Here is a 56,127-nt window from a genome sequence, read left to right on the forward strand (position 1 = left end):
TTGGCATTGAGATAATCGGGCAGGACATGCTTGGGAAAATTGGGCTGGCCCTGATCGAGATTGCAGGCCAGCAGTTCGACAGGCAGCAGGCCGCGCCACTTCAGATCGAGCAGCAGCGCCAGAAGCCCATAGGAGTCCTTGCCGCCGGAAAGGCCGACCAGCCAGCGCTCGCCCGGCTTCACCATGGAGAAATCCTCCAGCGCCTGCCTTGTATTGCGCAGCAGCCGCTTGCGCAGCTTGTTGAACTCCACGCTGCCCGGCGCGCTGAGGAACATCGGGTGGCAAGCGCCCGCGGCGTCGGCATTGTCGACGGCGAAATCCTGTTCGTGAACGGTCATCTGCACCTCCGGATAGTCGGCCACGCGGCCCGGTGACAAGGATAGTAGCGGCACTCTGTTCGGATCGGCAAGCCGGCACGCGCCATCGCTATTGCCCGAAAATCGACCAGCCCGTGCGCTGCGCCAGCAGTTCCAGCGCGGCCGAGCCGAGCAGGGAATTGCCGTTTTCGTTGAGGCCCGGCGACCATACGGCGATGGAAGCCTTGCCGGGCGCGATGGCCAGAATGCCGCCGCCGACGCCACTCTTGCCCGGCAGGCCGACGCGATAGGCGAAATCGCCCGATCCGTCATAATGGCCGCACATCAGCATCAGCGCATTGATGCGCCGGGCGCGGCCGGGCGACACGACGCTGCCGCCGGAGAGCGGATTGCGTCCGCCGCAGGCAAGGTACAGCCCGGCGGAAGCGAGCTGCCGGCACGACATGGCAATGGCGCAATGGTGGAAATAGACGCCGAGCACATGCTCGGCCGGATGTTGCAGATTGCCGAAGCCGCGCATGAAATTCGCCAGCGCGGCATTGCGATAGCCGGTCAGCGATTCCGACCGCGCGACATTGTGGTCGATGGTGATGTCGTCATCATCGGCAAGGTAGCGCACGAACTGGACGATCTCGCCGATCGCCTCCTTCGGCTGGTGTCCGGCGAGAACCACATCGGCGACGGCGATGGCGCCGGCATTGATGAAGGGATTGCGCGGCTTGCCACGCTCCTGCTCCAGCTGCACGATGGAATTGAAGGCATTGCCGGAAGGCTCCCGCCCGACCCGCGACCACAGGCCATCGCCGATCTTGCCCAGCGCGAGGGTCAGCGTGAAGACCTTCGACACGCTCTGGATGGAAAACGGCGTCTGCGCATCGCCGGCGAGGCAGGTCTCGCCCTCCACCGTCGACAGCGCGATGCCGAACTGCATCGGATCGACATTCGCCAGTTCCGGAATGTAATCGGCAAGCTTGCCCTCGCCGATCCTCTCGCCGAGGTCGCGGTAGACACTGTCGACTATCGCTTGCAGCTCCATCATTCTTCCCCAGTTTGCCGTATCAGACGTTCCGGCAATGAAGTTTTCGGCAATAAAAAAGCCGCCCAAGATCGCTCCGGGCGGCTTTCTCGATAAATGAACCTATCAGCGCGAATAGAATTCGACGACGAGGTTCGGTTCCATCTGGACCGCATAGGGCACATCGGAGAAGGCCGGAACGCGGGCGTATTTGGCAACCATCTTGTTGTGGTCGACTTCGAGGTAGTCCGGAACATCACGCTCGGCCAGCTGTACGGCCTCGAGCACGACGACGAGCTGCTTCGACTTCTCGCGAACTTCGATCACATCACCCGGCTTGCAGATGTAGGACTGAATGTTGGTGCGACGGCCGTTGACGTTGACATGGCCGTGGTTGACGAACTGGCGCGCTGCAAAGATCGTCGGAACGAACTTGGCGCGATAGACGATCGCGTCGAGACGCGACTCGAGCAAGCCGATCAGCTGTTCGCCGGTGTCGCCACGGCGGCGGGCAGCCTCTTCATAGGTCTTGCGGAACTGCTTTTCCGAAATATCGCCGTAGAAACCCTTCAGCTTCTGCTTCGCGCGCAGCTGCACGCCAAAGTCGGAAAGCTTGCTCTTGCGGCGCTGGCCGTGCTGGCCTGGGCCATATTCACGACGGTTTACCGGGGACTTCGGACGGCCCCAGATATTTTCGCCAAGGCGGCGGTCAATTTTATACTTGGACGATTCGCGCTTGCTCATCGCATTTCCTTTCAACAAAACAAACCGGGGCAAGGCCCAGGTCAAGGAAACGCGCCCTCCTCTGCCTTCCGTTTTCGAAGACTGACAGAGTGATCACGCAACGCAGCGTTCACACTCACGGGACACGTCAAATGAAACGCAGAGCTGTTAAGCCCTGCGCTGTGCGGCTTCTAGAGCGGGCGGGCGGCATTGTCAAGCGGAACGCATGTTTCATCGGCTCACATAAGTTGAACCCGATAACCGGACCCGAACGCGCGCGAATGCGTTAGGTTATGCCTTTCAGATAGGAGTAGAGCCGCTAATGACCCTATTCTCCGTCCAGCGCAAGTCCGTGCTGGCTGCTTCCCTCGCCCTGCTCGTGGCGCTTGTCCCGCAACCGGGCTCCAACGGTGCCGAAGCCCGGCCACACCGCAAGCATGCGGCGAGCCGCAATTTCGTGCCGGCAAGCCCGCCGCTGCCGGCCGAGAACCCGCGGCGGCAGGCCGAACCGGCCACGCCGCAGCCGAAGGAACCGGAAAGCGCCGGGGAGGAAGGTGCTGCCGCGCCGCTGCCGGCCGCGCGCCCGCAGCAGGGACCGGTGGCGGTGCCGGACGGCAAGCCAAAGCCAGAATCCGGGCCAGAACCCAAGCCCGAATCCGGGCCGGAATCCGGCACTGAACCCAAGCCCGACGAGAAGCCGAAACAGGAGGACAAGGCGACCTCGCCGGACCGGGTCTACCAGAATGCCTGCCCAGCCATCATGCGCGGCGATGTCGATGGCGAACTGGTGCCGCCCCTGGCGGAAGGCGCGTGCGGCGAGCGCTCGCCATTGCGTGTAAAGTCGGTCGGCAAGGACAAGCCCCTGATCTTCTCGGCCCCCGTCACCGTGAACTGCTCGATGGCGACGGTACTCGCCGAATGGGCGCCCACCATCCAGGCCGAGGCCGTGCGCAACTTCGGCGCCGAGGTCGAAACGGTGGTGACGGGCTCCGATTACCAGTGCCGCAAGGTCAATAATGGCCATGTCGGCCGCGTGTCGGAACACGCCTTCGCCAATGCGCTCGACATTGTTTCGTTCAAGTTCAAGAACGGCAAGAGCACCGAACTTGCCAGCGGCTGGAAGGGAAGCCCGGAGGAGCGTTCATTCTGGTCGGCGCTGCACAAGGCGAGCTGCGAGCGCTTCATGACGGTGATCGGCCCCGACGGCGATGCGGCCCATGCGACCAATCTACATCTCGACCTCGGCTGCCACGGCCAGGCCTGCAAGTCGCGAATCTGCCAGTGACGACTGCCAGTAATCGTTCAGTGACTGCTCTTCTTCTTGGGCAGGTCCTTCCTGTCGGTCTCGGCGAATTCCTCGAGTTCCTTCTCGCTCATCGATTCATACATGCTCTTCGAGGCGCCGCGCAGTTCACTCTTCTTCGTGTCGCCACGCTTGGCCGAAAGCGCTGCGCCCGCGGCCTTCTGCTGTGCTTGCGATTTTGCCGGCATTGCATTTCTCCTTTTCGTCATTCTTGAAACGTTACTCGGGGAGAGCAACGCGGCAGATGCGCAGGAGTTCCCGAAGCGCCGGCTCAGCCGCCATTGACGTCGCGGGCTGCATCGAAGGCGGCGCGGGCCTGCCGCAATCCATCGCGATTGGTTGCCGCCCATTCGCCGAGCGCCGCGACCGGCGTCGCGATCGAATGCCCCATCTCGGTCAGGCTGTAGGTCACTTCCGGCGGCGAAGTCGGTTTCACCGTGCGCCGCACCAGACCTTCGCGTTCGAGCGAGCGCAGCGTCACCGTCAGCATGCGCTGCGAGATGCCCTCGATCATGCGGCGCAGCACGTTGAAGCGGCGCGGCCCGGATTGCAGGTTGATGATCGTCAACAGGCTCCAGGTATCGCCGACAATGTCGAGCACCTCGCGCATGGGGCAGCTGCCGCCCTCCTTCTCCATCGCCGGCATCGACGCCAGCAGGGAAACGCCTGTCTCGGCCTTCGCATGTATGCTCATATGTCCTCCATTATCGATGGTTCCCGGGCGGCTGCGGTTACCTCGATGTACCCTGAAACGGAAAAAGTGCGTTCTTCACAAGGCCGCTGCGCTGGCTTAGATAGTTATCAATCGTAACCAACATACATAATTTTCCCACAAGGAGACATCATGAAAATCGCTCTGATCGGTGCTACCGGCTTTGTCGGCAAGGAATTGTTGAACGAGGCCGTCAATCGCGGCCATCAAGTCACCGCCCTCGTCAGGAATGTCGACAAGGTGGAAAAGCGCGATGGCGTGACGGCGGTGAAGGCCGACGCCCAGAACGCCGCCGGGCTGGCCGCGGCGCTGGAGGGCCATGACATCGTGATTTCCGCCTATAATCCCGGCTGGAACGAACCGGATATCCGGCAGATTCACATCAAGGCGAGCCAGGCGATCACCGACGCGACGCGGCAGGCGGGATTGAAGCGCCTGATCGTCATCGGCGGCGCCGGCAGCCTCTACGCCGAGGACGGAACCCAGTTCGTCGATGGCGCCCACTTCCCCGCCGCCTACAAGGAAGGCGCCCTCGGCGCGCGGCAGGCGCTGGACGATCTGCGCAAGGTGACGGACCTCGACTGGACGTTCGTATCGCCGCCGTTCCAGCTCGAACCCGGCGCCCGCACCGGCAAATACCGGCTCGGCGGCGAACATCCGGTCTTCGACGCCGATGGCAAGAGCGCAATCAGCGCTGCCGATCTCGCAGTCGCCATCCTCGACGAGGCAGAGACGCCGCGCCACGTGCAGGCACGCTTCACCGCCGCCTATTGATGATGGGCCTCAATAGGCCTTGGCGGCGTCGAGTATGCGGAACTGCGCCGTGGTCGAGCCATTCCAGTGGTTGAGCGAAAGATTGCCGGCGACGTGCAGGGATTGCCCGAGCTGGTTGAAGAGAAAATCGCCAAGGGCAGCGCCGCCGGCCCGAAAGGCGATGGCGCTGAGCTTCTTGCCGTCGGCCCCGACCAGCGTCGCCTTGACGTGGTTGGTGCCGATGGAGCGCGCATCCTGCAGCCGGTGATGCGGCAGGACGAGGACCGGCTGCGGATGGCCGGAGCCGAACGGCCCGGCGCGTTCCATCATCTCGAACAGGGCGACGGTCGCCCCTGAAGCGCTCAAGGCGCCATCGACGGCGAGCGACTGGTTGCTGCGCAGTTGCCCGACCATTTCGGCGGCATTCTCCTCGAAGAAGGCCCGCAGCGCGCCCAGTTTGTCGCGCTCGACGGTGATACCCGCCGCCATCGCATGGCCGCCGCCCTTGACCAGCAGGCCGCGTTCCACCGCGGCGCGCACGAGCCTGCCGAGATCGAAGCCATTGATGGAGCGCCCGGAGCCGCTGCCGACGCCATGGGCGTTGAAGGAAATGGCGAAGGCCGGCCGGCGCGCCTTCTCCTTCAGCCGCGCCGCGATCAGGCCGACAATGCCCGGATGCCAGTCGTCGCTCGCGGTGACGAGCACGGCCGGGCCGCTGGCGGCCGACATTTCCAGCATGGCCTCGGCTTCGGCCTGCTCCAGCATGATCGTTTCCATCGCCTGCCGTTCCTGGTTGAGCCGGTCGAGCTCCTCGGCGATGCGCATGGCCTCGTTGGGATCGTCGAGCGTCAGCAGCCTCGCACCGAGCCCGGCATCGCCGATACGCCCGCCGGCATTGATGCGCGGTCCTATCAGATAGGCGAAGTGGAACGCATTGAGCGGCTCGCCGATCCTCGATACGCGCGCCAGGGCGGCGATGCCGGCATTCTGCTGCGCCCGCGCCACCAGCAGGCCCTTGACCACGAAGGCGCGGTTGAGCGCCTTCAGGGGCACGACATCGCAGATCGTCGCAAGGGCAACGAGATCCAGCATGCCGAGCAGATCCGGCGCCAGCACGGCCGGCGAAGCGCCGGTTTCCCGCAATAGACGCTGCGTCTGCACGAGCGCGAGGAAGACCACCCCGGCGGCGCAAAGATGGCCCTGGCCGGAAAGATCGTCCTCCCGGTTGGGATTGACCACCGCCAGCGCCGAAGCGGGCAAGGCCCCGCCGACCTGATGGTGGTCGAGGACGACCACATCCGCGCCCGCCGCCTTCGCCTCATCGATGGCGGCCGCGCTGTTGGTGCCGCAATCCACCGTGACGATCAGCGACGCATGGCTGGCGAGTTCGCGCATGGCCGCGGGGTTCGGCCCGTAGCCTTCGAATATCCGGTCGGGAATATAGATGCGGTTGGCGACGCCGTAATGCGTCAGGAAACGCGACAACAGCGCCGAGGAACAGGCGCCATCGACGTCATAATCGCCGAAGATCGCCACGCTCTCGCGCCGCGCCACCGCCTGCGCCAGCCGCCCGGCCGCCTTGGCCATGTCGGTGAGGCTGGCCGGATCGGGCATCAGGCCCTTGATCGTCGGGTCCATGAAGGCAACGGCATCATCGATGCCGACGCCCCTGCCCGCGAGGACGCGGGTGATCAGATCGGGAAAGCCATGGTTCTGCGCCATGGCAAGGGCAAGGTTCGCCTCGCGCTGGCCGAGGCGATCCACCCATTTCAGTCCGGTGGCGGACTGTTCAACGCCGAGAAAAAGCCGTTCAGACATCATGCAGCGTTGAACCATCCGCTGGCGCGGAATGCAATGATTCCCTTACTGGAACTTGCTCATATCCTGATGTTTCGCCTTGATCTCGCGCACGGTCTGCGAATGCGAGCGCATGACGACCGTATGGGTCTGGATATAATCCCGCGCGAACTTGACGCCGGAGAGCATGTTGCCATCGGTCACGCCGGTCGCGGCGAAGAGCACGTCGCCCTTTGCCATCTCTTCCATCGTATAGACCTTCTTCGGGTCGGTGATGCCCATCTTGGCGGCACGGGCGACCTTGTCGTCGCTGTTGAGCTGCAGGCGCCCCTGCATCTGGCCGCCGATGCAGCGCAATGCCGCCGCCGCCAGCACGCCCTCAGGCGCACCGCCGATGCCGATATAGATGTCGATGCCGGTCTCGTCCGGATCGGTGGTGTGGATGACGCCGGCGACGTCGCCATCGCCGATCAGCCGGATCGAAGCGCCGGTGGCGCGTACTTCCTCGATCAGGCGCGCATGGCGCGGCCGGTCCATGATGCAGGCGGTGATCTCGCTCACCGGCACGCCCTTTGCCTTGGCAACGGCATTGATGTTCTCGATCGCGGGCGCATCGAGATTGACGATGCCGGCCGGATAACCGGGTCCGACGGCGATCTTTTCCATGTAGACGTCCGGCGCATAGAGCAGATTGCCCTTCTCGGCGATGGCGATGACCGCCAGCGAATTCGGCAGGTTCTTGGCGCAGATGGTCGTGCCTTCGAGCGGGTCGAGCGCGATATCCACCGCCGGGCCGCTCCTCGTGCCGACTTCCTCGCCGATATAGAGCATGGGAGCTTCGTCGCGCTCGCCTTCGCCGATGACCACCGTCCCGGCTATCGGCAGGCGGTTCAACTCCTGGCGCATCGCATCCACCGCAGCCTGGTCGGCGGCCATCTCGTCGCCCCGGCCACGCAACCTTGCGGCGGCCACGGCGGCGCGTTCGGTCACACGCACCAGCTCAAGGGTCAAGATACGATCTAGGCCTGCATCGGTCTGGTCAGAAGTTTTCGGCATAATGATTCCTGCGTTCGTTGGAGAGCCGGAAATTCAAAGGCCCCGGCTCCGGTAAGCAACTTTTGGCAAAGTCGCATCCGCGCGGCAAGGGCCAGCGGCCAAGAAAAACCGCTTGCTCAAAATCCTAATCGATTAAACCGTCGACGGGCTTTTCAGCCTGCCCGTTCGATGCGGATCATCTGCGGTTTGTCGGCCACATGACCGTCTTTCACGATGCCTTCGAGCGCCTTCTTCACGGCTGCTTCGGTGGTCTCGTGCGTCACCAGGATGACGGTTTTCAGCGCGTCGCTCGCGGGATCGACGCCCTGCCGCTGCACGATCGATTCCAGCGAAATATCATTGTCCGCCATGCGCTTGGCGATTGCCGCAAACACGCCCGCCCGGTCGTGCACCGTCAGGCGGATGAAATAGCCGCCCTCATGCGCCCGCATCTTGGCTCGCTTGTAGGGCGCAAGCGCCCGGGCCGGCGTGCCGAAAACCGGGCCATGCTGGAAGCCGGGCCGGCTCTTGGCGATATCCGCAAGATCGCCGATCACGGCGGACGCCGTTGCCAGCCCGCCCGCGCCGGGTCCCGAAAGCAGCAATTCGCCCAGAAGGTCGGTTTCGATGGCGACGGCGTTGGTCACGCCGTGAACCTGCGCGATCACCGATTCAACCGGAACCATTGTCGGATGCACGCGCTGTTCGATGCCGCTTTCCGTCTTCAGCGCGACGCCGAGAAGCTTGATCCTGTAGCCGAGTTCGTCCGCCGCGCGAATGTCGGCGAGGGAAATATTGCTGATGCCCTCGAGATAGATATCGTCGGCGGCAATCTGCGTCCCAAAGGCGAGGCTGGTCAGGATCGCCAGCTTGTGCGCGGTGTCGTTGCCCTCGATATCGAAGGTCGGATCGGCTTCGGCATAGCCGAGGCGCTGCGCATCCGCCAGGCAATCCTCGAAGGAAATGCCCTCGTCCCACATGCGCGTGAGGATGTAATTGCAGGTGCCGTTCATGATGCCGTAGACGCGCGAGACCCGATTGCCGGTCAGGGATTCGCGCAGGGCCTTGATCACCGGGATGCCGCCGGCGACAGCCGCCTCGAAATTCAGGAGCACGCCCTTTTCCTCGGCGATGCGCGCCAGCGCGACGCCATGCTTGGCGAGGAGAGCCTTGTTGGCGGTGACGACATGGCGCCCCGAGCGCAACGCCGCCTCGACCGCGCCGCGGGCCACGCCCTCGTCGCCGCCGATCAGCTCGATGAAGACGTCGATATCGTTGCAGCGCGCCAGCTCGACCGGATCGTCGAACCATTGCGCCGAACTCAGGTCCACGCCCCTGTCGCGCTTCGCATCGCGGGCGGAAACGCCGGTCACCACGATCTGCCTGCCGCACTGCCGGGTCAGCATCTCGCCCTTGTCCTGAAGGATCTTGACGACGGAGGCACCGACTGTACCCAATCCGGCGATTCCTACGCGCAGCACTTCACTCATCATTCATTCCTTGAAATTTCGAGCGGCGCCGGACAGCGCCGCGATATCACCCAACCCTGCGTCAGCGGCGCAGGTTCAGCGGGATGACGTTGTGCAGCTTTTCGTCCGCACTTGCAAGAAAGCGCTTGATGCCGCGCGCCGCCTGGCGGATCCGGTGCTCGTTTTCGACGAGGGCGATGCGGATGTAATCGTCGCCATGCTCGCCAAAGCCGATGCCGGGCGCAACCGCCACGTCGGCATGTTCGATGAGGAGCTTGGAAAACTCCAGCGAACCGAGGCTGCGGAACTTCTCCGGAATGGGCGCCCAGGCAAACATCGTGGCGGCGGGAGCCGGGACATCCCAGCCGGCGCGGCCAAAGCTCTCCACCAGCACGTCGCGCCGGTGCTTGTAGACCGAGCGCACTTCGGCGATGTCCGTACCGTCGCCATTGAGGGCAGCGGCAGCCGCAACCTGGATGGGTGTGAAGGCGCCGTAATCGAGATAGGACTTGACCCTCGTCAGCGCCGAGATCAGCCGTTCATTGCCGACGGCAAAACCCATGCGCCAGCCGGGCATGGAGAAGGTCTTCGACATCGAGGTGAATTCCACCGCGACATCGATCGCGCCCGGCACCTGGAGCACCGATGGCGGCGGCGAACCGTCGAAATAGATCTCCGAATAGGCGAGATCGGAAAGGATGATGATCTCGTGCTTGCGCGCGAAGGCGACGACATCCTTGTAGAAATCCAGCGAGGCGACATGCGCCGTCGGATTGGACGGGTAGTTGAGGATCAGCGCCAGCGGCTTCGGGATCGAATGCCGCACGCCCCGCTCCAGCGCCGGAATGAACTTGTCGTCCGGCGCTGACTGGACCGAGCGGATGACGCCGCCGGACATGATGAAGCCGAAGGCATGGATCGGATAGGTCGGATCGGGGCACAGCACCACATCGCCCGGCGCGGTGATGGCCTGGGCCATGTTGGCGAAGCCTTCCTTGGAGCCGAGGGTCGCCACCACCTGCGTATCGGGATTGAGCTTCACGCCGAAGCGGCGCTCATAATAGGCCGCCTGAGCCCGGCGCAGGCCGGGAATGCCCTTTGACGCCGAATAGCGATGCGTGCGCGGATCCTGCACCGCTTCGCATAATTTATCGACAATGCCCTGCGGCGTCGGCAGGTCCGGATTGCCCATGCCGAGATCCACAATGTCCGCACCCGCCGCTCGGGCGCTCGCCTTCAGGCGATTGACCTGTTCGAAAACATAGGGAGGCAGGCGGCGAACTTTATGAAATTCTTCCATATTTCGGGGTCCGGTAAAAAGAGTTCAATGCGCGTGCGCTATACACCGAATCCCCGCACTGGTCGAGCAATCATTGCATCCACGGGCCACGGAGATCGGCCTCCCGGTCGGCAGCGGGGCGCAGCGCATCCCGAACGCCGGCCGGGACGCAGAAATCCTATGGATTTTAACCCCGGTTGCGGAGTAGATTACGGTCAAAGGGACCGAAGATGAAACACCTCAATCACAAGCTGAATTGCCCACGGTGCGGAACGATCTATCTCGACATTCCGGACAGCGTCACCGACGAGACGCCGATCCACTGCAGCGAATGTGGCGGCCTGATCGGGCGATGGAGTGAACTGGAGCGCGATTTCAACCGCCAGGGCGGGCAGAACGGCGTCTTCGAGATGAAGGACGGCCAGATCCTGCGCAAGGTCTAGCGGCCGGAACGCACCGCGGCAAACTTGCCACGCCCCTTGATGGACGGCGATTCCACTCATGATTCCAGCAACTTGGGAAGACAACGCCCCTGCCCCATTGGCCCGGCGCAGGCGCTGAAACCGCAGCGCTGTACTGATCTCAAATCCCATTTGCGCCGGTAGCCGGGACGGCGTTCAGGCCGGCCGGACAAAGGTCGCAGTTCCCCGGGCGGGGAACAGTCGAGTATCGATTTTTGAAGAGGAAAAGTGGCGCGAGTGACGGGGCTCGAACCCGCGACCTCCGGCGTGACAGGCCGGCACTCTAACCAACTGAGCTACACCCGCGCACTTTCGTACCGAACAATTTGTCCGGCGTGAGCGGTCGTTTAAGGGGTTCGCGGGGTGGTGTCAAGCGGAAGCAGCAAGGAAAAATGCGATTGTGAAAAACTAATCCAACAAATGTTCAAGCGGCGATATTTTCCCTTGCCAAGCCGGCCTGAAACCACTAAACGCTGCCCACACACCCTTGAGGGGGCGATTAGCTCAGTTGGTAGAGCGCTTCGTTTACACCGAAGATGTCGGGAGTTCGAGTCTCTCATCGCCCACCATTCGATCCCACCATTCGATCCCATTGAAATCGACTGACTGCAGGCTGACCGCGTCGATTGCGGCTCAACCCGCATGTTTCGTCATGAGGTCCCGACGGCTTTCCTTGCCTCGGCTTTCCCGTCCCAGAGCGGCATTCCGAGCGATTTGGATACTTCCGGGTCGGTCGTATAGACCGGGAACCCCTTCTCCAGCAGCCTGAGCAGCACTTCGCTGTCGGTTTGCACATGGGAGCGGGAAAGGTTCGCGTCATTATAGATATGGCCGGCGGAATTCGGATTGATGCCGGTTATGATGACCGCTGACGCCCCATTATAAAGAGCGAACAGGACGGCAATCACTCCATTCGAACATTTCGAATAAGCGTCCAGCTCGAACATCTTGATACCGCTCACCTTTTCAATGAGGGCGATGCGCTCGTATCGATTGACGATCCGCAGATCCGCATATCGGTAGTCGAATGTTTCCAGCTGCTGCTCGAGACGCTTTCGTCCCTCGCGCCATAGAAGCACATAAAGCACGCCCGTGCGCTCGCCCTTGAGTACACGTCGGACATGCTGGGCATTCGTATTGGTGCCGTCGAGCTGCCGGCGCTGCATCAGCGTGATATCGGGCACGTCGATGCCCCATGCTTTGGTGACGGCCTGCGACCCATTGATCGTTATGACACGAAACCTGTCGTCGAAATCCGCCGGCAAGTGCGACACCGGCGCTGAACCCACCACCAGCACAGGTCCATCGAAGCAGGTCGGCGCCGTGGGCGGCGTGGACCGACGAAGCAGGTATTTCAACTTCCTGAATAGAAGCTTCGTCGCCTCCGCCAGCGTTTCGCTCATTCACCCATCTCCAGCTGCCTGTGCAATCTATTCACAATGCCTCCTGTTAAACCTGCCCGCCCAAGTTGCACTCAGCGCGTACGTATGGCAAGTCTACGCGCTCTTGCCCGTCTATTCACCACGTCTATCCACGCAGCGACCGCTAAGCATCCACGAGAAAAACACTTGAAGAGAAATATCCGGCTGGTGTCATCAAAATCAGAAATCGCGTTTCCCTATCCAGCGAACGAAAGACAGCGTCTGGAGCCAGCTTCACGGACAGTGACTCACAAGCTTCTCAGCCGGTGGCGAACCTTGAGAACCCGGAAGAAGCCGAGCGGAACGCGCCTGATACCACTCAATCCCGACGGGATCAAACCGCTCGCTGCTTCCGATATACCCTTGATATTCCTGACGCGGAACAGCCTGCGCTTTCTGGAGTCCTTTTTGACCCATTACCGCGGTCTTGGTGTCACGCGTTTCCTCTGCGTCGACGATCAATCCACTGACGGCACCCGCGAGAAGCTGCTGAACGAGCCCGATGTCGATCTTTTCGGATCCGATGTCCGCTATCGCGAGGCGAAAGGCGGCCTGATGTGGCGCGAGGCTCTCGTTGGCCTGTACGGGACGCAGCGCTGGTATCTGAACGTCGATTGCGACGAATACCTGGTTTATGGCGGCTGCGAGACGAAGAAGCTTCCCGAGTTTATCCAACGCCTCGAAGCAGCCGGGATTCTCCATTGCCCGGCACCGATGATAGACTTCTACCCGGAGGATTCCATCAGCTCCGCTGTCTTCGACGGTAGCAACAATTCGATGCCATGGACCATCGCCAACATGTTCGACCGGAGCGGCTATCGCCTGTTTCGAACCAGCTCAGGCATGATCATGTCGGGCGGCCCGCGCGACCGGGTTCTGGGGCGTCCTGCGATCCATGACGAACTGATGAAATATCCGCTCGTCTATGTCGAACACGACACGACGTTCAGCGTGAGCATACACAAGCCGTGGCCATTCACGCGAAACTTTTCCCCGATCGCCGGTTCGCTCCTGCATTTCAAGTTCTTCAACGAGACCGAAAGTCTGATCAAGGAAGCCATAAGAGATAATCAGTATTACAAGGGCTCCCGTTCGTATAAGAGCATGTTGAAGGCCCTGGATGAGGGGAAGCTTGTCAATCTCAAGTCGGACATCTCTGTCCATTATGAGAACTCCCGGCAACTGGAGCAGCTGGGATTCTTCAAGACGCTTTTCTAACCATCGAAACTCTGATCGCGATATTGGTTAGGGGGTACACATCATGAGATTTCCGCGTATCGAGATGCTGACGAAAATTCGCAGATCGATCGTCTATCGCCTTGGGCGGTATCGGCCGCCCGCACATCCCGTCAGATTCGATGGACCCGTTGTCGTCGTCGGCTCGGCTCCCGTATCGAACGTTCCGGAAGGCTTCGACAATCGATATTTCGTGATTTCGGTAAACGGCTCGCAGGTTGTCGCCGGCAATTGGGGCGTCCAAAAACCCGATGCGACTTTCATGCAGTTCAACCAGATCGAAGGGCAGACCGTAAACGCCCAGCAGGTTCGAAAAGTGCTGCGTGGCAGACAGACCGGCCTCCTTTATGTCGTTCGCTGGTCCAAAAGCCTGGAACAGCTTCGGCAGGGATTGGCCGCATTCAATTATTCCTGCGACGAGCTGCGCATGCTGAACCGCTACGGGCGCATGGCGCTCTATGAAGCGGTGGTCGGCAAGCTCAATCTGGAAATTGACGACGACATGAAGTTTTCCAACGGCATCACGGCTGTTCTGTACGCTATTACCAACGGCGCCCAGGCGGTGATCATCACCGGAATAAACCCGTCTTCATCCGGACATGTCTACAATGACGCCAACCTGAAACGTCTGCACGCCGGTACCGACAGGCAGATATTGGAATTGCTCGTCGAGCGTGGCTATCGATTGTTTACGGCCGATGCGGAGGTGGCAAAGGAATGCCGCATCCCTCTTTGGACTGCCGAAACTGCAGCGGCTGGACATTCGGCAGTGGATTCAGCGCGCTGATATTGAAGCCGGCCTGGTATTCCAACCGGTCGGCTGGAAGCTGGTCCGGGGCCGTTGCCCCGGACTGCGCAAATCTCAACTCAAATGGGTTTCCAGCCCGGATGCAGCGCATCTGCCTCGGCACGCCATTCATCGCCATAATCGACGTTCTGCCAATCCTTGAACCAGGGTCCGCCATTGGTGAAATGAACGGCGTTTGGATAGCCTTTCTCCGGCTTCTGGTTCCAGCCTTCCAGCCAGTTCCACTCGACCGGAACTTCACCGATTTCCTCGTCTTTGGCCCATTGCATGCGGTGCAGATATGCGCCGCTTTCCCTGTTGATCAGTTCGGGCGTCAATTGCCGCGTCGAAGGATGCTCGCAATTGAACAGCATGAACGACGACCAGTTCTTTCTCGGATAGTTGGTCTGGATCTGGCCATCCATCTTGGTGCCTTCCTTTGGCGTGTAGTCATGCTTGACACAGACCACGGCCTTGGATTCATCCCGATATTGCAGCAGTTGCGCGACGTCGGAGAAGAAGAGGAAGTCGCAATCGCAGAACAATGCCCACCCCTTGAAGCCGGCGAGCCAGGGGGTATAGAAGCGAGAATAGGTGAATTCCGTCGACGCAAGCGGATCGATTTCGCGCGAATAGGCGCCGGACTCGACAAGCTCGTTCAGTTTGATCGGTTTGACGCGAACCGGAATAGTGGCGTGCTTCAATATCGTACGTTCGGCGACCTCGAAGGCAATAGGTTCCCGTGAGTCCCAGCCGACATACACGTCAAGTTCATTTTGCATCAGTGCCTCGCTTCAATGCTAGAATCGGATGACCTTATGACAGAATGCCGGGAAAGAAAACTTCGTCCCAGGCCGTCCCTGCGAATCCCCCGGGGGCTTCATTTACGTCCTGATTGCGCATCCTAAGCCCGTCAAAAGGCATAAGGCTACCATTACATTCAACTTTCCAGACATTTTCCGTCCCGTTTGAAAAGTTCGACGATGGTTTGTCAAGCCGGAAGTCTTCGTCAGCCGGATCGGACCGTGAAACCCTCATGATGCCGCGGCAGGACCAGATGTCGCAATGGTCTCCGCTAAAAAACCACATATCTCGGCATAAGTCCCCAAAAGGCGTTTTGGCTGCTCTCCAAGGAGAATGCTGCCGGGCACATTTCACGTTAGGTAAGTTATGAATCATATTGCAATTGCCGCACCTGTCGAGAACGACAAGGAAGCGCAGACGGATTTTCCTGCATATGCCAGAGTATGGACAGTCAGCGAATCCAAGGCCGGCACTCTCACGCAATGTCTTGGCGTTGGAATGCATTTCGACCCTCATCCGGTCGAAAAGATAGTGGTTCGAACCCGTGGGCTTCGCAAACTGATTGCCCGCCCCGTTTTCAAGCGGAGCGAAGCCGAACCCGGCATCATCGTTTCCTGCGGGTCGCTGCCGGAGCAGCACGTGTTGCAGATGCAACGAACCTTCGGTGAACGGCCGCTCACGGTTCATCTTCAGCGACCGAAGGTGGAAGGCTATGATCTGTGCTTTGTCTCGCGCCATGACTGGACGCCCGAGCTTGCGGAACGGCCAAACTATCATTCCGTGGTCGGCGTTCCTCACCGGGTTACCCAGAGGGTTCTGGCGCCTTTGCGTGACAAGGCCCGCCTCCGTTACGCTCCGAACAACGAGAAAGTCGCCGTCATATTCGTTGGCGGAACAAATGGCGCTTATGCCTATGACGATCGGGCATTGAATGAACTGTCAAACGTGATCCACAAGCTTGTCGAACAGCATTGGCGCGTGCTTGTGTCGACGTCGCGTCGCTCCAGCCCCCAGACCCTTCAAGCGTTGCTCGAGCTACGGAACCCGATGGTCGAAGTGTGGGACAGGACCGGACACAACCCGTTTCTGGACTATATGGCGGCCGCCGACGCCTTCCTGATCGGCAAGGATTCCATCACCATGCCTTGCGAAGCGCTGGTGACGGGAAAACCGGTCTACGCATTGGAACTCACGCACATTCCCGGCGATCGTGTCACCAAATTCGAGAGGTTCCACCACGATCTTCAGGATGTCCTGAAGCTGACGCGGCCGTTCCGGGACGAGATCGCCGACTACGATTACGTCCCGTTGGACGAGACCGGAAGGATCGTCAAGACAATCTCAGCGGCCCTTGCCGCCAATCGTGCCTGAAGTCTGGGCCGGCCCCGGCTTGCCCTGTTTTTGGCGACAGGCTGAAAACAGGGCAAATCCTGCGCAGATGACGGCTGCGAAGACCGGCAGGCCATGCGGAGAAACCTCCATCGCCAGGCCGCCGATCAATGGCCCCAACAGCGCGCCGATGCCCCAGAAGATCGACAGCAAGGCATAGATGCCGAGCAGTTCGTTATCCTTGTAGGCATCGCCGAGCATGGCGATGGTGGTCGTGTAGATACCAACGAAGGCCCCTCCCCATACATAGAGCAGCGGATAAGCCAGCCAGGGGTTGGAAAAGGCGATCGGCCACACAAGGGCACCGATGGCCGAGATGACGGACAGCGCGATCAACACTGTTTGGCGAGGCAGCCTGTCGGCAAGCCATCCGATCGGCAATTGCAACGTGATCGCTCCGATCAGCAGCACGGTGAGAAGCAGCGTCGCCGAATCCTCGGTCCAGCCAAGCCGTATCGCATAGAGGGGCAGCAAGGTGAGACCCGCAGCCTCGAGCGCAGCATTGAGTGCCGAAGATGCCACCGCCACCGGCACGAGCTTGAGATATCGGAACGGATTGCCCGTTTCTTCCCTCGCCGGCGCTGTCGCCGCCGGCCTGCCGACGAACAGTATGACGCAGGCCACGACGGCGATTGCCGCGCCGATAAGGAATGCGAGAGATTGCTGCCTGCCCACCAGGGTCAGGATGGCAGGTCCCAGAGCGGTGCCGCACGAAAGAGCCGTGACGTAGATGGCCATTGTCGTGCCGCGATTTTTTTGCGCGGCAAGCTGGTTCAGCCAGGTCTCCGAAACGACGAACAGCGTTTCGGATGCTGCTCCGAGCGCGGCGCGCAATGGAAACCATAGCCATAAGAACGGCGCCAAGGGAAACAGGACGAGCAGGCCGCTGGAAGCCAGCAGCGCACCCTTCGCCAGGGCCGGGAAGCCCAATCGTTGCGCCAGTCGCGGAAGATAGGGCGCGGCCAGAAGAACGCCGATAGCGTACATGGCGCCGTTGGCTCCGATAAAGCCTTCGGAGTAGCCGGCTTCCGCCAGTTCCAGTGCGATCAGGGGCGCGCTGAGGCCGTATGTCAGGCCGAAGATCGCCGCGGTGAGAACGACGATGGCGGTGGCGCGTATATATCCGCTCATTTCGCTGCGGCCCTGCTCTCGTCGCCTTCTGCTGCACGGGCGGCCATGCCCCGGCTCGCGTGAATGGCATCGGAAAGCCTGCTGCGCCACCGCCGGTCGCTATGCTCGACGGTACTGCGCAGCAAGCGTGCATAGTCGAGAACCAGTCCCGGCGTCCACGTCATTGCCTCGGCGCGGCCGCGGACAATCCGGAGCAACCAAAATTGCGGATTGCTGATTATCTTCCACAGGTCACGCCAGACATGGCCGGTGTAGGAAGCGCCTTCGACAGCCGCATCGAGCGCCTGAATGACACTTGTCGAGCAATTGCGCGCTGTCAGATTATAGGTATCGTCGCGCGAATAGACCGCCCAGAAAGCCCGTAGCGCAGCCGCATCGAATTTGCGGAATGTCACTTTCTGATCCGGGAAGCACCAGTCGGCCGCCTCCTGGGCCAGCGATATGTTGAACTTGCCGGGAACGTCATTCTCATGTCCCGCCGAAAGCATTGCACGGAAATCGTCGGGACTGTGATCGATATCGCTGGCCGGATAGTGACTGACATAGAGATCGGGCTCCAGTTCAAGCGCGGCATGTCCGGTGGAAATGACACCCTTCTTGTCTACCGCCGCGATATAGCGGTCGATCAGAAGCCGGCGCTCCGGGTCCTTGATGGAACCGACGGCGGTCCAGACATGGACGTTCAAGGCCTGATCGTTGCGATCTGCTGCCCCGTCGCCCGCCGGAATGACCGGCCGCGCAACGCCTCCCTGCCAGTTGCGCGCGGCATAGAGGGGCAGCGACGTTACGGAACCGCCATCCGGCAATTGCCGCAGGGGAAGAGCCAGCCGGACGAGGCCATAGCCGGAGGTCAGCAACAACAGCGCAAAGCAGAACGGCACCGTGAGATGATGCGGCACCGGCCACGACATCAATATTGCCATCGCCAGGCCGACTTCAATCACACCCGCCGCAATGCCGACACGCCAGCGAGGGCTGTGGACGACGAAGGCGGTGCTGATCCTGAACAGGCCATCGATGAGAAATGCAGCTCCGAACACCATGGCCGCGCCGATATTGTCGTCCCAGGGAACATTGAATACCAGGAACGCCGCGACGAGAAAGCTTGCCCCGCGCAGCGCATCGATCCAGTGCTGGCGGAGCCCGAGCGAGGCGGCTGCGGCGATTTCCACCAATCCCTCGACAACCAGGAATATGGCAAGCGTATCGAGGACGACCGAGAGCGCACCATCGCTGAGGTCGAACAGGATGGCCACGCCGAGAAGAATCCAGACAATGCCGGCCACGGTCAACAGCCGCCAGATCGGTTTGAGGGCACGCGCTCCAAGCAGAAGAAAGACGAGACGAATCATATGATTTTCCGTTCCATGCCAATCAATGCTGGCCGGTTAGTTGGGTATTTCGCCGGTTAGTTGGTATTTCCCCCATTAGTTGGTATTTCCCCATTAGTTGGTATTTCCAAAGTATCGATTGCGCAACTTTTCGACAGTGCCGTCTTCCATGCGCTTAAGCAGCTGCAACGTCACCGGCTGTGCGAGGTCGCTGCCGCTGGGAAACGCGAAGCCGTATTTGTCCGGATGGAACAGTCTGCCGACCACTTCCACGTCTTCCGCTGGTCTGGAATGTGCGTAGTATTCGAGGACCGGAGCATCGCCGACAATCGCGTCGATATCTCCGTCGTTCATCGCGGAGACGGCCGCATCCAGATCCGGGTAAGGCCGGGACTCTATCCCTGTTGCCGCGAGGAAGTCCTCGGAAGCGCTGCCCTTGAAAACGCCCACCGTCTTGCCGGGCAGGTCGGCTATGGAGTGTATTCCCCTCTCGACGGCAACCGTTGTCATCACGCTGGTGACCGAGGAGGTCACATAGGCGATTATACCGACGCCGACCAGCATCCATATCGCCTGCCATACACGGCCAATCCAGCCGAACAGGTTTTTGCGGCCACTCGTCTTGCCATTGGTCGCTATCGATATGACGTGATGAAAGCTTTCGGCGGCGCCTTCACGCCAGCGCCTTGGAAAGTCCGGATCGAATTTCCGGTCGAAGAGGGTGAATCCGATCGTCGCCGCAGCAATGACGGCCAGCAGCCAGCCATAGGCACGCAGATGACCGGCGTCCGAAAGACCGGACAGAACACGGTCAAATCCCGATGAACCTCCCTCGCTCGGCACCATGATGCGCAGGCCGGCGTCGTACCAGGGCTGGGTGAAGTCAATGATTTCGGCGCGGGCACGGGTAATGGTGAGGTTGGTGACGGCGGCGTCCACCTCGCCATTTCGCGTGGCATCCACGAGCTCGCGCAAGGTGGGATAAGCCACATAGCGGGTACCGAGTTTCAGATCGCCCGCGACAGCTTCCCACAGGTCGGCCGCCATCCCATCATATCTGCTATTGTCGGCGATCACGAAGGGAGGACTGACATAGACGCCGACATTCACGAGGCGCGCATCCGGGAGTTGCGCTTGCGCCATGGCCGTTATCGACATGAACAGAGCGAGCAAGAATCCGCCGAACACCGGCACAAGACGCACAAGGCGCATGCGGGACATGGACGCAAAAGCGGATTTCGTCCTGTACCCTGCCCGTTCCTGCCGTTGCTTCCGGTCGCCTTTCCTACGAACTTCGGGCAGGCTTTGCCATTGCCAACGCTCGGATAGATTCATGCCATAACCTGTCAGCTCATTGATTGAAGCCTTTGGCCCTCATGCAATCGCCAATCAGTTCCTTTTCATCGGTAGCCTGTTCGATGCCATCACTGATGCCTGCGGCGATCGCACTGCCGAAAGACTTGTAATGTTCGTGTTGGCCCTGACCAATTCCTATCGTCGCAGCCCTGGCCTCGTACTTGCATTGAGCCAGCGCCTGATCGGTTTCAGAGCGGGGTGAGTCATCCTTGACCCAGGGTTTGTTATTGCTCACGCATCCAACAAGGGAAAGCGATGCTGCGACGATTGCTGCGCAAACGAAAACTTTATTCATCATAGTCTGCCCCGAATGAATTTTGCTCTGGCTCATGCGGCTTACTAGTGACCCGAATCTGAAGTTCACTCCATTATTGCAGCAGCGTCAGATGAACTTCAGATTCGATAAGGTCACTAGCAATTATATGTTTCTAGTGTGGTTTTCGGAATTGAAATACGCTCCGGCCCCTGCCGCCATAGTCAGGCGTATTTCAATTCCACCACACTAACCCGGGTCGTCGACAAGGCACCCTACCCCATGACAGCCAATATAGTTTCCATGGGTGTCGAAATTCGGCTCGCCCCGTTTGTCGAACTGCGGTCTGTCGTCGATAACCCCATCGGGATTGTCGACCTTGCAACCGAGGCCATGGCAACCATTATAGCCACCATGATCCCGGTGGTTGCTGGCGGAATGGTGATGGTGCTTGTGCTTGCCGCCTTCCGCCATCCCTTCGATCAGCGCTCCGACGACCGCGCCTGCAATCACGGCTCCGGTGTCATGTCCGCGATGATTATACGCGCGCGCACCGGGATCGAAGCCATCGCCTCGCCCGTGATGATAGCCGCCGACATCGGCAAAGACACCGGAACAACCCTGGGCGACCCAAAGATACTTGCTCTTGGGATTATAACCCCAGGTGCGGTTCAAGATGCAGGGACTGCCCGATATCTGGTGGATCAATTGCGGTTTGGAGAGCGGACCGGCATAGCACTCGTCATACTGGTAGTCTCTGGACCGACATTCAACGGTGGATTGCGCTTTCGCTTCCGACACCATGGTAAGTCCGGAAAAAGCGATAGCTGCCACGGCGATATACTGGATCATCATTGCCTGTTCCTTGTGATTTGATTGCTCGTCGTAACGCGACCAGCGCAAATTGGCGGCGCACCCCGGTGCGGATCAGTCTGCGGCCGGCACGGGGCAGCTCATATCCCCCTCCTGGCATTTCAGATAACCCTGAAAGTCCTTGATGCGGGATTGGGTCAGGCTGTCCCTGCACTGGGCGACGAGCATCGGCATCATGCTTCCCCCGGCCGCCCCTGCCGTCTGAAAATCGCACTCCGCATCGCGATATTTTCCCCAGGCGCGTTGTGTTTGAACGAGCAGTTTCCTGGTATCCGCGTCGTCGTTCAGACGGCCCTGGATCTTCTTGTAGAGAGCATTCAGCTTCGCGTCCGATTTCTTGAACGAGGCATCGGCGCACTGGCTCATGGTTGCTTGATCCTCCGCCCTGGCGCATTTGTCCTGAGCGAGCGATGGACCCGCCATCGCCAATATTCCGGCAGTAACCAAACCCAACAGACGAAGCGAGTTCATTTGATCATATCCCTTCAGAAGGATGTTAAGTTTTGCGTTGAAACCATTGTTCTGGATGCCGGAACGGCGTTGACTCCTGCCAGGAGGCCATGGCGACCGACACCCGCGCGACGCGTTCAGTCGATGACGACCTGTGCGAAACACCGGGCCAGTTTATCCGGTGCCCCGAGCTTCCTTGCCCATTTGATCAGGTCTGGCCTGTCCGATTCATCTGCGAATCCGCCCCACACGTCTCGAAACTGTTTCTTGCTGTTCACGGTCTGGAAGAACATCATCCCGTCATCGGCAATGGGCGTCGAAACATAAGCCGCGCTCCAGTCGCCGCTTTCCAGGATGGCATTGAACTCCACCTTTGCCGGCTTGACCTTGTTGCCGACCGCCGCCGCAACCAAAGGGGCATAGGCTTGCTTGCGCGCCTTCGTCAGATCGAGTCTTACACCGGCGCAGTCATTGGTCGCGGCCAAAGCCGCCGGGAGCGTGGCCCCCAGCCACGCAAGCCCGACAGCGACCATCATGGCACGTCGCCGTGCACTACCACTGAATCCGAACACCCTCACCCCCGTTTACAGATTATTGCAGATGACCGTCCCCGCTTTTGTCGGCGGCGGCAAAGTCCTCCATGACATGATCCATCAGTTCCTTGCGGCTGACGCTGCCATCCTTGTTCTTATCGACCGCCGTGAACTGATCTGCGCTTAGAATGTCGGCAGTTTCCGACTTGCCAAGGGCACCGTTCTTGTCGGCGTCGAGCTTGTCGAACGCACCGGACATGAAAGTCTGATACTCCTGCCGGCTGACGCTTCCATTATCATTCGTGTCCAGATGATCCTTGTGGCCCTCATGCATCGCCTGTTGTGCCGAGGCTGTTCCGACGCTGAAAAGGAAGAGGGAAACGGTTGTTGCGAATATGGATTTCATCGTTCTTGTCCCTTGCTTCACATCTCAACCGCACGCCAGGCGATTGCCGAGATAGCCACCACCACCGATGCCGACAGCCTCGGCCAGAACGCGACCGCCGCCACCGCCGATCGTGCTTCCGACGAGCCCGCCGACGATCGCACCGCCGACCGTGCCGGCAATGCAGCCGAATTCGGCATTGCGCGCCCGAACGTCCGGACTCGAACTTGACTGGCACCCAGCGATAAGCATCGCGATCGCCGAAACAGCCACAACCCGTGATTTGACCATGTGTCCCTCCTTCCGCACCCTGGGAAACCATCCCCGTGGGCGAGTTTCTCGTGGGTTTCCTTCAATTCAATTGAAAGAGAGCATAAAAACCGTCGAGGATCACCCGCACACGGCCTGTGCGCGGCTGAATAATGGCAAGAATGTGATAATTGGTGGTTTTTTGACAGTATTCATGTCACAGTAAAACTTATATTAATGATATTCCTACACAAATCGTGATAGCCGAAAGCAGCTTCGGCGGAGAGAACATGTTGTAATCTGGGCGCCGCAGTATCCTTCTCCAACCCTTCAGGTCAACGCATGTGAATTTCGTTCCCGCATTAATTGACCTTGAATGTAATTCTAACCCAAAATGTACATCTCGCACTTCCGGCTGTTTTCGGAATTCGGAACCATAGCAGAAATGCGTGAATTCAACTTTTGGAATCTTCCAGCTTCGATCTGAAATGAGCGATTCTCACCAAAGATGAAGGGTTTACAATGTTACAGGGTAGATCGGTAACTTGGGGGCCTCAGGTATTTCTCGGCGATGCTGCCATCAGTTGCACTTATACCGGTCCCAATGAAATCAATTACGTTCAGGCAGCCCACTCCATACTGATACATCTTACGCCGGACGCTGGATGGCAGCTTGCCGTGGACAGTGATCGAAAGTCCAGCGGCGTTGTCGCGCCGGGGGCAATCGACGTCGCGCCCGCCAATAGCCAGGTCTCGGGCAACTGGACTGGAAGGATGTATGGTCTGCGCATCGATATCGATCAGGCACGGCTCGAGCGGCTGGCCAGCGTGGAATTGGGCAGTGCAGAGTTCGAGTTGCAGCCGCCGGAATTCGGCTTTGTCGACAAGCACCTTCACACGCTCGCCCTGTGGACCCTGAAGGAGCTTAATGACGGGGATTCGTTCAGCACCGAGACTTTGGACGCGTTGGTTACCCTCTCCTATGTCCATGTGCTTCGCAATTATTCCTCATTGGCCGGGCGACCATCGCCGACTGGTGGATTGTCGCCCAAGGTTCTGCGCAAGGTGAAGGACTTCATCCATGCGAACAGGACGAGAAGCCTTACGATAGAAGAACTGGCATCTGTCGCGCTGCTGTCGCCCACGCACTTCCTGCGCGCATTCAGGCAATCGACCGGCCAATCGCCGCACCAGTTCGTATTGGCCGCCCGGCTCGCCCATGCGAGAGAACTCATCCTTGCCGGCGACGCGCCGCTCAGCTCAATTGCAATGTCGGCCGGCTTCTCGAGCCATAGCCACATGACGGCCCAGATGAAACGCGCCTGGGGCATCACGCCTTCCGAGATGCGGCGGAAACGCTAGTTCCATTTCGATCCCTTGCATCGGATTCGGGCCCGCCTGCAACCGGGCGGATCGGCGGTGCCGTATGGTTCGCGCTGTTCAAACCCGCCAGCCGCCGAGTATCTCCTCGGTTTCCGCCGTTTCGACCTGCTGCGACAGGCGCTGGCCATAGAAGAGCTGCATGGCATCATGGGCGGGGTCGGAGGAGCTGCAAACGGCGTCGGTGACGATGACGACGCGGTAGCCGATGTCGATCGCACCCATGACGGTTGCGAGGACGCAGACATCCGTTTCGCCGCCCGATATGATCAGCGTGTTGATCCGGCTGGTCTTCAGGCTCGCGACCAGTTCGCCGGAAAACCACGGCGAATAGACATATTTGTCGATCATCTTCGCCGGTGGCGCATAGGCCGCAAGCTCGGGCACGACGTCCACCAGCTTGCGGTCGAGCCTATCAAGCGTCATTTCGGGCCATTTCGAATAATAGCGCGACCAGGCGCCGCCGGCCTCCAATGGCTCGTTCGGGGGTATGAAACGGGTGAAGAAGGTCCTGGCCGGGGCATGGGAGACAAGGGCGCGGACATTGGGCATCACACGGTCGAACCAGGCCATCGCCCATGGGCTGCCACCGCGAAACAGGCCTTGCATGTCCACGCACACATGTGCCGACTGCTCGCCGATGGGCCCGAACCGCAAACCTGTCGCCATTGATACCTCCGCCGCCTCAACGCCCTGCCATGGGTCGAGGTTCCGCAGCGGGCAGCGAGAACGAAAAAGGCCGGGCATCGCTGCCCGGCCTCGGTTGTTCAAGCGATCGGCTTAATGCGCGATCTGGGATGCCGCATCGTCCTCGACCGGGTTCGAAGTCGGCACATGGGCCGGCTCCGTCCATTCGATCGGCTCCGGCTGGCGCACCAGCGCATGCTTGATCACTTCATTGGCATGCTTGACCGGAATGATCTCCAGACCGTTTTTGACATTGTCCGGTATCTCCGCCAGATCCTTGGCGTTTTCCTCCGGGATGAGCACCGTCTTGATGCCGCCGCGCAAGGCAGCCAGCAGCTTTTCCTTCAGGCCGCCGATCGGCAGAACCCTGCCGCGCAGGGTGATCTCGCCGGTCATGGCGATATCCTTGCGGACCGGAATGCCGGTGAGGATCGAGACGATCGCTGTTACCATGGCGATACCGGCGGACGGACCATCCTTCGGCGTCGCGCCTTCCGGCACGTGCACGTGGATATCGCGGCGATCGAACAAGGGCGGTTCCACGCCGAAATCGATGGCACGGGAGCGCACATAGGACGCCGCCGCCGAAATCGATTCCTTCATCACGTCGCGAAGATTGCCCGTCACCGTCATGCGGCCCTTGCCGGGCATCATCACGCCTTCGATCGTCAACAGCTCGCCGCCGACCTCGGTCCAGGCCAGACCAGTGACCACGCCAACCTGATCCTCGCCATCGATCTGTCCGAAACGGAACTTCTCGACACCGAGATAATCATCGATATTGGCTTCCGTGACCTTGACCGACTTCTTCTTGGTCTTGAGGATTTCGGTGACGGCCTTGCGGGCAAGCTTCATCAGCTCGCGCTCAAGGTTACGCACACCGGCCTCACGCGTATAGCTGCGGATGATCGCCCGCAACGCGCCCTCGGACACCGAGAATTCCTTCGGCTGCAAGGCATGATCGCGGATGGCCTTCGGCAGGAGATGGCGCTTGGCGATCTCGAGCTTCTCGTCTTCCGTGTAGCCTGCGATACGGATGATCTCCATGCGGTCCATCAGCGGACCGGGGATGTTCAGCGTATTCGCCGTCGTCACGAACATCACGTTCGACAGGTCGTATTCGACCTCGAGATAATGATCCATGAAGGTCGAGTTCTGTTCCGGATCGAGCACCTCGAGCAGCGCCGATGACGGATCGCCACGGAAATCCTGGCCCATCTTGTCGATCTCGTCGAGCAGGAAGAGCGGGTTGGACTTCTTCGCCTTCTTCATCGACTGGATGACCTTGCCGGGCATCGAACCGATATAGGTGCGGCGATGACCGCGAATCTCGGCCTCGTCCCGGACGCCGCCGAGCGACATGCGGACATATTCGCGCCCCGTCGCCTTGGCGATCGAACGCGCGAGCGAGGTCTTGCCGACGCCGGGAGGTCCGACGAGGCAGAGGATCGGGCCCTTGATCTTGGTCGAACGGGCCTGCACCGCGAGATATTCGACGATGCGGTCCTTGACCTTCTCAAGGCCGTAATGTTCGGCATCCAGCACCTCGTCGGCGAGGTTCAGGTCGTTCTTCACCTTGGAGCGCTTGCCCCACGGGATCGACAACAGCCAGTCGAGATAGTTGCGCACGACCGTTGCTTCGGCCGACATCGGGCTCATCTGCCGCAACTTCTTCAGTTCGGCATGGGCCTTCTCGCGCGCTTCCTTGGAAAGCTTCGTCTTCTTGATGCGCTCTTCCAGTTCGGCTGCCTCGTCGCGGCCGTCTTCGCCGTCGCCGAGTTCCTTCTGGATCGCCTTCATCTGCTCATTGAGGTAGTATTCGCGCTGGGTCTTCTCCATCTGGCGCTTGACGCGCGAGCGGATACGCTTTTCCACCTGGAGCACGGAAATCTCCGACTCCATGAAGGACATCGCCTTCTCCAGCCGCGCACGGACGGAGAGAATGGACAGCATGTCCTGCTTTTCCGGTATCTTGATCGCCAGATGCGAGGCGACCGTATCGGCAAGCTTCGAATAATCGTCGATCTGCCCGGCGGCGCCAACCACCTCGGGGGAAATCTTCTTGTTCAGCTTCACATAGTTTTCGAAGTCGGCGACCACCGAGCGCGCAAGAGCCTCGATCTCCACCGGATCTTCCTCCGGCTCGACCAGGGTCGTCGCATTGGCTTCGTGATAGTCGCTGCGCTCGCTGAAACCGGTGATCTCGGCACGCGCAATGCCCTCGACCAGAACCTTCACGGTTCCATCCGGCAGCTTCAGCAGCTGCAGGACATTGGCAATCGTGCCAACGGTGTAGATTGCATCGGCCTGGGGATCGTCATCGGCAGCATTCTTCTGCGTCGCGAGCAGTATCTGCTTGTCGACGCCCATCACTTCCTCAAGCGCGCGGATGGACTTCTCGCGGCCGACGAAGAGCGGAACGATCATGTGTGGGAAGACAACGATATCGCGCAACGGCAGAACGGCATAAAGCCCGGTCTCGCCACCCGCTGGTGTCTTCTTGCTTGGAACCGTCATTTCATGTCCTTTCTCAGGCCATCTGGCCAGATCGCCACCTCGGGTACCCTTTTGCCGGTTTCCAGGACCTGCTTATTGCTAGGTCCGGCTCACGAAACCGCGCCTTGAGCGGCGTACCACCGATAGTTTGGCTTAACACTTACTTGGAGTGACGACCTTCCGGTTTCAAGTCGCCGCGTCCCAAGCACATTCACAGAATCGTAATTATCCTGCGCCCACCGCGCCGCTAACGCAATATTGCCGCTTGCAGTGCACAGGAAAACTGAGGGCTGAAAACGAAAAAGCTCCGCACGATGCGGAGCCCTTCCGGCAGATGGCGCGATTTCCGTTGCTTCAGGCGGAAACATTGCCTTTTTCTTCCTTGCGTTCGGCGTAGATGTAGAGCGGACGGGAGTTCCCCTCCACCACATCTCCCGAAATGACGACCTCCTGCACTCCGTCGAGAGTGGGCAGTTCGTACATCGTGTCGAGGAGAATCTTCTCCATGATCGAGCGAAGTCCGCGAGCACCCGTCTTGCGGGCGATGGCCTTGCGGGCGATCGCCTTCAACGCATCCTCATGGAACGTCAGCTCGACGTTCTCCATGTCGAACAGCCGCTGGTACTGCTTGACGAGCGCGTTCTTCGGTTCGGACAGGATCTGGACCAGGGCGACCTCGTCGAGATCTTCCAAAGTCGCGATCACCGGCAGACGGCCGACGAATTCCGGGATGAGGCCGAATTTCAGCAGGTCCTCCGGCTCGAGTTCGCGGAAGATGGCGCCGACGCGGCGGTCATCCGGAGCCTTGACGGCGGCGCTGAAACCGATCGAGGTTTTCTCGCCGCGTGCCGAGATGATCTTGTCCAGACCGGCAAAGGCACCGCCGCAGATGAACAGGATGTTGGTGGTATCCACCTGCAGGAATTCCTGCTGCGGATGCTTGCGTCCACCCTGGGGCGGAACCGAGGCCACCGTGCCTTCCATGATCTTCAGAAGCGCCTGCTGGACGCCCTCGCCCGAAACGTCCCGGGTGATCGAAGGATTGTCCGACTTGCGGCTGATCTTGTCGACCTCGTCGATGTAGACGATGCCGCGCTGGGCACGCTCGACATTGTAGTCCGCCGACTGGAGCAGCTTCAATATGATGTTCTCGACATCCTCGCCCACATAGCCGGCCTCCGTAAGGGTCGTCGCGTCCGCCATGGTGAACGGCACGTCGATGATCCGCGCCAGCGACTGGGCCAGATAGGTCTTGCCGCAACCGGTCGGGCCAACCAGAAGGATGTTGGATTTCGCCAGTTCGACTTCATTGTTTTTCGATGCGTGCGCCAACCGCTTGTAATGGTTGTGCACCGCGACGGAGAGAACACGCTTGGCATGGTTCTGGCCGATGACGTAATCATCGAGAACAGCCATGATTTCCTGCGGCGTCGGGACGCCTTCACGGGATTTTACCAGGGAGGATTTGTTTTCCTCGCGGATAATGTCCATGCACAATTCGACGCATTCATCGCAGATGAAAACCGTCGGGCCCGCGATCAGTTTGCGGACTTCATGCTGGCTCTTCCCGCAAAACGAGCAATAAAGCGTATTCTTGGAATCGCCGCCGCCGTTGCTGACTTTGCTCATTTGCAGTTTCCTTTCAGTACCGGCCCTTCTCTCCTGGGCCGCCACTTCCAAATGGGGAAGTGATTCGTAGTTCTGGCACGATAGCTGTGACTAACTCACCAATAACTTAACGTAACGACTGCTGGCTTCTATGCAAGCCGCATCTGTGGCAGAAAATCCGCAACCGGGTCAAAAAAAGTTCATTTTCGACCCGGGCGGGTCATTTTAGCCGGGTTACTTGGCGTCACCTTCCACGATCGCGCGGGATTCGAGCAGCTTGTCGACCAGGCCGAACTCGACTGATTCCTCTGCGGTCATGAAATGATCGCGATCCAGCGTCCTCTCGATCGTGTCATAGTCACGACCGGTATGCTTGACGTAGATCTCGTTCAGGCGGCGCTTCATCTTGATGATATCCTGGGCGTGACGCTCGATATCGGAGGCCTGGCCCTGGAACCCGCCCGAGGGCTGGTGGAGCATGATGCGCGCATTCGGCAGGACGAAACGCATGTCCTTTTCGCCGGCCGTCAGCAGGAGCGAGCCCATGGAGGCGGCCTGGCCGAAGCAGAGCGTGGAGACTGCGGGCCGGATGAACTGCATCGTATCGTAGATCGCCATGCCGGAGGTCACGACGCCGCCTGGCGAATTGATGTAGAGGTTGATTTCCTTCTTCGGGTTCTCCGATTCAAGGAACAGCAGCTGCGCGCAGATAAGCGACGACATGCCGTCCTCGATCGGGCCGGTAATGAAGATAATGCGTTCTTTCAGCAGGCGCGAGAAAATATCATAGGCCCGCTCGCCCCGGTTGGTCTGCTCGACGACCATAGGCACGAGGTTCATAGCTGTTTCGATTGGATCTCTCATCGGTGGGCCTCAGCTTTTAGGGAATGCAAGGCGGAAGCTGCCTCGGATTCGTGGATCAACATTCCCTACATAGGGCGTCGATACCCGTCTTCGCAAGATGTTCCCTCGCCATTGCGCATATCAGGGTGAATCGCGCCGATCGCTAATCCGCCTCGGCGCGCAGCCAGCGCTTCAGGCCCTCGAAATCGCCATTGCCGACCGTCCGCGCCGGCGATCTGCTGGGCGGTCTTCGATATCTCGCGCATCGCCAGGTTTTTACGACCCTGGCTTTGGCCACCCCGGCCTGGACCACTATCGTTCTTCACCCTTCACGAAGCCGTGAACTTTAACTTGACTCTTTTTATCATGTTAATCTATACATGCGATTACTGACGCTACGGCAAACGTTAATTCGAAATTTGAAATAATATTTGCGCTGTGCAGCGTGTATTCACGCCTATTGACAGTGATTTTAGAAATGTTCCAAGAAAATATCTCGACAGATGACAACCCTATATTGTCAGCGATGCTGGAGAACAAGCGCAGGCTCATCACCATAGCTGAGCGTGTGCTGCAATCGAAAATACAGGCGGAAGATATATTTCATGACGCCGTGGTGAAGGCATGCGGCATGAGAACCGGCTGCATCCATTGTCCGATGGGATATGCCTGCCGGATGATCCACAATCTGGCGCTTGACGAGGTGCGCAGACGCCAGTCGGAGCGGCGCAAGCTGGTGCCGCTGGATGATATCGATACGATCCCCGCTACGGGCGTCGATGCGCTGGACTGCATGATCGGGGCAGAGGCGCTGGAACGGGTGCTGTCCTGTCTCGACGATCTGCCGCGGCGTACGCATGATGCCTTCCTGCGCCATCGCGTCGAAGGCGTGCCGCAGAAGGAGATCGCCGCCGAACTCGGGGTCTCGACGACACTCGTCAATTTCATGATCCGGGACGCCCATCGTCACTGCCGGGCCCGGTTCAATTCTGCCTGAGCGTCTTGCCCGAGCGCAGGAGCAAAAAAGCGAATATCGGCCCGCCCAGCAGCGTCGCGGTCAGCCCCGTCGGCAGTTGCCACGGGAAATATATGGTGCGACCGATGAAATCCGCCACTGCCATCAGTAGCGCCCCGAACAGCGCTGCCCCCCATATCTGCCGGACGCCACGCACCAGCCCCGCCTTCTGCGCCAGATGCGGCGCCATCAGGCCGACAAAGCTCAATGGCCCGACGGCCAGCGTTGCGATCGCCGTCAAAAGCGCGGTGAAGCCGAGCGTCAGGGCCCTGAAAAGGCGGACATTCACGCCGCGGGAGCGCGCTGCGCCCTCACCGAGCCCGTAAAGCTGTAGCGGCCGTGTGAATAACAGCGCCAGGCTTAGCGCGATGGCTGCGCAGACTGTGGAAATGACCGCCGTTTCGCCGCTTGTCGCGTAGGTCGATCCGACCATCCAGTTCAGGAGCGAGGCAGCGCGAGGATCGCCGCTGGCGAGGATGACCGAGAACAGCGCCGTGAGAAACGCCCCCAGCGAGACGCCGATGATGAGGAACTGGTTGCTCGACTGCGCCTTGCGCAGGCTCATCGCCAGCAGCAATGCGAGGACGATGGCGGCCCCGAGAAAGCCTCCGAACAATCGCTGGCCGTAATCCGGCGCCGAAACCAGAAACAGCGTGCCGAGCAGGCCTATGGCGGTGCCGGCGCTGACGCCAAGCACTTCGGGACTGGCCATCGGATTGCCCGTCAGGCGCTGCAGGAGGCTGCCCGCAACCGCCAGCAGAACACCGGCGGAAATTGCCGCGAGAAGCCGCGGCCAGCGCCATTGAAGGAGGCTTTCCAGCGTCGCGCCCGTCTGCAGGGTCCATGATGCGTCGATGTCCCGCCCGACCATGATCGCCACGACGCAGGCTGCCAGCACCAGCGCCACAAGGACGGCGAGGATCAGGCCCGGCCTGCGGCTGGGCGCCTGGCCCTGCTGTGCCGCGGGCGTGCCCTGCATCATCGACTTGCTGCGCAGCATCACCAGCATCAGGATCGGCACGCCCGCCAGTGCGGTGACCGCGCCCGTGGGCAAGGAGACGCCGCCAAGCGATAGTTGCAATTGCAACAATTGGTCGATCAGCAGCAGCAGGCCCGCGCCGATGAGCGGAGCCAATGCCAGCCGGTGGCGGATATGGCGGGCGCCCGTTGCCCGCGCGATCACGGGGGCAGCGAGGCCGAGGAAGCCGATTATGCCGACCGAACTGACGGTGAAGGCCGTCAGTGTCACTGCCACGAAGATCACTGATGCACGGATGAGCGGCAGCTTCATGCCGAGGCTGCGGGCAGTTTCGCCAAGCGTGAGCAGGCTCAATTGCCGTGCCAGGAAATAGGCGCAAAGGCTTGCAATCATTATTTTAGGCGCCAATCGTCCGACCTCGCGCCAATCATTCTGGTTGAGCGAGCCGCCGCCCCAGATGAACAGGCCGGTGAGATAGTGATCCTTCATCTGCGCCAGCACCATGACCATGGCGCTGCAATAGAGCCCGAGAACGAGGCCGACGAGGATCACCGACACGGGATTGAACTGAAATCGCCAGGCGACCGAAAAGACGACGAGCATGGCTGCGAAGCCGCCAAAGGCCGTCACCAGATCCCGGTTCCAGCCAAGCAGCGCCGGAAACCAGACCAGCATGATGGCGAGCGCCAGTTGCGCCCCGGCCTCTATCCCGATCGTCGATGGCGAAGCCAATGGATTGTGCAGCACATGCTGCAGCAAAGTGCCCGACAGGCCAAGCGCGAAGCCGCAGACGACCGACATGGCAAGGCGCGGCAGCAATCCGTAATAGAGGAGCACCGCCCGGCTGTCGCTGATGTCCGGCGGGGTGAACGCCGCATCCACGCCGAGCGAAGCGAGGAGCGGCCCGATATTGAACGCCGCCACCCATGCGGCAAGCATCCAGATGGCCCCGGTGAAGGCGAGGCTGCGCCAAGGTCCGGCCATGTTGCTCAAGCCTCCGCCAGGAGGCGCGCAAAGCGCGAATAGGAGGGCAAGGTGCCAAACATCAGGACGCTCGCTATCCGCTGCGCATTGCCGCTGCGCACGAAGGGCATCGCCTGCCAGAGCGGGCTTTCCGGCAGGGTGGCGAGAACATCCGGAGGAACGGGATCCATATAGAACACCCTGCTGTCGCCGAGCGTCATCAGTTCGCTCAGGCCGGCATCGCTGAAGCCCCATTCATTGGTCGGCATCGTCCAGCCATTCCTGAGGTCGAGCTGGTCGAACACGTCCTGAAAAATTCCACCGGGCCCATAGACGCGCAGATTGCGGGCATCGAGAAAACTCACCACGGTGACGCCGCGATCCCTGAGATGGCCGGCCTGCTCCCGCGCGCGGGCGAGTTCTGCCTCCGTCCGGCCGATCAGAGCCTCCGCCGCGGGCTTCCGCCCAAGGATATCGCCCAATTGCCTCGTCGCCTCGACGATATGCGGCATGGGCGATGAACCGATGGCATGAATGGGATAGGATTGCACCGGCGCGATCGTTTCCAACTGCGGACGCACCCATTCGAGATAGGGCGTCGAAATGATGAGATCGGGCTTCAGGAGTTGCAGCATTTCCATGTTGAGTTCCTGGTTGGAACCCACATTGGCAATGCCCGCAGGAAGAATGGGCTCCATAACCCAATCCGGCCAGCTCGCCGGATCGATGAGGCCTGCCGGTACCGCACCGAGTTCCAGCAGCGTCTGGGCAAGGCCGTAATCGAGCGAAACGATGCGCATCGGCGCAGCGTGGGCGACCGACGGAATACCCGCCAGCAGCGCCATGCCTCCGGCCAGCACCTCACGACGGCGTAGCTTCCCGCTCGATATGCTGTCCACGGCCAACCTCAGAATTTCGCCGACAATATGCCCTTTATCACACGGCCTTCGCCGTAGATGCAGTACGGATCGCCGGCATTGTCGGCGGAGCAATTGCCGAAATAGGTCTTGTCGAAGAGATTGCTGGCCTTGAGCGTGCCTTTCCAGCCGCTCCGCTCATAGGAAAGCTGCGCATCGACCAGCGTATAGGCGTCGATGTCGACCTTGTTGGCATTGTCACCGAAGCTGCTGCCCATGTAGCGGACGCCGGCGCCAACCGCGAGCCCCTTCAGCGGCCCGTCCTGGAAGTCGTATTTCGCCCAGATGGACGCCTGGTGCTCCGGCACGAGCGAGGGCTGCATGCCCACTTCACCCGGCGTATTGCTCGACGTGATCTCGGCATCGAGATAGGTGTAGCTCGTAGTCATGCTGACGCCGTGGAAGAGATTGAGCGCGGCTTCGATCTCGACGCCCTGGTGGCGCACCTCGCCGGTCTGGATCGTGTTCTGCGGATTGGCGGGATCGGGCGTGTTGATGTTCGTCTTGGTGATCTGGAATACGGAGGCCGTTACGCTGCCCGGCAGGAAGCTCGGCTCATATTTGACGCCGGCCTCATATTGCCGCCCCTTGGAGGGCTCGAAGCTTTTGCCTTCCGCATCGACGCCGATATTGCTTTTGAAGGAGCTCGAATAGCTGATGTAGGGCGTCAGACCATTGTCGAAGAGATAGCCAATTCCAACCTGGCCGGTGAAGGCATTGTCGGACTGGTCGGAACTCGCGCTGTTGTCGAGCCTGTTATGCGTCTTCGTTTCGATCCAGGCCTGCCGCCCGCCGAGCGTCAGCAGCCAATGATCGTCGAACTTGGCATGCGTCTGCGCATAGATGCCGAACTGGTCGATCGTCTGCTTCAAATCTTCATATATGGGCGGATCGGAGGGATCGAGCCCGTAGACAGGATTGACGATGCCGAGCGTCGGGCCATCTCCGGAGCCCTTCTGCCCGTCGACGCCGAAGCGGTTATAGTCGAGGCCGATCAGCAACTCGTTCTCGAACCGCCCGGATTCGTATTTGTAGATGGCATTGTTGTCGACGCTGAAGATGGAGGCGCGCTGATCCACGGTGAAAGCGGTACGCGACATCGTCACGTCGTCGATCATTTTGTTGTAATACAGGTGCTTGTAATCCGTGTCCTCGGCGGTGTAGCGCAACTTCTGCACCACCTTCCAGGCATCGTTGAACTCATGGCTGAACTCATAGCCGATGGAGCCGTGGTTCGCTTCGAACTTGTCGAAATCCGGATCGCCAGTCGAGAAGCTGCGGCCGAGCCTGCCGTAGGCAGCAGGATATTGCACGCCGGACAGCGGCACGAACGAGTTCGGCGTGAGATCGTCCCACTGATAATTTGCAAGGATGGTCAAGGATGTGTCGGCGCTCGGCGACCAGGTAAGGGCCGGAGCGATGAAGACACGGTTGTTCCTGGAATAGTCCTTCTCCTGCTCGCCATCGCGGAAAAGCCCTGTCAGTCGATAGGACCAGATGCCCTCGCTGTCCAGGGGCCCGCCGGCATCGAGCCCCACCTCGTAGGTATTGAACGAGCCGTAGGAGGCGAAAGCATTATAGAGCGGCGCTTTCGTCGGCCGCTTGGTGATCCCATTGATCAGGCCGCCGACCTCGTTCTCGCCATAGAGAACGGAGGACGGACCCTTTAATACTTCAACCCTTTCAAGGCCATAGGGCTCGATCTTGAAGCCTGAGAAATCATTCGTCCGCTGCGTCAGGCCATCGCGGAAGATGGAATCGCTTCCTGCCGCGAAACCGCGAATATTGACCTGGGTGAACCTGTCGTCCACGCCCCAGGGAGATGCAGTGACGCCGGCCGTATAGGCCAGGGTGTCCTCGATGCGCTGCGACGGGCGATCCTCCATCTGCTTGCTGGTGATAACCGACACCGATTGCGGAATTTCGCGCAGCGGCGTTTCCACCTTGGCGCCCGTCGTCGCATCCTTGGCAACATAGCCATTGCCGGCGTCGCCGCCATCGCTCTCGATGGTGATCGTCTCCAGCCGGATCGAACTCGCGTCCTGCGCAAAACCTTGCTGACCGAGCAATGTGGTGGCGATGGCCGTGGTTAGAAAGAGCGCGCGCCGGTTACCCGAATAATTCAATGACGTCGTGCATCCCCGCATGACATACTCCTTAAAATAAAAACTTGACTAGGATTCTCAAATTAAAACATGAGTAGTTAATTCATGTTATTGAAGTCAAGGGCTGTTTCGGATTTATTCGCGGCCCTGACAATCCGCGGCAAGGATCAGAGCCGCGCCGTCTCCAGCGCCTGCTGGATATCCGTCCACAGCATGTCCGGATCTTCCAGCCCCGCCGTGATTCGGATGGTCTGAGGGCTAACGCCGAAATGGATGAAGGAGGTCGCCCGGTCCGGAATCTGCAGCGCCGCCTTGGCTGGGACGACGAGCGTCTCGGGCCCGCCCCAGCTCACGCCAAGCCGTATGTGCCGCAGCCCATTGACGAAGCGGGCAATGTCGATATCCGGATTGACATCGAATGCGAAGAGACCGCCATAGCCCGTCAGCGTCTTCGCGCCCGGATGGTCGGAAAATGCCGGGTGGCGCACAAGCGCGATGTCCTCGTGCGCACGAAGCTGTTTGGCCAGCAGCAGGCCGCTGTTCATATGTTCCTTCAACCTGACCCGCAGCGTCCGCATGCCGCGCAGGAGCAGCCAGGCCTCGAATGGCGACAGTTTGGCGCCGATATAGGGATAGGTCGAGCTGTTGATCTTCGCGATGAGCTCGCGCGGGCCGACCACGACGCCCGCCACCGTATCGCTGTGACCGCCCAGATATTTCGATGCGGCATGGATGACGATATCGACGCCGTGGCTGATCGGCTTCTGGTAAAGCGGCGTCGCCCAGGAATTGTCGATGATCGACACCACGCCCTCTTCGCGAGCCATGGCGGCGAGCGCCTCGATGTCCTGCAGCTCGAAGACCATGGAGGTCGGGTTTTCCAGATAGAGCAGCTTGGCGCCCCGCAAGGCCGCCCTCACCTCGTCATGGTCGGACGGATCGACGAAATCGACCGCCACGCCGAACCTGCTCATCAGCTTGACCAGCAGGCGATAGACATCGTTGTAGAGATGCTTGACGGCAACGACGCGATCCCCCGCCTCGACGAATGCCAGGATCGTCGCGGTGATCGCGGCCGTACCGCTCGAAAAACCGCGCCCGTCCTCGGTGCCTTCGAGGCGCGCCGTCAGGAGTTCGAATTCGCGCACGGTCGGATTGTCGCCGCGCGAATATATGTAGTTCCGGCTGCGCCCGGCGAAAACATCCTCCATCGCTTCATAGCTGTCATAGGTGAACAGCGAGGTCTGGAAGATGGGCGGCGACACGGCGTTGAAGGCCGCCTCGTCGACGGGCGATATGAGATCGTCCGGCATTGCTGACGGGCCGAATTCACGGGGCGGGATGGATTTGTTCATGGCGTCCTCGGGTGCGGATAAATTTGCAACGGGTTGGGCAAACGGGATCAGGATGCGGGAACCCAGAGCCTGTCGCCGAAGAACCGCTCGCGCGTCAGCATGACCAGCATGGCGCGCTTATGCGGAAAGTCGAACTGCTTGACCTTGGCAAAGCCGGAGCGGTCGAGATTTCTGATCTGCTGCTCGTGCGTGGCCCGCGGCTCGCCGACGATGCGCTGCGTTCGCGGCTCGTCGAGAAAGATGAAGTGCATCAGCGACGGCAGCCATGCCGTCAGCCATTTCCTGCCGCGAAAATCCGGCTCGCCGACTGCGACATGCCAGCCGCGGTCGTAGTCCTGCGCGTCATAATAGGGTCCGAGACGGTTTTCCTTGGCCCAATAGACCTCGAAATAGCCGAATGGCACATCATCGAAACAGCCGATCAGGGCGAGGACATGCGGGTCGTCATGGCGCTCCCGCAATATCGCCCGGTGCTTTTCCAGCGTTCCGCCATCCTCCCAGACGACATTGACCGTTTCGTCATTCATCCAGCGATGAAAATGCTGGGCATCCGCCTCCGGCTCGGCCACGCGGAACGAAATTCTCTGCCCGAGCCAAGGAATATAGCGTTCATAGACGGTGCCTGCGGGCTTGGGCGGCCGCTTCGGGTGGTAACGGCCATTGCTCAACACATGGAGCTGCGGATGCGGATAGCCCGGCTCGGCGATCCATGGGTTCGGCCATTGCCAAAACTCGCGCGGATCGACCAGCACCCTGTCGCCGGAGCGAAGACCGAAACGGCCGATCGGCAGATCATGCAGCTCGATGGCCTCGATCTCGCGCGACTGCGCCGAAAGATATTCGACTGCTGCAGCCGCAATGATTTCCGCCGCCTGTGCTTCGATATCCGGCAGCTGGACCGAAACGCCCTGCGCCTGCCTATCGATAGGTAGGCGATGCACGCCGTCGGTCGTCGATAGCAGCAGCTCGCCCGTCCCTTGCTCGCTCGCGGATCGGAGGAAGCTGGAACTGCGCGAAGTTATCTCGGCGTCGGCAACGGCTGCAATTTTCGTCTGAACGGTCATGAGTACTCCCGCATTCGCTGAAAGCCGCACATGCGGCATTGCCAGAAAGCCGCATGTGCGGCAGTTGCCAGAGTGACGAAGCGGGCGGCGCGCAATTTAGTCTCCGTCCGAAAAATTTCTTCACTACCGCCTAAATCGCCGGCGGGGTGGTCCGTCTTTGAGGCAGGTCTTACGCTTCAAGGAGCAACCACCATGCCCAATGCCGAGACGCTGCCAGAGATCTGGAGCATCGTCCGCGATCAGGAACACCGCTATTCCGTGTGGTCGAACGACAAGCCGCTGCCGGTCGGCTGGACCTTCGTGGAATTCAGCGGCAGCCGTGACGAATGCCTGGCCGAGATCAAGCGGATCTGGGTGGACCCCCGGCCGCTTGGCCTGCGCCAAGCCATGGCAGAGGCCGCGCCATCCGCGCCGCAAATCGAGCGATGACATCATGAACAAGCCATTCACCCAGCCGCATGCGGACCAGTCGATCACCTTGACGTCCGCACCCGACAGCCATCCCCTCACCCTTGCCCAGAAGCGGATCTGGTCGCTGCACCAGATCGGCAACAACACGGTCTTCCCGCCGCAAATCCTCACTCTGCGCTGGAGCCCCAAGGTCAGGCTTGATCAATTGCAAGCTGCGCTCGCCACGCTGGCGGCGCGGCATGACGCCTTGCGCGTCCGTTTCCACCGCTTTGCCGGCGGGCGCATCGAAGTCTCCGCGCCGGCGGATGTGCAACCACCGATGGAAATCCTTGGCAGCGAAAGCAACCCGCTGCGGGGGCACGAGGTGGAAGACGCGGCGGCAGCCTTTGCCGCGCGGGCTTTCGACCTGCTCAACGGTTCCCCCTCGCGCTTCCAGCTTGTCATGGCCGAAAACGGCCTGGTGTCGACCCTTGTCCTGCACCCGATCGTCTGCGACTGCGCCGCGGCTGCCGCGCTCCGCGAGGACCTCATCGCTTGTGTGGCAGGCCAGGAACTGCCCCTTGTCGCCGGTGATTTCCTCGCCCGCGGCGCTGCGGAAGAGCGCTATCTTGAAACGGCGGAACTTGCCGCATCGCTGCAATATTGGCGCCAGACGATCGGCGAGGAATATAGCGCAGCCACCCTGCCGACGCGCTTCAATGCCACGAGCTATGCCGGCGCCGCCCGCCGCCATCGCCGCTTTGCCATCGATGAAGCTCTCTGGGGTGCCACCAAGGATTTCGCCCGCCGCCATGCACTTGGCCCGGACCAAATCCTCATGGCCGCCTTCGCCATCCTGCTCGCGCGCTGCGGCGGCAATTATTCGCCGCTGCTTGGCACTTTGCTGGCCGGAAAGACCCGCAGCATCGTCCGAACCGAACAGATCCTGCCGCTTCGACTGCAGCTGTCGTCGCGCATGACCATTCTCGAAGTCTGCACCGCGCTTCGATCGGCCCTTGCCGACGCTATCCGGAACATCGTTCCATTCGAGCGCCTGATCCAGGAAATCCAGGCGCATGAGGAGCGCGAGCAGGATGCTTTCGTCAAATCATTGTTCGAGTTCCGGCCAAGGCCGGCGCCGTCCGCACTCGCCACTGACGATGCGGCCCCGGCGGTCCGCTCAGATGTGGAACTGGCGCTTGTCGCCACGCCCGGTTCGGGCGGCGGGATCGAGGCGCTGTTCGACTATGCGGACGGCATCTACCAGCCGGAACTGATCGAGCGCGCGGCGCAGCATTTCGAGCGCATCCTCGCCCAGGCGATCGCCGCCGATACGGTGCGGATCAAGGATATCGCACTCGTTTCCAATGACGAGATCGCGGTTCTGTCCGCCCCCTATGCGGATGACGGCGTCAACGATGACAGGCCGGTCCATGACCACATCTCCGCCCACGCCCGGCAGGATCCGGAGCGGACGGCGATCATCCATGGCGACGAAATCTGGACGCATGGCCGTCTGGAGCAGAGCGCGAACCGGCTGGCGCATCACCTCTTGAGGCTTGGCATCGGCGCCGATGTCAGCGTCGCGATTGCCGTAAAGCGCTCGCCAGAGGCGATCATGGGCATACTCGCCACGCTCAAGGCGGGCGGCGCCTACATACCGGTCGAGCCGGATCACCCGACGAGCCGCAACCATCACATCCTGCGCGATGGCGGCGTCAAGGTGATACTCACCAACAGCTGGTTGCTCGACCGTATTCCCGACGGTCTCGATGCGATCATCCTAGAGCTCGACCGGCTCGACCTGTCCGGCGAGCCGATCACGCCGCCGGACGTGGCGATCCACAAGGACCAGCTTGCCTATATCATGTATACGTCGGGCTCCACCGGCCTGCCGAAGGGCGTCGCCGTCGAGCATGGGCCGCTGACGCATCACATCCAGAACACCTCGCGCGTCTACGGCATGAGCGAGATTTCGCGCGAATTGCCGTTTCTGCCGTTCAGCTCGGATGGCGGCCATGAAAGATGGATGAACCCGCTCATGGAAGGCGGCAGCATCATCCTTCCCGATCAGCCGCTCTGGACGCCGGAGGAGACATTGACCGCGATGCGCAAGCATGGCGCCAACAATGCCAGCATTCCGACGACCTATCTGCAGCAACTGGCGGAATGGGCCGACGCCACGGACAGCGCTCCGCCGATGCGGCTCTATTCCTTCGGCGGCGAGGGCCTGGCGCAGCAGACATTCGACCTTCTGTCCACGGCGCTCAAATCCGAATGGCTGATCAATGGCTACGGGCCGACCGAAACGATCATGACGCCGATGGTCTGGAAGGTCCGGGCCGGCGAGAAATTCGAGGGCACCTATGCGCCCATCGGCCGTGCCGTCGGCAATCGCCGCGTCTATGTGCTCGATCCCGACCTCAATCCATGCCCGATCGGCGTCACCGGCGAACTCTATATCGGCGGCGAAGGCGTCGCGCGGGGCTATATCGGCAAGGCCGACATTACCGCCGACCGCTTCATTCCCGACCCGTTTTCGAACGAAGGCGGCCGCCTGTACCGTTCGGGCGACCTGACACGCTGGCGCGAAGACGGCACGGTCGAATTCGTCGGACGCGTCGATCACCAGGTCAAGCTCAGGGGCTATCGCATCGAACTCGGCGAGATCGAAGCGGCGTTGCTGCAGGACCGGTCCGTCGGCGAGGCGCTGGTGGTTCTCCGCGACGACGAAGCGACGCAGCAGAAGATGCTCGTCGCCTATGTCGTTGCCAAGCAGGGCGCGGACATTGACATTCCCGCCCTTTCGGCCGCGCTCGAACGGGCGCTTCCGGCCTATATGGTGCCGTCGGCGATCATGCCTCTGGCCGCCATGCCCATCAACCCGAACAGCAAGCTCGACCGTTTCGCGCTTCCCGCGCCGGCCCCTGTGCAGCGGCAGATCGTGATGCCTGCCACCGCATTGGAGGAGGAGATACTCGACATCTGGCGAGAGATCCTCAATGTCGATCCGATCAGCGTCGAGGACAATTTCTTCGCCATCGGCGGAAACTCCCTTGGCGCGATCCGCATCCTGTCGGCGCTGCGCCGGCAGAAGCCGCAGACCCCGGCGACCATCGCCGACCTCTTCAACAATCCGACGATCCGTTCATTTGCGGCCGTCCTCGAGCGCGAGGACGGCAAGGCGGGGAGCGAAGTCATCGTCCTGCGGGCTTCAGGCACAAGGCCGATGCTCTATTGCTTTCCCGGCCTGCTCGTGAGCACCCGCGAATATGTCAGGCTGGTCGACTATCTCGGTCCCGACCAGCCGGCGACAGGCTTCATCTGCTATTCGCTGTCGGAAAAGAAGGAGATCGGCGCCTCGGTCGACGAGATCATCGAAAGCTATGTCGATTACATCCGCCGCACCAGTGCCGGCCAACCCTGCTATTTCCTCGGCTGGTCATGGGGTGGCCTGCTCGCCTATGAAGCAGCGCGCAGGCTTGGAAACGATATCGACCTGAGGCTGATCACCATGGTCGATGTCTGCGATCTCGGCACCGAATTCGCCATCGGCGCCAAGCCCCGCTTCAAGCCCGGCGAGCGCGACCACCTTCATGCAACCGTGCAGCAATGGCTGGCGCGGACCGCCATGCGCGCGGAATGGGACCGACTGCTCGGCGTGATGGACGCGGATACCTATGACCAGTTCCTGCGCTTCGTCGGCGACGAAAAGGACGAGTTGCCGACCGACGGGCCGGATATCAGCAGCCGCGAACATACGTTCTGGATCCTCATCGACAATGCGTTGATCTTCCGGCGGCACGAACTCAAGCCGCATGACGTGCCTATCCATTCCTGGGCCGCCGACGACAGTCTCAACCGGGGCCTCAACCTCATCGATTGGCGGCGCTATTCGCCGCGCGCCAATCCGGCCGAGATCATCTCCGGCACCAACCATCTGCATGTCATCGGCTCGCAGGCATTCCACAGCCGCCTGTCCCACCGGCTGGAGGAAGCATTCCAGAACCTGTCGAAAGAGCACGGAAAGGTACGCTAATGACGACGATCTTCGCCGGAAACGACCGCCTGGCCGAAGAGGTCCTCGACCTCGCGGGTATCGGCATAGGGCCGTCCAATCTCAGTCTCGCATCGATCCTCGATGGCGTGGAGGGCATCAAGTCCCGCTTCTTCGAAAGCCGGGCGGAGTTCGACTGGCATCCCGGCATGATGCTGCCGGATGTCGAGCTGCAATCCTCCTACCTGAAGGACCTAGTCACGCCGGTGGTTCCGACCAGCCCGTGGTCTTTCGTCTCGTATCTCGTTGCGCATAAGCGGCTCTATGCGTTCCTCAACGCGCATTACGATGCCGTGCCGCGGCGTGAATTCGCGCAATACCTGTCCTGGGTCGCCGGCCGGCTGCCCAATCTGGCATTCGGCAGCGAGGTGCGCGAGGTGAAGCATGAGCGCGACCAGTTCGTGCTGCGGTTCGACCAGGGCAGCGCGCGGGCGAGGAATATCGTCCTCGGCACCGGCACCACGCCATTCGTGCCAGCGTGGGCGGCGCCGTTCATTGGCGAGCGCTGCTTTCACAATTCCGAGGCCAGATATCGCCTGCCCGACCTCGATGTCGCGCGCGTCGCGGTGATCGGCGGCGGACAAAGCGGCGGCGAGGTCGTGGAGGCCCTGCTCAACGCCAAGCCCGGCCTGAAGGAACTGAACTGGTTCAGTCGCAGGCACAATTTCGAACCGATCAACGATACAGCCTTTTCCAACCAGGTCTTTTCGCCCGAATATGTCTACGCCTTCCTCAATCTGAACCACGACCAGAAGCTGGAGGCGCTGAAAACGTCGATCCTGACCAGCGACGGGCTTTCGCTGTCAACGATAAATTCCATCTATCGGCGGCTCTACAGCCTGCGCTATCTGGAACATCGCCAGATCGATGCCAAATTGTCGCCGGGCCGCGACGTGATCCAGCTGGAACCGGCCAAGGAGGGCTACCGCCTCATTGTCCGCAACCGCTTCGATGGCGGCGTCGAGGTGGCGCATGCCGATGCGATCATCCTTGCGACGGGCTACCAGTTCCGCCTGCCTCGAGCCGTGGAGCCGTTGCAGGACCGTATCCAGTTCGATCGCCATGGCCGTCCCGTCCTGCAGGACGATTACAGCCTCGTCTGGACCGGCCCCAAGCACAATCGCATCATGGCGCAGAATGCCGGGCGCTATAGCCACGGAATTGCGGATTCGCAGCTGAGCCTGATGGCGTGGCGCAGCGCTCATATCGTCAACACATTGCTGGGACGTCAGCATTTCGATCTCGAACCGCACGATTCGCAGATCAACTGGCTGTCCAGCGGTCACGACACGGCGAGCCAGTCCATCGCAGTGGACTATTGATCAGCCAAGGGATCGGGCAGCCGCCGTGAGACGAATTGCGGCGCCGCCCCATCGGTTCGCGCCGATATTGCGGCGAGACAATTGTCCAGGAGCACCAGCCGGTGATGCCATTGCGGCTGGTCGCTGCGGCCCGGATGGACGATGCGGATCGACCCATCCGCCGTCCAGGAAACCTCGATCTTCGCGGGATCGACGCCGCCGAGCCCCTCGCCCGTGGCTTTCAGGAAGCTTTCCTTCAGCACCCAGAGCGCCAGCAGCGTCTGATGCGCTGCCGCCCCGTCCAGCGCTTCGACCATGCTCCGCTCTCTCGGCGAACAGAACGCATCCATCATATCGCGCTCAAGCACGGCATCGCGGCGCTCGGCATCGACGCCGACATGCGTGCAATCCGCACTGGCCGCGAAGACCACGATCCCGCTCATGTTGCTCAGATTGAAGGCGATCCTCTCGCCGCCTTTCCGCTTGGCGAGATAGGGTTTGCCCCCCGGCTCCTGCTCGATCGGAATGTCGACGAGGGCAAGCCCGGTCAGCTCCGACAATACAAGTCGCTGCAGGTAGCGGCCGGCAATGAAGGCATTCCTGTCCTTGTCGAAATGAAATCCGGCGGCGCGCTGGCGCTCGTCATCCGCAAGCTTCGCACCGATGCGTTTCCAGTCCACCGCGCGGTCGGCAAAATCCCACCAGCAGAACTCGACACCGGGCCGCGGCGCGGGTCCTTCCACTTCCGTGATCGGGCCAGACTGGAACGGCAGACGGTGCGCGGAAATCACTTTCGAATCGCGAAGGCGCGCTGAACGGCACGGTTCACCGCGACCGGCAGCAGCGACATATGGTTTTCGCCGGGATGAATCTCGACGTCCACGGCGATCGGGCGGTTCGGCAGCGCATGAAGCCGCTCGGCCATCTCGAAAGCATAGTGATCGGTGCGCGCGATCTTCAGCTTCTCGATCCGTTCGGCCTCATCTGCCGCTCCCTTGTGGAACGGCGCCAGTCGGTCAGTCTCGTATTCACCGCAGGAAAGATGGAGACGCGCGCCTTGTCGCGTTGCCGGATTGGCGCTGAATTGCGCGAAGAAGGCGTTGATGGCGCAATCCTCCCAGTAGATCGACGGGCTGGCGGCGAGCCAGGTCGAGAACGAGGCCGGGCGGGTGAACAGCGCATAGAGCACGAACAGGCCGCCGAACGAATGACCGAACAGCGCCTGGCGTTCCGGATCGACGGGCAGTTCGGCCTCGACGAGAGGCTTTACCTGGCCCTCGACGAAGCTGAGAAACGCCTCGGCGCCACCAGTCCGCACTTCCGGAGTGTTCGCGAAGAACGGCGGGTAGGTCTTGCCGGGCGGTGGGCCGAGGTCCCAGGATCGGCGAAGCGGATCATAGGCCGCGTCGGTCGGATAGCCGATGCTGACGATGATGCCATGCGAGACATTGGTACCGCCCGGATAGTTCGCCTGCGCGCGCATCGCATCCACCGCCGTTCCGATCACGGCATTGCCGTCGGTCATATAGAGGATCGGCCAGCCGTGCTCCGGCGCCTCGCCGGGCGGCCGATAGACGAAAACGCGGTAGGTCTGGCCGTTGCCGCCGGATACCAGATCGTGAAAGGTCGTATTGCCGACCAGGGCATTGGAACTGTTATGGAAGGTCATGGGGTCACTAGAGCCTGATCACATATTCCTTGCGGGTCGTCTCGATCACTTCCCACGTGCCGCGAAAGCCGGGGCGCAGGACGAAACTGTCGCCCGCGCCGATGTGATGTTCGCTGCCGCCCTCTTCCGTGATGACCGACCGGCCCGAAAGAATATGGCAGAACTCCCACTCGTCATAGGCGATCTTCCACTTGCCCGGCGTCGCTTCCCAGATGCCGGCATAGAGATTGCCCTCGGCCTCCTCGCAGTTCCAGGTACGGAACTGCGGGTCGCCCGAAATGATCCGGTCCGGCTGGGGTGCCCCATGCTCGGGCTCGATGCCTCCGAGTTCGATCTTTACGAATTGCGACACGGTCTACACCTTGGCAAGCGCCTGCTCCAGATCGGCAATGATGTCCTCGACGCTTTCGATACCGATCGAAAGGCGGACCACGTCAGGCCCTGCCCCCGCTGCTATCTTCTGTTCGTCGCGCAATTGCCGATGCGTGGTCGAGGCGGGATGGATCACCAGTGATTTTGTATCGCCGATATTGGCCAGGTGCGAGAACAATTCGAGGCTCTCCACCAGTTTCACGCCGGCATCATAGCCACCCTTGAGGCCGAAGGTGAACACCGAGCCGGCGCCCCGCGGCGCGTATTTGCGCTGCAGGCTGTTGAATGGATCGTCCGGCAGGCCGGCATAGCTGACCCAGCCGACCTTGTCGTGGCCTTTCAGGAATTTTGCGGTCTCGAGCGCATTGTCCGAGTGGCGCTGCATGCGCAGCGGCAGCGTCTCGATGCCGGTGGCGATCTGGAACGCGTTGAATGGCGACAGCGCCGGCCCGAGATCGCGCAGACCCAGCACCCGGCAGGCTATGGCGAAGGCGAAATTGCCGAATGTTTCGTGCAGGACGATGCCGTTATATTCGGCGCGCGGCTCGGAAAGCAGCGGATAATTGCCCGATTTGGTCCAATCGAAGGTGCCGCAATCGACGATGATGCCACCCATCGAATTTCCATGGCCGCCGAGGAATTTCGTGGCGGAATGAACGATGATATCGGCGCCATGCTCGATCGGCCGGATGAGGTAGGGCGAGGCCAGCGTATTGTCCACGATGAGCGGAATGCCGTGACGGTGGGCGATATCGGCGATGGCGGCGATATCGCTGACGATGCCGCCGGGATTGGCGAAGCTCTCGATGAAGATGGCGCGCGTCTTGTCGTCGATCTGCGCCTCGAAGGCCGCCGGATCGGTGCCGTCGGCCCAGCGCACATGCCAGTCGAAGGATTTGAACGACTGGCCGAACTGGTTGATGGAGCCGCCATAGAGCCGGTTGGAAGCGACGAAATTGGCGCCGGGCTGCATGAGCGTGTGAAAGACGAGGAGTTGCGCCGCATGTCCGGACGCAACCGCCAATGCAGCCGTTCCACCTTCGAGCGCGGCGACACGTTCCTCGAGCACGGCATTGGTCGGGTTGGTGATGCGCGTATAGATATTGCCGAATGCCTTCAGCCCGAACAGCGATGCAGCATGGTCCGCATCGTCGAAAACGAAAGCCGTGGTCTGGTAGATCGGCGTCGCGCGCGCCCCGGTCGCTGGGTCGGGCTGCGCGCCTGCATGGACGGCCAGTGTCTCTATTCCGGGTGCACGATTGGGCATGTCTGATCTTCCTCCAGGGCAATTGCGGGCTCACGCTAGGCGATAGGCGGGGCATCGCCAAGCAAAGAATTGCCAAGGAGCATCCATTTGTCGAAACCGATCCCGCAAACTTGCCGAAGTTGCGGAATATGCGAGCGAAAAGGCGCCCGTTTTGCCTATTTGAGGCCGAAACTCTGGAAACCCTTGCGCAAGAGCGGCTTCCTTGCGGATATCACGCGCGAATTCACGCCATTCCAGCCGATCTCGCCGCACAGCCGCGCATATTCGATCTTCGGGCAGCGATCCATGACGACGCGGATGCCCGCCGCCTCCGCCTTGCGCGCCGCTTCGTCATGGCGCACCGTCAGCTGGGTCCAGATGACCGCCGGCAGGGGTTTCATCTGCAGAACTTCGTCGACGATGCCGGGAAGCATGTTCGAAGCCCGGAACACGTCGACCATGTCGACGGCCTCGTCCATATCCGCGAGCCGCGCAAAAGTGCGCTGGCCGAGTATCTCCTTGCCCGCCTGCCCCGGATTGACCGGGATGACGCGATAGCCCTTGGACAGCAGGTATTTCATGACGAAATAGCTCGGCCGTACCTCGTTGGCGGAAGCGCCCACCATGGCGATCGTTTTGACCGAGCTCAATATATCGCGGATACAGTCGTCGCTGTAATGATCGTGGTCCATGTCTACTCGTCTTTCCACTGCGGTACGCGCTTCTCGATGAAGGCGCCGATACCCTCTTCGGCATCCTTCGCCAGCATGTTCTCGACCATGACCCCAGCCGCATATTCATAGGCTTGCGACAATGGCATCTCCGCCTGCCGATAGAAGGCTTCCTTGCCGATCTTCACCGTCAAAGATGATTTGGAAGCAATGGTTTGCGCGTATTTCATCGCAATCTGGCCAAGGTACTCCTCGGGCACGACCCGGTTGATCAGGCCGAATTCGCGCGCGGTGCTGGCATCGATCGTCTCACCGGTCAGCAGCATTTCCATTGCATGCTTCCTCGAGAGGTTTCGCGACAATGCGACCATGGGCGTCGAGCAGAACAGGCCGATATTGACGCCCGGCGTGCAGAAAGTCGCCTTGTCGGATGCGATTGCGAGGTCGCAGGAGGCCACCAACTGGCAGCCGGCAGCCGTCGCGAGACCACCGACGGCGGCGATAACCGGCTTCGGATGGGTGACGATCTCCTGCATCAGGCTGGCGCAAAGGCGCATCGTCGTGTCGAAGAAACCGCGTCCCCGGTCCGGGTCCTTGCGATGGGCGGTCAGTTCCTTCAGATCGTGGCCGGCGGAGAACAGCTTGAGGCCGGAATCGATCAGGACGACCCTGACGGCCTTGTCCAGGCGCGCTGACTGCAACTGCTCCAGCAAAACCTCCATCATGTGGACGGAAAGCGCGTTCGCCGGCGCGTTCTGCATCGTCAGCCGCAATACGCCCGCTTCGTTGGCATGGCCGATCACCGGCGTCTCGTTGCGGATCGCGTAAAGTTCTACCATTTCTCGCTCCAGGCTAGGATTCCTGCGGCTTCCACTGATTGTAGATCGGCTTCAAGGTGCGAAGATGACGCCGGACCACCGCGAGGTTGGCGGCGGAAGGCTTCGCATTGCTGACCCGCGACAGGCCGGTCCTGAGGCCCGAAATCATCGCGGCCTTCTCGCTGTCCGAGGGCTCGGACATTTTGGTCACATAGGTAACTACCTTGTCGACTTCCCGCGCGGGCTCGGGATTTACGGCCCAGTTATAGGTGACCATGATGGTCGTCGCTATATCCGCCCAGTCCCGGAAACTGGCGAAACCGACCTCGCTTGCCTTCGCGTCCAATGCGCTGATGCGTGCCGAGGCATCGCCCTCGTCCTCGAGTTCGCGCAGGGTGGCGGCAACGGGTGCGTAGCCGTAGAGGAAGCGCCGGATCGTAGCCTCGTCCAGCGCTACGGAGCGTTGCGGCAAGGTATATTGCTCGATCACCGGCGGTGGCGGCAGATCCGGCCGCGCGGCGAACAGGCCGGCATAGCCAACGGTGACCAGCAGAGAGGTTACGATTATTCCTGGCGGTTTCATAAACGGCCCCATCCTTGTAAGACGTGCTTGGACCAAGTCTAGCAGTCAAAGCGTAAACAAAACAGCAAGGAAGCGAAACCATGGCGGCAATGATGGATGTGGCGGCCCTCACCTATTTCCTTCAGACGGAGTTTCCGCAGGTCAATGCCGACGGGCCGGTATTTTCGGTCACGGATGCCGGCGACGGCTTCGCCAGCATGCGGCTCGATCCATCCGAAAAGCATCTGCGGCCGGGCGGGACCGTTTCCGGACCGTCGCTGTTTTCGCTGGCCGATGTGACCGCCTATATGGCGATCCTTGCCCAGATCGGCCCTGTCGCCCTTGCCGTCACGACAAATCTCAACATCAACTTCCTGCGCAAGCCCTCGCCCGGTCCCGTCGATGCCAAAGCGACGATCCTGAAGCTCGGCAAGCGGCTCGCGGTGGTCGAGATCGCCATGACCGCCGACGGCGATCTGGTGGCCCACGCCACGGCGACCTATTCGATACCGCCGCGGCAGGATTGAGGATCGTCAGGAACTGCCGATGAGAATGCCGGTCGCAAGGACCAGCCCGCCGCCGAGAACCACCTGTATGGCCGCGCGGAAGAACGGCGTTTCCATGTAGCGGTGCTGGATGAAGGCGATGGCCCACAATTCGACGAACACCACCAGCGCCGCCAGGGCGGTCGCCGTCCAGAAATCGGGGATGAGATAGGGCAAGGCGTGGCCGAGGCCGCCGATCGCCGTCATCAGGCCATTGGCAAGACCGCGCTTGAGCGGCGACCCGCGCCCGGACAATCTGCCATCATCATGCGCGGCTTCGGTAAAGCCCATCGATATGCCGGCACCCAGCGAGGCCGAGAGGCCGACGAGGAAGGTCTGCCACGTATCCTGCGTGGCGAAGGCCGCCGCGAAGATCGGCGCGAGCGTCGAGACCGAACCGTCCATCAATCCGGCGAGGCCAGGCTGGATATAGGTCAAGAGGAACTGGCGCTTTTCGGTCTCGTCCTCGACCTGCTTCACATCGTCGGGCGTATGTATCTCGCCAAGACGATGCGCCAGCGACTCATGCGTCTTCTCCGCCAGGGCAAGATCGCCGAGCAGGCGCCGGGTCGAGGCATCGCTGACGAGCGCGGCCGCCGCGCCATAGAAGCGATAGGCTTCGTCCTCCATCTTTTCCGCCATTGCCCGCACACGCTCTATGCCCAGAGGCCGCACCAGCCAATCCGGCTTGCGTTCCATGTAGCCGCGGACGTGATCGCGCCGGATGAGCGGTATGCGGTCGCCGAAGCGCTCCCTGTGCAGGTCGATGAGGCTCTGGCGGTGGTGATTTTCCTCCGCAGCCATGTCCTCGAACACCTTGGCGCTATTGGGGAATTGCTCCCTGAGACCATCGGCGTAAGCGAGATAGATGCGCGCATCGTCCTCTTCCGACGAGATGGCAAGCGCAAGAATCTGCTGCTCGGAAAGGGACGCGAGGTCATGGCGGCGATGACCGAAGAAACGACTGAACATGGGAGGACTGCCTTACTTTAGAATAATTCTAAACTATGTCATGCGAGTAACCATTTCAAGTGCCGGACCATACGCTCTCCAATAATTCTCCGCATGCACAAATGCGGCCCATGCCCCCATCGCCCCCCTCATGCACAGCCCCCATGGACAGCTATTGCGAAGCGCAGTAGTTTCGCGCGCCTTCAACCGCGCCTTCCGGCGCTTCAGGACCAGGATCATGACGCTTGCCGGTTTCATCGCCTATTCGGGTGCCCTCGCCATCGCCGCCGCCATTCCCGGCCCCGGCGTCACCGCGCTCGTCGCCCGCGCGCTCGGCTCCGGCTTCCGCTCGTCGCTCTACATGTCGCTTGGCCTCGTCCTCGGCGATCTCTGCTACCTGACGGCGGTCATCCTCGGCCTCGCCGTGGTGGCGCAGACATTCGGTACCCTGTTCCTCGTCATCAAATGGGCAGGCGTCGCCTACCTGGCCTATCTTGCCTGGGGCCTGTGGACGAGCGGCATCAATCCGGCCCATATCCAGGCCCGCAAGGCCAAGGGAGGCGCGGTCGCCTCCGTACTGGCCGGCCTCGCCATCACGCTCGGCAATCCGAAAACCATGCTGTTCTATATTGCGCTGGCGCCGACGCTGATCGACCTGCAGAGCATCACGGTCACGGACTACATGATCCTCGTCGGGCTGACCGTCGCGGTACTGCTGATCGTCCTCGTGCCCTACCTTGCGCTGGCGGCCAAGGCCCGCGGCCTGCTGGCCTCGCCGCGCGCCTTGAAACGCCTGAACCGGACGGCGGCGGCTTTCATGGCGGGTGCGGCTCTCGCCATAGCCGGCAGGGCGCACTGAGAATAAAATTCCTTCCCAGTCGCTATTCTGGTGAAATATTCTCAACCCGGGTCGATTTGCGCATCAGCCCAGCTATGAATTCCCGTACTCGCCCCGTAAGATCGGCCTGAAATTCAGATCCATTCCGGGAGAAAAGTCCATGGGCACCGAGACATCGCGCAAGCCAGGCCGCGGGCGTATCTACAATTCCATCGTCGATACCATTGGCGATACGCCGCTCGTGCGGTTGGACAAATTTGCCAGGGAGCATGGCGTCGAGGCCAACCTCCTGGCAAAACTCGAGTTTTTCAACCCGATTGCCAGCGTCAAGGATCGCATCGGCGTGGCGCTGATTACGGCGCTCGAGGAACAGGGCAAGGCAACTCCCGGCAAGACCACCTTCGTCGAGCCCACGTCGGGCAATACCGGCATCGCCCTCGCCTTCGCGGCCGCCGCCAAGGGATACAGGCTTATCCTCACCATGCCGGAGACCATGTCGGTCGAGCGGCGCAAGATGCTGAAGCTGCTCGGCGCCGAACTGGTGCTCACCGAAGGCGCCAAGGGAATGAAAGGTGCGATCGCCAAGGCCAACGAACTCGTCGAGACCATCGACGACGCCATCATCCCCGGACAGTTCGACAATCCCGCCAATCCCGAAATCCATCGCCGCACCACGGCTGAGGAGATCTGGAACGATACGGATGGCAGCGTCGATATCGTGGTTTCGGGGATAGGAACCGGCGGCACGATCACCGGCGTCGGACAGGTGCTCAAGCAGCGCAAGCCCGAAGTACGGATCATCGCCGTCGAGCCGAAGGATTCGCCCGTGCTCTCCGGCGGCAATCCCGGCCCGCACAAGATCCAGGGCATCGGCGCGGGGTTTGCGCCTTCCGTGCTCGATACCCATGTCTATGACGAGGTGGTCCAGGTTTCGAACGATGATGCCTTCGCCAATGCGCGGCTCGTCGCCCGGCTCGAAGGCGTACCGGTCGGCATCTCCTCGGGTGCGGCGCTGACCGCGGCTGTCGAGATCGGCAAACGGCCCGAAAACAAGGGCAAGAACATCGTCATCATCATTCCTTCCTTCGCCGAGCGCTATCTTTCGACGGCGCTCTTCGACGGACTCGATGCCTGAGACGCTGGAATTGCGGGACCGGCGTCCGGCCGGTCCTCCACAGCGGGATCGACGCGATATGAGGTCGAGATTCTGTGGTAATATAATACCTTTTTTCTAACCTATTGATTTTACTGGCGTCATTCGCTTCATGCGGGTGAATGAGCGCTTGACCTCGTGCAAAAGTGGCTTTATTGGAAACGCCAGACTGCGGTGGGTATTCCCGCCGCTTTTCATTGTTGTGCGGATACAGGTGATCCGGGCAACCCAAGCAACAAGAAAAGCCTTCCTTATCGAAGGATGATCTCAAGGACGAACACAATGGCTACCTTCTCACAGAAGCCGGCAGAAGTGACGAAAAAGTGGATCCTGATCGACGCCGAGGGACTCGTCGTCGGCCGTCTCGCCACTCTCGTTGCCAACCGTCTGCGCGGCAAGCACAAAGCAACCTTCACGCCGCATGTCGACGATGGCGATAATGTCATCATCATCAATGCCGACAAGGTTGTCTTCACCGGCAAGAAGTACACCGACAAGACCTATTACTGGCACACCGGCCATCCCGGCGGCATCAAGGAGCGCACTGCACGTCAGCTGCTCGAAGGCCGTTTCCCGGAGCGCGTCGTTGAAAAGGCCGTCGAGCGCATGGTTCCACGCGGACCGCTCGGACGCCGCCAGATGAAGAACCTGCGCGTCTATGCCGGTTCCAACCATCCGCATGAAGCTCAGTCTCCCGAAGTCCTCGACGTCGGCGCACTGAATGCCAAGAACAAAAGGAGCGCATAAACATGGCTGAGCTCAATTCGCTCGCAGATCTCGGCACTGCCGCTGCCTCGACCCAGGCTGCCGCACCCGTCCACGTCCAGAAGCTCGATGCCCATGGCCGCGCCTATGCCACCGGCAAGCGCAAGGACGCCGTTGCTCGCGTCTGGATCAAGCCGGGTTCCGGCAAGATCGTGATCAACGACAAGGAATATGGCAAGTATTTCGCACGTCCGGTCCTGCAGATGATCCTGCAGCAGCCGATCGTCGCCGCCAACCGTGCCGGCCAGTACGACATCATCGCCACCGTTGCAGGCGGCGGTCTTTCCGGCCAGGCCGGCGCAGTGCGCCATGGTATTTCCAAGGCCCTCACCTACTTCGAGCCGGCGCTTCGCGGCGTCCTCAAGAAGGGTGGCTTCCTGACGCGCGACAGCCGCGTCGTCGAGCGCAAGAAGTACGGCAAGGCGAAAGCCCGCCGCTCGTTCCAGTTCTCGAAGCGTTAATCCGCTTCCGACTGACAGAGCAAAAAGCGGGCCTTCGGGTCCGCTTTTTTGTTGCCAAGAGCAGCGTTTAGGGTAGCTTCGCCGCTGAGCGAATGCCGACAGTTCCCCGGAGCCAGAAAACTCGATGCCATCGAAGACCATCGACAACGCCTTCACGGCGCGCGCCATGACCGGCGCTGCCACCGATCCTACCCATGCGGGCGCGCTTTCCTTCATGCGCCGGCGCTATTCGAAGAATGTGAAGGGCGCCGATGTGGTCGTCTGGGGCATTCCCTTCGATGCCGCCGTTTCCAACCGCCCCGGTGCGCGCTTCGGCCCGCAGGCGATCCGGCGCGCCTCGGCGATCTTCGACAATGACCCGCAATATCCCTTTTCGCGCGATCTCTTCGACGAGCTGGCGGTGATCGACTATGGCGATTGCCTGCTTGACTACGGCAATCACCAGAAGACGCCCGCCACCATCGAGAAGGAGGCCAATCGGCTCATCGGCAGCGGCGCATTCCTTCTGTCGCTCGGCGGCGATCATTTCGTCACCTGGCCGATATTGCGGGCGCATGCGGCCAAATATGGCCGGCTCGCACTGGTGCAGTTCGATGCGCACCAGGACACCTGGTATGATGACGGCAAGCGCATCGACCACGGCTCGTTTGTCGGGCGGGCGGTACGCGACGGCATCATCGACCCCGAACATTCGATACAGGTCGGCATCCGCACCCATGCGCCGGAGGATTTCGGCATCAAGATCACGCATGGCTACGAGGTGGAAGAGCTTTCGGCACGGCAGATCGCCGACCAGATCATCGAGCGCACGGCCGGCATGCCCGTCTATCTCACCTTCGATATCGATTGCCTGGACCCGGCCTTCGCGCCGGGTACCGGCACTCCGGTCGCCGGCGGGCCGTCATCGGCGAAAATCCTTTCAGTGCTGCGCCACCTTGCGGAGCTGAACATCGTCGGCGCGGACGTGGTCGAAGTGGCGCCCGCCTATGATCATGCCGACGTTACCGCCATCGCCGGAGCCACGATCGCCATGTATTATCTGGGGCTCCTCGCCGAGAAGAAGGCAAGCAGACGACGCTGAGACACCGATTCAACTTCCTCCCGAATTGAATCGACTTGCGCCGATAACCAGCTGAATTTCAAGGATATGTCATGAAACCGAAAATCTTCATCGATGGCGAACACGGAACGACCGGCCTGCAGATCCGCCAGCGCCTGGCCGAACGGAGCGACCTCAACGTATTGTCCATACCGGAAGCCGAGCGGCGCAACAGGGACATGCGCGCGGATTATCTCAAGCAGGCGGATGTCGCCATTCTGTGCCTGCCCGACGACGCGGCGAAAGAATCGGTCGCCATGCTCGAGGGCAACAATTCGACGAAGATCATCGATACGTCCACGGCCCATCGCGTCGATCCCGACTGGGCCTATGGTTTCGCCGAACTGAACAAGGATCAGCGGGCAAAGATCCGCGACGCCCGGCTGGTCGCCAATCCCGGCTGCTATCCGACGGGTGCGATCTCCCTCATCAGGCCGTTGCGCGACGCCGGAATCCTGCCGGCGGATTATCCGGTAACGGTCAACGCGGTTTCCGGCTATACCGGCGGCGGCAAGCAGTTGATCGGCCAGATGGAAGACCCCGCCAACCCCGATCCGATCCGCGCCCATCATTTCCTCTATGCCATGCCGTTGAAGCACAAGCATGTTCCTGAAATGCAGGTCCATGGCGATCTCGCCCGCAAGCCGCTGTTCAGCCCCAGCGTCGGCCGTTTCGCGCAAGGCATGATCGTCCAGGTGCCGCTGCATATCGAGGATCTCGAAGGCGCACCCAGCCTCGCTGACATCCATGCCGCC

Annotated in this window: 55 protein-coding genes and 2 tRNA genes (2 of these 57 only partly in view); 19 read left to right on the plus strand and 38 right to left on the minus strand. The window is 60.9% G+C overall.

Features of this window, described 5'->3' with window-relative positions:
• From ttcA to rpsD, 3 genes are all read right to left on the minus strand, one after another.
• Nucleotides 1-338 carry the beginning of a tRNA 2-thiocytidine(32) synthetase TtcA gene (gene ttcA / locus M8997_RS20570; protein WP_250018009.1) on the minus strand. The gene continues 538 nt to the left of window position 1, outside the view, so the window shows 338 of its 876 coding nt (coding positions 1-338); it begins with the start codon at nucleotides 336-338; its stop codon lies off the left edge, out of view.
• Between the two features lie 88 nt (nucleotides 339-426).
• Nucleotides 427-1,356: a glutaminase gene (locus M8997_RS20575; protein ID WP_250018312.1), complete on the minus strand. Its 930-nt coding sequence runs from the start codon at nucleotides 1,354-1,356 to the stop codon at nucleotides 427-429.
• 102 nt (nucleotides 1,357-1,458) lie between these two features.
• On the minus strand, nucleotides 1,459-2,076 hold the full coding sequence (rpsD, locus tag M8997_RS20580; protein ID WP_250018022.1) for a 30S ribosomal protein S4: 618 nt from the start codon (nucleotides 2,074-2,076) through the stop codon (nucleotides 1,459-1,461).
• Between the two features lie 301 nt (nucleotides 2,077-2,377).
• On the opposite strand from rpsD, the gene M8997_RS20585 reads away from it, so the two are divergent.
• Entirely contained in the window at nucleotides 2,378-3,340 is a 963-nt protein-coding gene (locus M8997_RS20585; protein ID WP_250018024.1) for an extensin family protein, read from the plus strand.
• Between the two features lie 17 nt (nucleotides 3,341-3,357).
• On the opposite strand, the gene M8997_RS20590 is transcribed toward M8997_RS20585, so the two are convergent.
• A complete protein-coding gene (locus M8997_RS20590) occupies nucleotides 3,358-3,546 on the minus strand; it encodes a DUF3008 family protein (RefSeq protein WP_250018026.1) in 189 nt (62 codons plus the stop codon).
• A gap of 83 nt (nucleotides 3,547-3,629) precedes the next feature.
• Nucleotides 3,630-4,052 carry a helix-turn-helix domain-containing protein gene (locus M8997_RS20595; protein WP_250018028.1) on the minus strand — a complete coding sequence of 141 codons (423 nt, stop codon included), beginning with the start codon at nucleotides 4,050-4,052 and terminating at the stop codon, nucleotides 3,630-3,632.
• A 147-nt stretch (nucleotides 4,053-4,199) separates the two neighbouring features.
• Here M8997_RS20595 and M8997_RS20600 point away from each other — a divergent pair, with 147 nt between their 5' ends.
• Nucleotides 4,200-4,844: an NAD(P)-dependent oxidoreductase gene (locus M8997_RS20600; RefSeq protein WP_250018313.1), complete on the plus strand. Its 645-nt coding sequence runs from the start codon at nucleotides 4,200-4,202 to the stop codon at nucleotides 4,842-4,844.
• Nucleotides 4,845-4,853: 9 nt separating this feature from the next.
• Here M8997_RS20600 and recJ read toward each other — a convergent pair whose 3' ends face one another.
• From recJ to M8997_RS20620, 4 genes are all read right to left on the minus strand, one after another.
• Nucleotides 4,854-6,644 carry a single-stranded-DNA-specific exonuclease RecJ gene (recJ, locus tag M8997_RS20605; protein ID WP_250018029.1) on the minus strand — a complete coding sequence of 597 codons (1,791 nt, stop codon included), beginning with the start codon at nucleotides 6,642-6,644 and terminating at the stop codon, nucleotides 4,854-4,856.
• A gap of 42 nt (nucleotides 6,645-6,686) precedes the next feature.
• Nucleotides 6,687-7,676, minus strand: a complete 990-nt coding sequence (gene glpX / locus M8997_RS20610) for a class II fructose-bisphosphatase (protein WP_250018030.1) — start codon at nucleotides 7,674-7,676, stop codon at nucleotides 6,687-6,689.
• Between the two features lie 152 nt (nucleotides 7,677-7,828).
• Nucleotides 7,829-9,145 (minus strand): homoserine dehydrogenase, encoded by a 1,317-nt coding sequence (locus M8997_RS20615; protein ID WP_250018032.1) that lies wholly within the window; start codon nucleotides 9,143-9,145, stop codon nucleotides 7,829-7,831.
• A 61-nt stretch (nucleotides 9,146-9,206) separates the two neighbouring features.
• Complete coding sequence (locus M8997_RS20620) at nucleotides 9,207-10,424, minus strand: LL-diaminopimelate aminotransferase (RefSeq protein WP_250018034.1); 1,218 nt, start codon at nucleotides 10,422-10,424, stop codon at nucleotides 9,207-9,209.
• 209 nt (nucleotides 10,425-10,633) lie between these two features.
• Between M8997_RS20620 and M8997_RS20625 the strand changes: the two genes are divergently transcribed.
• The gene (locus tag M8997_RS20625; protein WP_250018035.1) at nucleotides 10,634-10,846 is read left to right on the plus strand and encodes a hypothetical protein; all 213 of its coding nucleotides are present in this window, start codon (nucleotides 10,634-10,636) and stop codon (nucleotides 10,844-10,846) included.
• 247 nt (nucleotides 10,847-11,093) lie between these two features.
• Here M8997_RS20625 and M8997_RS20630 read toward each other — a convergent pair.
• A tRNA-Asp gene (locus M8997_RS20630) sits at nucleotides 11,094-11,170 on the minus strand.
• Between the two features lie 187 nt (nucleotides 11,171-11,357).
• Between M8997_RS20630 and M8997_RS20635 the strand changes: the two genes are divergently transcribed.
• Nucleotides 11,358-11,433, plus strand: a tRNA-Val gene (locus M8997_RS20635).
• 81 nt (nucleotides 11,434-11,514) lie between these two features.
• Here M8997_RS20635 and M8997_RS20640 read toward each other — a convergent pair.
• On the minus strand, nucleotides 11,515-12,267 hold the full coding sequence (locus tag M8997_RS20640; protein WP_250018037.1) for a membrane-anchored protein: 753 nt from the start codon (nucleotides 12,265-12,267) through the stop codon (nucleotides 11,515-11,517).
• Nucleotides 12,268-12,351: 84 nt separating this feature from the next.
• On the opposite strand from M8997_RS20640, the gene M8997_RS20645 reads away from it, so the two are divergent.
• Both M8997_RS20645 and M8997_RS20650 read left to right on the plus strand, forming a co-directional pair.
• The gene (locus M8997_RS20645) at nucleotides 12,352-13,503 is read left to right on the plus strand and encodes a glycosyltransferase family 2 protein (protein WP_256473417.1); all 1,152 of its coding nucleotides are present in this window, start codon (nucleotides 12,352-12,354) and stop codon (nucleotides 13,501-13,503) included.
• A gap of 280 nt (nucleotides 13,504-13,783) precedes the next feature.
• Nucleotides 13,784-14,308: a membrane-anchored protein gene (locus tag M8997_RS20650; protein WP_250018041.1), complete on the plus strand. Its 525-nt coding sequence runs from the start codon at nucleotides 13,784-13,786 to the stop codon at nucleotides 14,306-14,308.
• Nucleotides 14,309-14,388: 80 nt separating this feature from the next.
• Here M8997_RS20650 and M8997_RS20655 read toward each other — a convergent pair whose 3' ends face one another.
• Nucleotides 14,389-15,090 carry a glycosyltransferase gene (locus M8997_RS20655; protein WP_250018042.1) on the minus strand — a complete coding sequence of 234 codons (702 nt, stop codon included), beginning with the start codon at nucleotides 15,088-15,090 and terminating at the stop codon, nucleotides 14,389-14,391.
• 520 nt (nucleotides 15,091-15,610) lie between these two features.
• Here M8997_RS20655 and M8997_RS20660 point away from each other — a divergent pair.
• On the plus strand, nucleotides 15,611-16,483 hold the full coding sequence (locus M8997_RS20660) for an ELM1/GtrOC1 family putative glycosyltransferase (protein ID WP_250018314.1): 873 nt from the start codon (nucleotides 15,611-15,613) through the stop codon (nucleotides 16,481-16,483).
• Here the strand turns inward: M8997_RS20660 and M8997_RS20665 are convergent.
• The 9 genes from M8997_RS20665 to M8997_RS20705 all read right to left on the minus strand — a co-directional run bounded on the left by M8997_RS20665 (nucleotide 16,454) and on the right by M8997_RS20705 (nucleotide 23,065).
• Nucleotides 16,454-17,632, minus strand: a complete 1,179-nt coding sequence (locus tag M8997_RS20665; RefSeq protein ID WP_250018044.1) for an MFS transporter — start codon at nucleotides 17,630-17,632, stop codon at nucleotides 16,454-16,456. The genes M8997_RS20660 and M8997_RS20665 overlap by 30 nt on opposite strands.
• Complete coding sequence (locus tag M8997_RS20670) at nucleotides 17,629-18,984, minus strand: HdeD family acid-resistance protein (RefSeq protein ID WP_250018046.1); 1,356 nt, start codon at nucleotides 18,982-18,984, stop codon at nucleotides 17,629-17,631. Before M8997_RS20670 ends, M8997_RS20665 begins: the two co-directional genes overlap by 4 nt.
• A 93-nt stretch (nucleotides 18,985-19,077) precedes the next feature.
• Entirely contained in the window at nucleotides 19,078-20,106 is a 1,029-nt protein-coding gene (locus M8997_RS20675) for a transporter substrate-binding domain-containing protein (protein WP_252597219.1), read from the minus strand.
• A gap of 208 nt (nucleotides 20,107-20,314) precedes the next feature.
• Nucleotides 20,315-20,650 (minus strand): hypothetical protein, encoded by a 336-nt coding sequence (locus M8997_RS20680; RefSeq protein WP_250018049.1) that lies wholly within the window; start codon nucleotides 20,648-20,650, stop codon nucleotides 20,315-20,317.
• Between the two features lie 171 nt (nucleotides 20,651-20,821).
• Nucleotides 20,822-21,427 (minus strand): DUF3011 domain-containing protein, encoded by a 606-nt coding sequence (locus tag M8997_RS20685; RefSeq protein ID WP_250018050.1) that lies wholly within the window; start codon nucleotides 21,425-21,427, stop codon nucleotides 20,822-20,824.
• A gap of 72 nt (nucleotides 21,428-21,499) precedes the next feature.
• Nucleotides 21,500-21,916 (minus strand): lysozyme inhibitor LprI family protein, encoded by a 417-nt coding sequence (locus M8997_RS20690; protein WP_250018052.1) that lies wholly within the window; start codon nucleotides 21,914-21,916, stop codon nucleotides 21,500-21,502.
• A 116-nt stretch (nucleotides 21,917-22,032) separates the two neighbouring features.
• A complete protein-coding gene (locus tag M8997_RS20695) occupies nucleotides 22,033-22,431 on the minus strand; it encodes a hypothetical protein (protein ID WP_250018054.1) in 399 nt (132 codons plus the stop codon).
• 55 nt (nucleotides 22,432-22,486) lie between these two features.
• Nucleotides 22,487-22,834: an EF-hand domain-containing protein gene (locus tag M8997_RS20700; RefSeq protein WP_250018056.1), complete on the minus strand. Its 348-nt coding sequence runs from the start codon at nucleotides 22,832-22,834 to the stop codon at nucleotides 22,487-22,489.
• 24 nt (nucleotides 22,835-22,858) lie between these two features.
• On the minus strand, nucleotides 22,859-23,065 hold the full coding sequence (locus M8997_RS20705; protein ID WP_371929629.1) for a hypothetical protein: 207 nt from the start codon (nucleotides 23,063-23,065) through the stop codon (nucleotides 22,859-22,861).
• Between the two features lie 675 nt (nucleotides 23,066-23,740).
• Here M8997_RS20705 and M8997_RS20710 point away from each other — a divergent pair.
• Nucleotides 23,741-24,424, plus strand: a complete 684-nt coding sequence (locus M8997_RS20710; protein WP_250018064.1) for a helix-turn-helix domain-containing protein — start codon at nucleotides 23,741-23,743, stop codon at nucleotides 24,422-24,424.
• A 78-nt stretch (nucleotides 24,425-24,502) separates the two neighbouring features.
• On the opposite strand, the gene M8997_RS20715 is transcribed toward M8997_RS20710, so the two are convergent.
• The 4 genes from M8997_RS20715 to M8997_RS20730 form a co-directional block, all read right to left on the minus strand.
• Entirely contained in the window at nucleotides 24,503-25,111 is a 609-nt protein-coding gene (locus M8997_RS20715; RefSeq protein ID WP_250018066.1) for a cysteine hydrolase family protein, read from the minus strand.
• 111 nt (nucleotides 25,112-25,222) lie between these two features.
• Nucleotides 25,223-27,646, minus strand: coding sequence for an endopeptidase La (lon, locus tag M8997_RS20720; RefSeq protein ID WP_250018067.1), 2,424 nt, complete (start codon nucleotides 27,644-27,646; stop codon nucleotides 25,223-25,225).
• A 333-nt stretch (nucleotides 27,647-27,979) separates the two neighbouring features.
• Complete coding sequence (gene clpX, locus M8997_RS20725) at nucleotides 27,980-29,254, minus strand: ATP-dependent Clp protease ATP-binding subunit ClpX (RefSeq protein ID WP_250018069.1); 1,275 nt, start codon at nucleotides 29,252-29,254, stop codon at nucleotides 27,980-27,982.
• Between the two features lie 213 nt (nucleotides 29,255-29,467).
• On the minus strand, nucleotides 29,468-30,097 hold the full coding sequence (locus tag M8997_RS20730) for an ATP-dependent Clp protease proteolytic subunit (protein WP_250018071.1): 630 nt from the start codon (nucleotides 30,095-30,097) through the stop codon (nucleotides 29,468-29,470).
• Between the two features lie 457 nt (nucleotides 30,098-30,554).
• Between M8997_RS20730 and M8997_RS20735 the strand changes: the two genes are divergently transcribed.
• Entirely contained in the window at nucleotides 30,555-31,073 is a 519-nt protein-coding gene (locus tag M8997_RS20735) for a sigma-70 family RNA polymerase sigma factor (RefSeq protein ID WP_250018072.1), read from the plus strand.
• Here the strand turns inward: M8997_RS20735 and fhuB are convergent.
• The 5 genes from fhuB to M8997_RS20760 all read right to left on the minus strand — a co-directional run bounded on the left by fhuB (nucleotide 31,060) and on the right by M8997_RS20760 (nucleotide 38,474).
• Nucleotides 31,060-33,054, minus strand: a complete 1,995-nt coding sequence (gene fhuB / locus M8997_RS20740) for a Fe(3+)-hydroxamate ABC transporter permease FhuB (RefSeq protein WP_250018083.1) — start codon at nucleotides 33,052-33,054, stop codon at nucleotides 31,060-31,062. The genes M8997_RS20735 and fhuB overlap by 14 nt on opposite strands.
• A gap of 5 nt (nucleotides 33,055-33,059) precedes the next feature.
• Nucleotides 33,060-33,932 (minus strand): ABC transporter substrate-binding protein, encoded by an 873-nt coding sequence (locus tag M8997_RS20745; RefSeq protein WP_250018085.1) that lies wholly within the window; start codon nucleotides 33,930-33,932, stop codon nucleotides 33,060-33,062.
• 8 nt (nucleotides 33,933-33,940) lie between these two features.
• On the minus strand, nucleotides 33,941-36,097 hold the full coding sequence (locus M8997_RS20750) for a TonB-dependent siderophore receptor (protein WP_250018087.1): 2,157 nt from the start codon (nucleotides 36,095-36,097) through the stop codon (nucleotides 33,941-33,943).
• 125 nt (nucleotides 36,098-36,222) lie between these two features.
• Complete coding sequence (locus tag M8997_RS20755) at nucleotides 36,223-37,410, minus strand: PLP-dependent transferase (RefSeq protein WP_250018089.1); 1,188 nt, start codon at nucleotides 37,408-37,410, stop codon at nucleotides 36,223-36,225.
• A gap of 47 nt (nucleotides 37,411-37,457) precedes the next feature.
• Nucleotides 37,458-38,474, minus strand: a complete 1,017-nt coding sequence (locus tag M8997_RS20760; protein ID WP_250018092.1) for a GNAT family N-acetyltransferase — start codon at nucleotides 38,472-38,474, stop codon at nucleotides 37,458-37,460.
• A gap of 192 nt (nucleotides 38,475-38,666) precedes the next feature.
• Between M8997_RS20760 and M8997_RS20765 the strand changes: the two genes are divergently transcribed.
• Genes M8997_RS20765 through M8997_RS20775 form a run of 3 tightly spaced genes read left to right on the plus strand, consistent with a single transcriptional unit; the run spans nucleotide 38,667 to nucleotide 44,243 of the window.
• Entirely contained in the window at nucleotides 38,667-38,903 is a 237-nt protein-coding gene (locus tag M8997_RS20765) for an MbtH family NRPS accessory protein (protein ID WP_250018094.1), read from the plus strand.
• Between the two features lie 4 nt (nucleotides 38,904-38,907).
• Entirely contained in the window at nucleotides 38,908-42,903 is a 3,996-nt protein-coding gene (locus tag M8997_RS20770) for an amino acid adenylation domain-containing protein (protein ID WP_250018096.1), read from the plus strand.
• Nucleotides 42,903-44,243 (plus strand): lysine N(6)-hydroxylase/L-ornithine N(5)-oxygenase family protein, encoded by a 1,341-nt coding sequence (locus tag M8997_RS20775; RefSeq protein ID WP_250018098.1) that lies wholly within the window; start codon nucleotides 42,903-42,905, stop codon nucleotides 44,241-44,243. The genes M8997_RS20770 and M8997_RS20775 overlap by 1 nt, the downstream gene beginning before the upstream one ends.
• Here the strand turns inward: M8997_RS20775 and M8997_RS22315 are convergent.
• The 7 genes from M8997_RS22315 to M8997_RS20810 form a co-directional block, all read right to left on the minus strand.
• Nucleotides 44,237-45,013: a 4'-phosphopantetheinyl transferase superfamily protein gene (locus M8997_RS22315; RefSeq protein WP_250018106.1), complete on the minus strand. Its 777-nt coding sequence runs from the start codon at nucleotides 45,011-45,013 to the stop codon at nucleotides 44,237-44,239. The two genes, M8997_RS20775 and M8997_RS22315, sit on opposite strands and share 7 nt — an antisense overlap.
• Complete coding sequence (locus M8997_RS20785) at nucleotides 45,010-45,891, minus strand: alpha/beta hydrolase (protein ID WP_250018114.1); 882 nt, start codon at nucleotides 45,889-45,891, stop codon at nucleotides 45,010-45,012. Before M8997_RS20785 ends, M8997_RS22315 begins: the two co-directional genes overlap by 4 nt.
• Before the next feature lie 7 nt (nucleotides 45,892-45,898).
• Entirely contained in the window at nucleotides 45,899-46,243 is a 345-nt protein-coding gene (locus M8997_RS20790; RefSeq protein ID WP_250018116.1) for a cupin domain-containing protein, read from the minus strand.
• A 3-nt stretch (nucleotides 46,244-46,246) separates the two neighbouring features.
• Nucleotides 46,247-47,530, minus strand: coding sequence for an O-acetylhomoserine aminocarboxypropyltransferase (locus tag M8997_RS20795; RefSeq protein WP_250018118.1), 1,284 nt, complete (start codon nucleotides 47,528-47,530; stop codon nucleotides 46,247-46,249).
• 155 nt (nucleotides 47,531-47,685) lie between these two features.
• Entirely contained in the window at nucleotides 47,686-48,201 is a 516-nt protein-coding gene (locus M8997_RS20800) for a CoA-binding protein (RefSeq protein WP_250018120.1), read from the minus strand.
• Nucleotides 48,202-48,203: 2 nt separating this feature from the next.
• Nucleotides 48,204-49,019: an enoyl-CoA hydratase gene (locus M8997_RS20805; RefSeq protein WP_250018121.1), complete on the minus strand. Its 816-nt coding sequence runs from the start codon at nucleotides 49,017-49,019 to the stop codon at nucleotides 48,204-48,206.
• A 13-nt stretch (nucleotides 49,020-49,032) separates the two neighbouring features.
• Entirely contained in the window at nucleotides 49,033-49,581 is a 549-nt protein-coding gene (locus tag M8997_RS20810; protein WP_250018123.1) for a hypothetical protein, read from the minus strand.
• 80 nt (nucleotides 49,582-49,661) lie between these two features.
• Between M8997_RS20810 and M8997_RS20815 the strand changes: the two genes are divergently transcribed.
• Entirely contained in the window at nucleotides 49,662-50,087 is a 426-nt protein-coding gene (locus tag M8997_RS20815; RefSeq protein ID WP_250018125.1) for a PaaI family thioesterase, read from the plus strand.
• Between the two features lie 6 nt (nucleotides 50,088-50,093).
• Here the strand turns inward: M8997_RS20815 and mbfA are convergent, their stop codons facing one another.
• Entirely contained in the window at nucleotides 50,094-51,077 is a 984-nt protein-coding gene (gene mbfA, locus M8997_RS20820) for an iron exporter MbfA (RefSeq protein WP_250018127.1), read from the minus strand.
• Nucleotides 51,078-51,294: 217 nt separating this feature from the next.
• Here mbfA and M8997_RS20825 point away from each other — a divergent pair, with 217 nt between their 5' ends.
• The 6 genes from M8997_RS20825 to argC all read left to right on the plus strand — a co-directional run.
• On the plus strand, nucleotides 51,295-51,915 hold the full coding sequence (locus M8997_RS20825; protein ID WP_250018315.1) for a LysE family translocator: 621 nt from the start codon (nucleotides 51,295-51,297) through the stop codon (nucleotides 51,913-51,915).
• Nucleotides 51,916-52,054: 139 nt separating this feature from the next.
• A complete protein-coding gene (cysK, locus tag M8997_RS20830) occupies nucleotides 52,055-53,029 on the plus strand; it encodes a cysteine synthase A (RefSeq protein WP_250018129.1) in 975 nt (324 codons plus the stop codon).
• Between the two features lie 300 nt (nucleotides 53,030-53,329).
• On the plus strand, nucleotides 53,330-53,794 hold the full coding sequence (gene rplM / locus M8997_RS20835) for a 50S ribosomal protein L13 (protein WP_250018145.1): 465 nt from the start codon (nucleotides 53,330-53,332) through the stop codon (nucleotides 53,792-53,794).
• Between the two features lie 2 nt (nucleotides 53,795-53,796).
• On the plus strand, nucleotides 53,797-54,273 hold the full coding sequence (rpsI, locus tag M8997_RS20840; RefSeq protein ID WP_250018146.1) for a 30S ribosomal protein S9: 477 nt from the start codon (nucleotides 53,797-53,799) through the stop codon (nucleotides 54,271-54,273).
• A gap of 124 nt (nucleotides 54,274-54,397) precedes the next feature.
• A complete protein-coding gene (speB, locus tag M8997_RS20845; protein WP_250018156.1) occupies nucleotides 54,398-55,354 on the plus strand; it encodes an agmatinase in 957 nt (318 codons plus the stop codon).
• A 71-nt stretch (nucleotides 55,355-55,425) separates the two neighbouring features.
• Nucleotides 55,426-56,127 carry the 5' portion of an N-acetyl-gamma-glutamyl-phosphate reductase gene (gene argC, locus M8997_RS20850; protein WP_250018158.1) on the plus strand. It continues 234 nt past the right edge of the window, so the window shows 702 of its 936 coding nt (coding positions 1-702); its start codon is at nucleotides 55,426-55,428; its stop codon lies off the right edge, out of view.

This window comes from Phyllobacterium sp. 21LDTY02-6 (genome assembly GCF_023554255.2).
Taxonomy (GTDB): Bacteria; Pseudomonadota; Alphaproteobacteria; order Rhizobiales; family Rhizobiaceae; genus Phyllobacterium.

Excerpts from the sequence above, each read along its gene's own strand:
- M8997_RS20795 (WP_250018118.1), bottom strand. The coding sequence starts at position 47,530 with ATGCCCAATCGTGCACCCGGAATAGAGACACTGGCCGTCCATGCAGGC.
- clpX (WP_250018069.1), bottom strand. The coding sequence starts at position 29,254 with ATGAGCAAAGTCAGCAACGGCGGCGGCGATTCCAAGAATACGCTTTAT.
- M8997_RS20805 (WP_250018121.1), bottom strand. The coding sequence starts at position 49,019 with ATGGTAGAACTTTACGCGATCCGCAACGAGACGCCGGTGATCGGCCAT.
- M8997_RS20705 (WP_371929629.1), bottom strand. The coding sequence starts at position 23,065 with ATGCTTATCGCTGGGTGCCAGTCAAGTTCGAGTCCGGACGTTCGGGCG.
- M8997_RS20750 (WP_250018087.1), bottom strand. The coding sequence starts at position 36,097 with ATGCGGGGATGCACGACGTCATTGAATTATTCGGGTAACCGGCGCGCG.
- M8997_RS20645 (WP_256473417.1), top strand. The coding sequence starts at position 12,352 with ATGGCAAGTCTACGCGCTCTTGCCCGTCTATTCACCACGTCTATCCAC.
- M8997_RS20625 (WP_250018035.1), top strand. The coding sequence starts at position 10,634 with ATGAAACACCTCAATCACAAGCTGAATTGCCCACGGTGCGGAACGATC.
- M8997_RS20700 (WP_250018056.1), bottom strand. The coding sequence starts at position 22,834 with ATGAAATCCATATTCGCAACAACCGTTTCCCTCTTCCTTTTCAGCGTC.
- M8997_RS20660 (WP_250018314.1), top strand. The coding sequence starts at position 15,611 with ATGCATTTCGACCCTCATCCGGTCGAAAAGATAGTGGTTCGAACCCGT.
- cysK (WP_250018129.1), top strand. The coding sequence starts at position 52,055 with ATGGGCACCGAGACATCGCGCAAGCCAGGCCGCGGGCGTATCTACAAT.
- glpX (WP_250018030.1), bottom strand. The coding sequence starts at position 7,676 with ATGCCGAAAACTTCTGACCAGACCGATGCAGGCCTAGATCGTATCTTG.
- M8997_RS20730 (WP_250018071.1), bottom strand. The coding sequence starts at position 30,097 with ATGAGAGATCCAATCGAAACAGCTATGAACCTCGTGCCTATGGTCGTC.
- M8997_RS20655 (WP_250018042.1), bottom strand. The coding sequence starts at position 15,090 with ATGCAAAATGAACTTGACGTGTATGTCGGCTGGGACTCACGGGAACCT.
- speB (WP_250018156.1), top strand. The coding sequence starts at position 54,398 with ATGCCATCGAAGACCATCGACAACGCCTTCACGGCGCGCGCCATGACC.
- M8997_RS20685 (WP_250018050.1), bottom strand. The coding sequence starts at position 21,427 with ATGATGATCCAGTATATCGCCGTGGCAGCTATCGCTTTTTCCGGACTT.
- M8997_RS20585 (WP_250018024.1), top strand. The coding sequence starts at position 2,378 with ATGACCCTATTCTCCGTCCAGCGCAAGTCCGTGCTGGCTGCTTCCCTC.
- M8997_RS20650 (WP_250018041.1), top strand. The coding sequence starts at position 13,784 with ATGCAGTTCAACCAGATCGAAGGGCAGACCGTAAACGCCCAGCAGGTT.
- M8997_RS20800 (WP_250018120.1), bottom strand. The coding sequence starts at position 48,201 with ATGGACCACGATCATTACAGCGACGACTGTATCCGCGATATATTGAGC.
- M8997_RS20810 (WP_250018123.1), bottom strand. The coding sequence starts at position 49,581 with ATGAAACCGCCAGGAATAATCGTAACCTCTCTGCTGGTCACCGTTGGC.
- recJ (WP_250018029.1), bottom strand. The coding sequence starts at position 6,644 with ATGATGTCTGAACGGCTTTTTCTCGGCGTTGAACAGTCCGCCACCGGA.
- lon (WP_250018067.1), bottom strand. The coding sequence starts at position 27,646 with ATGACGGTTCCAAGCAAGAAGACACCAGCGGGTGGCGAGACCGGGCTT.
- M8997_RS20675 (WP_252597219.1), bottom strand. The coding sequence starts at position 20,106 with ATGGCGCAAGCGCAACTCCCGGATGCGCGCCTCGTGAATGTCGGCGTC.
- M8997_RS20670 (WP_250018046.1), bottom strand. The coding sequence starts at position 18,984 with ATGATTCGTCTCGTCTTTCTTCTGCTTGGAGCGCGTGCCCTCAAACCG.
- M8997_RS20590 (WP_250018026.1), bottom strand. The coding sequence starts at position 3,546 with ATGCCGGCAAAATCGCAAGCACAGCAGAAGGCCGCGGGCGCAGCGCTT.
- rplM (WP_250018145.1), top strand. The coding sequence starts at position 53,330 with ATGGCTACCTTCTCACAGAAGCCGGCAGAAGTGACGAAAAAGTGGATC.
- M8997_RS20755 (WP_250018089.1), bottom strand. The coding sequence starts at position 37,410 with ATGAACAAATCCATCCCGCCCCGTGAATTCGGCCCGTCAGCAATGCCG.
- M8997_RS20815 (WP_250018125.1), top strand. The coding sequence starts at position 49,662 with ATGGCGGCAATGATGGATGTGGCGGCCCTCACCTATTTCCTTCAGACG.
- fhuB (WP_250018083.1), bottom strand. The coding sequence starts at position 33,054 with ATGGCCGGACCTTGGCGCAGCCTCGCCTTCACCGGGGCCATCTGGATG.
- M8997_RS20665 (WP_250018044.1), bottom strand. The coding sequence starts at position 17,632 with ATGAGCGGATATATACGCGCCACCGCCATCGTCGTTCTCACCGCGGCG.
- M8997_RS20690 (WP_250018052.1), bottom strand. The coding sequence starts at position 21,916 with ATGAACTCGCTTCGTCTGTTGGGTTTGGTTACTGCCGGAATATTGGCG.
- M8997_RS20680 (WP_250018049.1), bottom strand. The coding sequence starts at position 20,650 with ATGAGCCAGAGCAAAATTCATTCGGGGCAGACTATGATGAATAAAGTT.
- M8997_RS20620 (WP_250018034.1), bottom strand. The coding sequence starts at position 10,424 with ATGGAAGAATTTCATAAAGTTCGCCGCCTGCCTCCCTATGTTTTCGAA.
- M8997_RS20825 (WP_250018315.1), top strand. The coding sequence starts at position 51,295 with ATGACGCTTGCCGGTTTCATCGCCTATTCGGGTGCCCTCGCCATCGCC.
- M8997_RS20615 (WP_250018032.1), bottom strand. The coding sequence starts at position 9,145 with ATGAGTGAAGTGCTGCGCGTAGGAATCGCCGGATTGGGTACAGTCGGT.
- M8997_RS20575 (WP_250018312.1), bottom strand. The coding sequence starts at position 1,356 with ATGATGGAGCTGCAAGCGATAGTCGACAGTGTCTACCGCGACCTCGGC.
- M8997_RS20785 (WP_250018114.1), bottom strand. The coding sequence starts at position 45,891 with ATGACCTTCCATAACAGTTCCAATGCCCTGGTCGGCAATACGACCTTT.
- rpsI (WP_250018146.1), top strand. The coding sequence starts at position 53,797 with ATGGCTGAGCTCAATTCGCTCGCAGATCTCGGCACTGCCGCTGCCTCG.
- M8997_RS20775 (WP_250018098.1), top strand. The coding sequence starts at position 42,903 with ATGACGACGATCTTCGCCGGAAACGACCGCCTGGCCGAAGAGGTCCTC.
- M8997_RS20760 (WP_250018092.1), bottom strand. The coding sequence starts at position 38,474 with ATGACCGTTCAGACGAAAATTGCAGCCGTTGCCGACGCCGAGATAACT.
- mbfA (WP_250018127.1), bottom strand. The coding sequence starts at position 51,077 with ATGTTCAGTCGTTTCTTCGGTCATCGCCGCCATGACCTCGCGTCCCTT.
- rpsD (WP_250018022.1), bottom strand. The coding sequence starts at position 2,076 with ATGAGCAAGCGCGAATCGTCCAAGTATAAAATTGACCGCCGCCTTGGC.
- M8997_RS20595 (WP_250018028.1), bottom strand. The coding sequence starts at position 4,052 with ATGAGCATACATGCGAAGGCCGAGACAGGCGTTTCCCTGCTGGCGTCG.
- M8997_RS20695 (WP_250018054.1), bottom strand. The coding sequence starts at position 22,431 with ATGATGGTCGCTGTCGGGCTTGCGTGGCTGGGGGCCACGCTCCCGGCG.
- M8997_RS20770 (WP_250018096.1), top strand. The coding sequence starts at position 38,908 with ATGAACAAGCCATTCACCCAGCCGCATGCGGACCAGTCGATCACCTTG.
- M8997_RS20715 (WP_250018066.1), bottom strand. The coding sequence starts at position 25,111 with ATGGCGACAGGTTTGCGGTTCGGGCCCATCGGCGAGCAGTCGGCACAT.
- M8997_RS20735 (WP_250018072.1), top strand. The coding sequence starts at position 30,555 with ATGTTCCAAGAAAATATCTCGACAGATGACAACCCTATATTGTCAGCG.
- M8997_RS20640 (WP_250018037.1), bottom strand. The coding sequence starts at position 12,267 with ATGAGCGAAACGCTGGCGGAGGCGACGAAGCTTCTATTCAGGAAGTTG.
- M8997_RS20765 (WP_250018094.1), top strand. The coding sequence starts at position 38,667 with ATGCCCAATGCCGAGACGCTGCCAGAGATCTGGAGCATCGTCCGCGAT.